General features: G+C 65.9%; 52 protein-coding genes (1 of these 52 running past the window's edge). 26 read left to right on the plus strand and 26 right to left on the minus strand.

The window, feature by feature from the left end:
* Positions 1-349 precede the first annotated feature (349 nt).
* A complete protein-coding gene (locus ACODSU_RS16750) occupies positions 350-1,171 on the minus strand; it encodes an SDR family NAD(P)-dependent oxidoreductase (protein WP_055401789.1) in 822 nt (273 codons plus the stop codon).
* A 181-nt stretch (positions 1,172-1,352) separates the two neighbouring features.
* Here ACODSU_RS16750 and ACODSU_RS16755 point away from each other — a divergent pair, with 181 nt between their 5' ends.
* Together ACODSU_RS16755 and ACODSU_RS16760 are read left to right on the plus strand one after the other, a co-directional pair.
* Positions 1,353-2,219, plus strand: coding sequence for an SMP-30/gluconolactonase/LRE family protein (locus ACODSU_RS16755; RefSeq protein WP_488843519.1), 867 nt, complete (start codon positions 1,353-1,355; stop codon positions 2,217-2,219).
* A gap of 76 nt (positions 2,220-2,295) precedes the next feature.
* Positions 2,296-3,231 carry an aldose 1-epimerase gene (locus ACODSU_RS16760; RefSeq protein WP_488843366.1) on the plus strand — a complete coding sequence of 312 codons (936 nt, stop codon included), beginning with the start codon at positions 2,296-2,298 and terminating at the stop codon, positions 3,229-3,231.
* A gap of 22 nt (positions 3,232-3,253) precedes the next feature.
* Here ACODSU_RS16760 and ACODSU_RS16765 read toward each other — a convergent pair whose 3' ends face one another.
* The 4 genes from ACODSU_RS16765 to ACODSU_RS16780 all read right to left on the minus strand — a co-directional run bounded on the left by ACODSU_RS16765 (position 3,254) and on the right by ACODSU_RS16780 (position 7,183).
* Positions 3,254-3,649: a VOC family protein gene (locus tag ACODSU_RS16765; protein ID WP_295944179.1), complete on the minus strand. Its 396-nt coding sequence runs from the start codon at positions 3,647-3,649 to the stop codon at positions 3,254-3,256.
* A 41-nt stretch (positions 3,650-3,690) separates the two neighbouring features.
* Positions 3,691-4,152, minus strand: coding sequence for a DUF1801 domain-containing protein (locus ACODSU_RS16770; protein ID WP_488843521.1), 462 nt, complete (start codon positions 4,150-4,152; stop codon positions 3,691-3,693).
* A 271-nt stretch (positions 4,153-4,423) separates the two neighbouring features.
* A complete protein-coding gene (locus ACODSU_RS16775) occupies positions 4,424-6,064 on the minus strand; it encodes an FAD-dependent monooxygenase (protein ID WP_488843369.1) in 1,641 nt (546 codons plus the stop codon).
* 102 nt (positions 6,065-6,166) lie between these two features.
* Entirely contained in the window at positions 6,167-7,183 is a 1,017-nt protein-coding gene (locus tag ACODSU_RS16780; RefSeq protein WP_488843371.1) for a tripartite tricarboxylate transporter substrate binding protein, read from the minus strand.
* A gap of 83 nt (positions 7,184-7,266) precedes the next feature.
* Here ACODSU_RS16780 and ACODSU_RS16785 point away from each other — a divergent pair, with 83 nt between their 5' ends.
* The gene (locus ACODSU_RS16785; RefSeq protein WP_488843373.1) at positions 7,267-8,196 is read left to right on the plus strand and encodes a LysR family transcriptional regulator; all 930 of its coding nucleotides are present in this window, start codon (positions 7,267-7,269) and stop codon (positions 8,194-8,196) included.
* A 174-nt stretch (positions 8,197-8,370) separates the two neighbouring features.
* Here the strand turns inward: ACODSU_RS16785 and ACODSU_RS16790 are convergent, their stop codons facing one another.
* Together ACODSU_RS16790 and ACODSU_RS16795 are read right to left on the minus strand one after the other, a co-directional pair.
* Positions 8,371-9,219, minus strand: a complete 849-nt coding sequence (locus ACODSU_RS16790; protein ID WP_488843375.1) for a nucleotidyl transferase AbiEii/AbiGii toxin family protein — start codon at positions 9,217-9,219, stop codon at positions 8,371-8,373.
* Positions 9,216-9,797 (minus strand): type IV toxin-antitoxin system AbiEi family antitoxin domain-containing protein, encoded by a 582-nt coding sequence (locus ACODSU_RS16795; RefSeq protein WP_488843377.1) that lies wholly within the window; start codon positions 9,795-9,797, stop codon positions 9,216-9,218. The genes ACODSU_RS16790 and ACODSU_RS16795 overlap by 4 nt, the downstream gene beginning before the upstream one ends.
* Before the next feature lie 172 nt (positions 9,798-9,969).
* Here ACODSU_RS16795 and yjjJ point away from each other — a divergent pair, with 172 nt between their 5' ends.
* Both yjjJ and ACODSU_RS16805 read left to right on the plus strand, forming a co-directional pair.
* A complete protein-coding gene (gene yjjJ / locus ACODSU_RS16800) occupies positions 9,970-11,328 on the plus strand; it encodes a type II toxin-antitoxin system HipA family toxin YjjJ (RefSeq protein ID WP_488843379.1) in 1,359 nt (452 codons plus the stop codon).
* A 529-nt stretch (positions 11,329-11,857) separates the two neighbouring features.
* The gene (locus tag ACODSU_RS16805; protein WP_488843381.1) at positions 11,858-12,250 is read left to right on the plus strand and encodes a hypothetical protein; all 393 of its coding nucleotides are present in this window, start codon (positions 11,858-11,860) and stop codon (positions 12,248-12,250) included.
* Positions 12,251-13,362: 1,112 nt separating this feature from the next.
* Here ACODSU_RS16805 and ACODSU_RS16810 read toward each other — a convergent pair.
* Positions 13,363-14,307 carry a LysR family transcriptional regulator gene (locus ACODSU_RS16810; RefSeq protein ID WP_015013831.1) on the minus strand — a complete coding sequence of 315 codons (945 nt, stop codon included), beginning with the start codon at positions 14,305-14,307 and terminating at the stop codon, positions 13,363-13,365.
* Positions 14,308-14,404: 97 nt separating this feature from the next.
* On the opposite strand from ACODSU_RS16810, the gene ACODSU_RS16815 reads away from it, so the two are divergent.
* Complete coding sequence (locus ACODSU_RS16815) at positions 14,405-15,640, plus strand: MFS transporter (protein ID WP_488843383.1); 1,236 nt, start codon at positions 14,405-14,407, stop codon at positions 15,638-15,640.
* 512 nt (positions 15,641-16,152) lie between these two features.
* Here ACODSU_RS16815 and ACODSU_RS16820 read toward each other — a convergent pair.
* Positions 16,153-16,749: a putative pterin-binding protein gene (locus ACODSU_RS16820; RefSeq protein WP_295944182.1), complete on the minus strand. Its 597-nt coding sequence runs from the start codon at positions 16,747-16,749 to the stop codon at positions 16,153-16,155.
* Between the two features lie 186 nt (positions 16,750-16,935).
* On the opposite strand from ACODSU_RS16820, the gene ACODSU_RS16825 reads away from it, so the two are divergent.
* From ACODSU_RS16825 to ACODSU_RS16835, 3 genes are all read left to right on the plus strand, one after another.
* Positions 16,936-18,144 (plus strand): MFS transporter, encoded by a 1,209-nt coding sequence (locus tag ACODSU_RS16825; protein WP_488843385.1) that lies wholly within the window; start codon positions 16,936-16,938, stop codon positions 18,142-18,144.
* Between the two features lie 169 nt (positions 18,145-18,313).
* A complete protein-coding gene (locus ACODSU_RS16830) occupies positions 18,314-19,360 on the plus strand; it encodes a methionine ABC transporter ATP-binding protein (protein ID WP_343736497.1) in 1,047 nt (348 codons plus the stop codon).
* Between the two features lie 15 nt (positions 19,361-19,375).
* Positions 19,376-20,041 (plus strand): methionine ABC transporter permease, encoded by a 666-nt coding sequence (locus ACODSU_RS16835; RefSeq protein WP_056067588.1) that lies wholly within the window; start codon positions 19,376-19,378, stop codon positions 20,039-20,041.
* 158 nt (positions 20,042-20,199) lie between these two features.
* Here the strand turns inward: ACODSU_RS16835 and ACODSU_RS16840 are convergent, their stop codons facing one another.
* From ACODSU_RS16840 to ACODSU_RS16855, 4 genes are all read right to left on the minus strand, one after another.
* Complete coding sequence (locus ACODSU_RS16840) at positions 20,200-20,976, minus strand: GNAT family N-acetyltransferase (RefSeq protein ID WP_488843388.1); 777 nt, start codon at positions 20,974-20,976, stop codon at positions 20,200-20,202.
* Positions 20,977-21,062: 86 nt separating this feature from the next.
* Complete coding sequence (locus tag ACODSU_RS16845; protein WP_488843390.1) at positions 21,063-22,097, minus strand: tripartite tricarboxylate transporter substrate binding protein; 1,035 nt, start codon at positions 22,095-22,097, stop codon at positions 21,063-21,065.
* Between the two features lie 73 nt (positions 22,098-22,170).
* Complete coding sequence (locus ACODSU_RS16850; protein WP_488843392.1) at positions 22,171-23,475, minus strand: glycerate kinase type-2 family protein; 1,305 nt, start codon at positions 23,473-23,475, stop codon at positions 22,171-22,173.
* 41 nt (positions 23,476-23,516) lie between these two features.
* Positions 23,517-24,605 (minus strand): tartrate dehydrogenase, encoded by a 1,089-nt coding sequence (locus tag ACODSU_RS16855; RefSeq protein ID WP_488843394.1) that lies wholly within the window; start codon positions 24,603-24,605, stop codon positions 23,517-23,519.
* Positions 24,606-24,773: 168 nt separating this feature from the next.
* Between ACODSU_RS16855 and ACODSU_RS16860 the strand changes: the two genes are divergently transcribed.
* Positions 24,774-25,748: a LysR family transcriptional regulator gene (locus ACODSU_RS16860; protein WP_422849395.1), complete on the plus strand. Its 975-nt coding sequence runs from the start codon at positions 24,774-24,776 to the stop codon at positions 25,746-25,748.
* A gap of 128 nt (positions 25,749-25,876) precedes the next feature.
* A complete protein-coding gene (locus ACODSU_RS16865; protein WP_488843396.1) occupies positions 25,877-26,464 on the plus strand; it encodes an Lcl C-terminal domain-containing protein in 588 nt (195 codons plus the stop codon).
* 55 nt (positions 26,465-26,519) lie between these two features.
* On the opposite strand, the gene ACODSU_RS16870 is transcribed toward ACODSU_RS16865, so the two are convergent.
* Together ACODSU_RS16870 and ACODSU_RS16875 are read right to left on the minus strand one after the other, a co-directional pair.
* On the minus strand, positions 26,520-26,921 hold the full coding sequence (locus tag ACODSU_RS16870; RefSeq protein ID WP_110958902.1) for a carboxymuconolactone decarboxylase family protein: 402 nt from the start codon (positions 26,919-26,921) through the stop codon (positions 26,520-26,522).
* Positions 26,848-27,501, minus strand: a complete 654-nt coding sequence (locus tag ACODSU_RS16875; protein WP_488843399.1) for a MerR family transcriptional regulator — start codon at positions 27,499-27,501, stop codon at positions 26,848-26,850. Before ACODSU_RS16875 ends, ACODSU_RS16870 begins: the two co-directional genes overlap by 74 nt.
* Before the next feature lie 396 nt (positions 27,502-27,897).
* Between ACODSU_RS16875 and ACODSU_RS16880 the strand changes: the two genes are divergently transcribed.
* Complete coding sequence (locus tag ACODSU_RS16880; protein ID WP_060983932.1) at positions 27,898-29,037, plus strand: zinc-binding dehydrogenase; 1,140 nt, start codon at positions 27,898-27,900, stop codon at positions 29,035-29,037.
* Between the two features lie 210 nt (positions 29,038-29,247).
* On the opposite strand, the gene ACODSU_RS16885 is transcribed toward ACODSU_RS16880, so the two are convergent.
* A complete protein-coding gene (locus tag ACODSU_RS16885; RefSeq protein WP_488843401.1) occupies positions 29,248-29,541 on the minus strand; it encodes a DUF4148 domain-containing protein in 294 nt (97 codons plus the stop codon).
* Between the two features lie 282 nt (positions 29,542-29,823).
* On the opposite strand from ACODSU_RS16885, the gene ACODSU_RS16890 reads away from it, so the two are divergent.
* From ACODSU_RS16890 to ACODSU_RS16905, 4 genes are all read left to right on the plus strand, one after another.
* Positions 29,824-30,132: a hypothetical protein gene (locus ACODSU_RS16890; RefSeq protein ID WP_060985737.1), complete on the plus strand. Its 309-nt coding sequence runs from the start codon at positions 29,824-29,826 to the stop codon at positions 30,130-30,132.
* Between the two features lie 319 nt (positions 30,133-30,451).
* The gene (locus tag ACODSU_RS16895; protein ID WP_488843403.1) at positions 30,452-31,540 is read left to right on the plus strand and encodes a DUF6817 domain-containing protein; all 1,089 of its coding nucleotides are present in this window, start codon (positions 30,452-30,454) and stop codon (positions 31,538-31,540) included.
* 118 nt (positions 31,541-31,658) lie between these two features.
* Positions 31,659-32,462, plus strand: coding sequence for a MetQ/NlpA family ABC transporter substrate-binding protein (locus tag ACODSU_RS16900; protein ID WP_015014367.1), 804 nt, complete (start codon positions 31,659-31,661; stop codon positions 32,460-32,462).
* A 377-nt stretch (positions 32,463-32,839) separates the two neighbouring features.
* Positions 32,840-35,146, plus strand: a complete 2,307-nt coding sequence (locus tag ACODSU_RS16905; RefSeq protein WP_488843406.1) for a putative bifunctional diguanylate cyclase/phosphodiesterase — start codon at positions 32,840-32,842, stop codon at positions 35,144-35,146.
* Positions 35,147-35,336: 190 nt separating this feature from the next.
* On the opposite strand, the gene ACODSU_RS16910 is transcribed toward ACODSU_RS16905, so the two are convergent.
* Positions 35,337-35,981: an FMN-dependent NADH-azoreductase gene (locus tag ACODSU_RS16910; protein WP_488843408.1), complete on the minus strand. Its 645-nt coding sequence runs from the start codon at positions 35,979-35,981 to the stop codon at positions 35,337-35,339.
* Between the two features lie 146 nt (positions 35,982-36,127).
* On the opposite strand from ACODSU_RS16910, the gene ACODSU_RS16915 reads away from it, so the two are divergent.
* Together ACODSU_RS16915 and ACODSU_RS16920 are read left to right on the plus strand one after the other, a co-directional pair.
* Positions 36,128-37,075, plus strand: a complete 948-nt coding sequence (locus tag ACODSU_RS16915) for a LysR family transcriptional regulator (protein WP_488843410.1) — start codon at positions 36,128-36,130, stop codon at positions 37,073-37,075.
* A 165-nt stretch (positions 37,076-37,240) separates the two neighbouring features.
* A complete protein-coding gene (locus ACODSU_RS16920) occupies positions 37,241-38,110 on the plus strand; it encodes an HDOD domain-containing protein (protein ID WP_209819842.1) in 870 nt (289 codons plus the stop codon).
* A 99-nt stretch (positions 38,111-38,209) separates the two neighbouring features.
* Here ACODSU_RS16920 and ACODSU_RS16925 read toward each other — a convergent pair whose 3' ends face one another.
* The 3 genes from ACODSU_RS16925 to ACODSU_RS16935 are packed head-to-tail and all read right to left on the minus strand — an operon-like array spanning position 38,210 to position 40,837.
* Entirely contained in the window at positions 38,210-39,286 is a 1,077-nt protein-coding gene (locus ACODSU_RS16925) for an ankyrin repeat domain-containing protein (protein WP_488843412.1), read from the minus strand.
* Entirely contained in the window at positions 39,283-39,906 is a 624-nt protein-coding gene (locus ACODSU_RS16930) for an RNA polymerase sigma factor (RefSeq protein WP_488843414.1), read from the minus strand. Before ACODSU_RS16930 ends, ACODSU_RS16925 begins: the two co-directional genes overlap by 4 nt.
* Positions 39,907-39,928: 22 nt before the next feature.
* A complete protein-coding gene (locus ACODSU_RS16935) occupies positions 39,929-40,837 on the minus strand; it encodes a hypothetical protein (protein WP_488843416.1) in 909 nt (302 codons plus the stop codon).
* Positions 40,838-41,026: 189 nt separating this feature from the next.
* Here ACODSU_RS16935 and ACODSU_RS16940 point away from each other — a divergent pair, with 189 nt between their 5' ends.
* The 6 genes from ACODSU_RS16940 (at position 41,027) to ACODSU_RS16965 (ending at position 46,381) form a co-directional block, all read left to right on the plus strand.
* Complete coding sequence (locus ACODSU_RS16940) at positions 41,027-41,611, plus strand: RBBP9/YdeN family alpha/beta hydrolase (RefSeq protein ID WP_488843418.1); 585 nt, start codon at positions 41,027-41,029, stop codon at positions 41,609-41,611.
* A 231-nt stretch (positions 41,612-41,842) separates the two neighbouring features.
* The gene (locus ACODSU_RS16945; RefSeq protein ID WP_488843420.1) at positions 41,843-42,847 is read left to right on the plus strand and encodes a sulfate ABC transporter substrate-binding protein; all 1,005 of its coding nucleotides are present in this window, start codon (positions 41,843-41,845) and stop codon (positions 42,845-42,847) included.
* Positions 42,848-42,882: 35 nt separating this feature from the next.
* On the plus strand, positions 42,883-43,752 hold the full coding sequence (cysT, locus tag ACODSU_RS16950) for a sulfate ABC transporter permease subunit CysT (protein WP_291444483.1): 870 nt from the start codon (positions 42,883-42,885) through the stop codon (positions 43,750-43,752).
* Complete coding sequence (gene cysW / locus ACODSU_RS16955) at positions 43,749-44,651, plus strand: sulfate ABC transporter permease subunit CysW (protein WP_488843422.1); 903 nt, start codon at positions 43,749-43,751, stop codon at positions 44,649-44,651. The genes cysT and cysW overlap by 4 nt, the downstream gene beginning before the upstream one ends.
* A 12-nt stretch (positions 44,652-44,663) precedes the next feature.
* On the plus strand, positions 44,664-45,788 hold the full coding sequence (locus ACODSU_RS16960) for a sulfate/molybdate ABC transporter ATP-binding protein (RefSeq protein ID WP_298457246.1): 1,125 nt from the start codon (positions 44,664-44,666) through the stop codon (positions 45,786-45,788).
* A gap of 56 nt (positions 45,789-45,844) precedes the next feature.
* The gene (locus ACODSU_RS16965; RefSeq protein ID WP_488843424.1) at positions 45,845-46,381 is read left to right on the plus strand and encodes a disulfide bond formation protein B; all 537 of its coding nucleotides are present in this window, start codon (positions 45,845-45,847) and stop codon (positions 46,379-46,381) included.
* Between the two features lie 118 nt (positions 46,382-46,499).
* Here the strand turns inward: ACODSU_RS16965 and ACODSU_RS16970 are convergent, their stop codons facing one another.
* From ACODSU_RS16970 to trhO, 3 genes are all read right to left on the minus strand, one after another.
* A complete protein-coding gene (locus tag ACODSU_RS16970) occupies positions 46,500-46,718 on the minus strand; it encodes a hypothetical protein (RefSeq protein ID WP_060985242.1) in 219 nt (72 codons plus the stop codon).
* A gap of 184 nt (positions 46,719-46,902) precedes the next feature.
* A complete protein-coding gene (locus ACODSU_RS16975; protein WP_488843427.1) occupies positions 46,903-47,571 on the minus strand; it encodes a glutathione S-transferase in 669 nt (222 codons plus the stop codon).
* Positions 47,568-48,569, minus strand: coding sequence for an oxygen-dependent tRNA uridine(34) hydroxylase TrhO (gene trhO, locus ACODSU_RS16980; RefSeq protein WP_015014351.1), 1,002 nt, complete (start codon positions 48,567-48,569; stop codon positions 47,568-47,570). Before trhO ends, ACODSU_RS16975 begins: the two co-directional genes overlap by 4 nt.
* A 91-nt stretch (positions 48,570-48,660) precedes the next feature.
* Between trhO and ACODSU_RS16985 the strand changes: the two genes are divergently transcribed.
* The gene (locus ACODSU_RS16985) at positions 48,661-50,289 is read left to right on the plus strand and encodes a GAF and HD-GYP domain-containing protein (protein ID WP_488843429.1); all 1,629 of its coding nucleotides are present in this window, start codon (positions 48,661-48,663) and stop codon (positions 50,287-50,289) included.
* Positions 50,290-50,404: 115 nt separating this feature from the next.
* On the opposite strand, the gene ACODSU_RS16990 is transcribed toward ACODSU_RS16985, so the two are convergent.
* Positions 50,405-51,313: a LysR substrate-binding domain-containing protein gene (locus ACODSU_RS16990; protein ID WP_488843431.1), complete on the minus strand. Its 909-nt coding sequence runs from the start codon at positions 51,311-51,313 to the stop codon at positions 50,405-50,407.
* A gap of 113 nt (positions 51,314-51,426) precedes the next feature.
* Here ACODSU_RS16990 and blaACA point away from each other — a divergent pair, with 113 nt between their 5' ends.
* Positions 51,427-52,341: an ACA family class A beta-lactamase gene (gene blaACA / locus ACODSU_RS16995; protein WP_488843433.1), complete on the plus strand. Its 915-nt coding sequence runs from the start codon at positions 51,427-51,429 to the stop codon at positions 52,339-52,341.
* Here the strand turns inward: blaACA and argA are convergent.
* Positions 52,338-53,684, minus strand: a complete 1,347-nt coding sequence (argA, locus tag ACODSU_RS17000; protein WP_015014347.1) for an amino-acid N-acetyltransferase — start codon at positions 53,682-53,684, stop codon at positions 52,338-52,340. The two genes, blaACA and argA, sit on opposite strands and share 4 nt — an antisense overlap.
* Positions 53,685-54,008: 324 nt before the next feature.
* Positions 54,009-55,499 carry the 3' portion of an AAA family ATPase gene (locus ACODSU_RS17005; protein ID WP_488843435.1) on the minus strand. The gene runs 600 nt beyond the window's last position, so 1,491 of the gene's 2,091 nt are visible here — the last part of the coding sequence; its start codon lies off the right edge, out of view — the gene reads right to left on this strand; its stop codon occupies positions 54,009-54,011.

Below are 55,499 nucleotides of genomic sequence, written 5' to 3' on the forward strand. Positions count from 1 at the left end.
TACTTGTCTGGGCCTACCTTTTGGCAACGTGCACTTCGTTGTTTAAACCGCCGTGTTATTGGCTGGATGCGCTAGTGGGATATGTGCTGGTAGCTATTGATTTTGTAGTGTTTGTTTTCGTGTGCTGAATGTGCCGCATGCCTTTGCTGAGGGCGGAGGCCGGGACTCGCCCGCCGGGGCGACATCCCGGCCTCCGCCCTCAACCCAAGCACGCAGCCCAAACCAGAGAACGGGCTTCCCCCGGCTTCGACAGGCTCAGCCCGAAAGGGCGGGAGTCATCAGGACTACAAAAACAATAGCTGCTAGCGCTTGTCGGATAAGCGCCAGAGCCCAAAAATACCTCAAAAAATCAAACCCACCCCGCATCTACCTTGAACTCCTGCGCCGTACACATCGCCGCATCATCCGACGCCAAAAACAACACCATCCGCGCAATGTCGTGCGGCCGCAGCTTGTCTGGCAGGCACTGGTTGCGCGCTAGTTCCTTCTCCCCCTCGGCGTCCAGCCACAGCTTGATCTGCCGCTCCGTCATCACCCAGCCCGGCGACACCGTGTTGATGCGGATGCGGTCCTGCCCCAGCGTCTTGGCCAACCCGCGCGTGAGGCCGTTTACCGACGACTTGGCAATGGCGTAGCAGGGGTAGCCCGTGCCCTTGCCCTGCCAGCCGGTGGAGCCCAGGTTGATGACCGAGCCCGCGCCCAGCCTGCGCATGCCGGGTACCACGGCCTGGATGGCGAAGAAGGCGGGGCGCTCGTTGATGGCCATGCGCTCGTCGTAGTACTCGGGCGTCACGGATTCGAGTGTGTGCCGGTCGTCGCTGGCCACGTTGTTCACCAGCACCGCAAAGTCGCTGCCCAGCTCGGCCGCCGCTTCGGCCACACAGGCCTGCAGGGCGTTCACATCGCGCACATCGCACACACGCCACCAGGGGCGGGGCAGGCCTGCGTCGGCAATGTGCTGGGCCAGGGCTTCGCTGGCATTGCGCGCCACGTCCACAAACGCCACGCGCGCGCCCTGTTCGGCAAACGCCGCCACGATGGCCGCGCCAATGCCGCTGCCGCCGCCGGTCACAAACACGGCGCGGCCTTGCAGGCTGGGGAATTTCGCCAGGCCCTGGGGGGCACCCGTGGCGTCGGTCGAGGAAGAGGAGGGGGTAAAAAGCTGTGTCATATCAATATTGCAATCAATCAATGGCAAAAAAATTCATTTCAAGCATCAATTGGCGTTGATAAGATGCCGCTCGTCAAGTGCCTGGCGGCAGGCCGATGCAAAAAAACGACCGGAGACAACCAACGTGCGCCCTTCGCTGGATACCCCCATCCCACCTTCCAGCGGCGCCGTGCGCTGCGTGATGACACTGGGCAACGCGCTGGGTGAAGGCGTGCTGTGGTCGGTGCGCGAGCAGGCCGTGTACTGGGTGGACATCCTGCAGCGCGAGCTGCACCGCTGGGACCCTGCCACCAGCGCCCACCAGCGCTGGACGTTTGACGAAGAAATCTCCGCCATCGCCGAGCGCGCCAACGCCCCCGGCTTCATCGTTACCCTGCGCCGGGGCTTTGCGCTGTTCGACCCCGCTGCCGACATCGCCCCGCGCTACCTGCACCAGCCCGAGCCAGAGCGCACCGGCAACCGATTCAACGACGGCAAGTGCGATGCCCAGGGGCGTTTCTGGGGCGGCAGCATGGACTTTGCATGCGAGGCCCCCACGGGTGCGCTCTACACCTACACCGCCAGCGGCGACTGCGTGCGGCACGACGATGGTTTTGCCGTGACCAACGGCCCCACCTGGGCCACCATTGCGCAGGGCCCGGCCATGTTTTTCAACGACACGGTGCAGGGCACCACCTACCGCTACCGCTGCGACCCAGCCACCGGCACCCTAAGCGACAAAACGCTGTGGAAGCGCTGGCCCGCCGCCGACGGCGTGCCCGACGGCATGACCACCGACGCGCAGGGCCGCCTGTGGGTTGCGCACTGGGGCGGCGGCTGCGTCACCTGCCACGACGCCGACACGGCCGACGAGCTGGCCCGTATCCCGCTGCCCGTGAGCCAGGTCACCAACTGCGCCTTTGGCGGTGCGGACCTGTGCACGCTGTACATCACGTCGGCCCGCACCGGTCTCACGCCCGAGCAGCTCGCGGCCGAGCCGCTGGCCGGGGCACTGTTGGCCGTGGACATCAGCACGCCCGGCCTGCCCGCGCATCTTTTCGGCGGCTGATGCCGGCCCCGCACGCAGCAGCGAGACCCATGGCTCCGCCTCCTTTTTTCTCCATCCCGCAGAAAGCACACCGCCCATGACCGAGGCCTCTTCATCCCACCCCATCGTCTGGCTGCACCACGCGGGGCAGCACCTGGGCCTGGTGCCCACACTGGGTGGCAGCGTGGCGGCCTGGCAGATCGACGACCCGCAAGAGGCTGATGCACGCATCGACCTGTGGCGGCCGTGGGATGGCGCCACGCCCGACCTGTACCAGCTCGCGTCCTTCGCCATGGTGCCCTGGTCCAACCGCATCAGTGGCGGCGGGTTTGAGCATGCAGGGCAGTTCCACCCCATGCGGCCCAACCGCGTGGGCGAGCCGTACCCCATCCACGGCGATGGGTGGCTGCAGCCCTGGCAGCTGAGCCAGCCCGCGCCCGACACGCTGCAGATGCAGCTGCGCTCCGAACGCTTTGACGGCAACCCCTACGAGTACGAATGCGTGCAGACCTTCCGCCTGGTGGAGGGCGGCCTGGACCAGTCGGTGCAGGTGCGGCACCTGGGCGCGCAGCCGCTGCCCTACGGCCTGGGCTTGCACCCCTGGTTTCCGCGCACGCCTGGCACGCGCATCTCGGCGCCGGTGCAGGGTGTGTGGCTGTGTGGCGATGACCCTTTGCCCACGGAGAACACGCAGCAGTTTCCACCTGGCTGGGACCTGAACTGCGGCGCGCCCGCCAACGGCGGCCTCATCGACAACGCCTACACCGGCTGGGGCGGCACGGCGCAGATCGACTGGCCCGAGCGTGGCCTGCGCCTCACAGCCCGCATGCCCGATTTTGAAAAAGACGGCGGCACGGCCCAGCACTACTGCCTGGTCTACCGCCCGCCGCAGGGCCCGGCGTTCTGCTTTGAGCCCATCACCCAGCCCATCGATGCCTTTCACCAGCCTGGGCAGCCCGGCCTGCGCACCCTGGCGCAGGGGGAGGTGCTGGTGATGAACGTGCAGTGGCGCTACCAGCCGCTGACTGATTGAGGGTGGGCTTTAGAACAGGTTCCTACAGCAGCGCCGCGTGGCACGCCACGCACAGCTTGTTGCCGTCCGGGTCCCGAAAATACGCGCCGTAGTAATGGGCGTGGTACTCGGGCCGTAGGCCCGGGCGGCCCTCGCACACGGCGCCCAGGCTCAGCGCCAGGGCGTGCGCAGCATCCACCTGGTCGCGCGTAGCGGCTGCAAAGGCCACCATGGTGCCGTTGCCGGGTTGCGGCACCTCGCCATTGAATGGGCGGGCAATCACAAACAGCGGGCGGGGGCCGGGGTTGGATTCCCAGCCTGCCCAGGGTCGGTCGGGCTCGCAAAACCGCTCCTTCACGCCCAGTACGCTCAACACGGGCCGGTAAAACGCCAGCGCGCGCTCAAAGTCTGAAATGCCCACAAACACGTGCGACAGCATGATGGGGTGATCCTTCTTTCTGTTGGTCTGAATGCTGGTGCCTATGCGGCTGACCCCGTGTGCCCCGTTGTCCGGCCCTTGCGGGCCTTGCTGCCGCCCAGGGCATTCAGCTCTACCGCCGCGCGGATGAGCGCGCGGAACGCATCGGCAGGCAGCGTGTCGCCCTCGTGGATATCAATGGCACGGCGTGCGTTGCCGTCCAGGCTGGCATTGAAAAGGCGCGCCGGGTCGGGCAGGGCGGCGCCTTTCAGAAAGGTGAGCTTTACCGCTGCCTTGTAGCTCTCGCCCGTGCACAAGATCCCGCCCAGCGACCACACTGGTGTGCCACGCCACTTCCACTCTTCCACCACACCGGGCGCGGCCTCGTGGATCAGCTGGCGCACCTGCGCCAGCGCCTGCCCGCGCCAGTCGCCCAGGTCGGCAATGCGCTGGTCGATCAGTGCCGATGCGGCGGGCCCAGTGGTTGCCGCGTCTGGGGCGGTGGTGTTGGGCGCATGGCCCATGGCAGTGGGTGGGGATTTTTTGGCAGCAGCCACGGGGTAGTCCTTGGTGGAGTGGGCACAAAAGGCGAGGGGTGAGGCCCCGCCATTGTTGCCACTCCGCGCACCTTGGCAACCCCGGTACAACGGGTTGTTACCTTCTGGCCTGCCTCTGTTCATTCGGGCAAGCGCGTCGGTGGCTGCAGGACCTGCGCCCCCTTTGCGCCCCTCCGCGCGCCCTTGCGTGGCGTTGCACCGCGCCTCCGCCCGATTCGCTTCAGCCGTGCACTGTTGCCTACCTCGCCACCCGCGTCAGCACTTCGCGCGCCTGCTCCGTAGTCACTGCCGGGCCGCCAGCCTGCCCCGTCCAGGCCACAAATTGGTCGGGCCGCACCAGCACCAGCGGTGCGCCATAGCGCGCGGGCTCGGTGCCTTCGCCTCCGTCGCCACAGTCCACCAGCCGCAGCGGAAGGCCCAGGCCCGCCGCCGCCTCGCGAAAGGCTTGCACCGAGGTCGCATGCGCGCCGTCGCCACCCACCACCAACAGCGAAAAGCCTGCGCCCAACTCCTCAAACACGTTGCGCCCGCTGGGCAGCGTGGCGGGCGCCAGGTGGTGGCCCGGCCGCGCCGTGAACTGGTGCGAGCCCTTGGCACTTGTGGTGCGGCCCTCGCTGCCCCACACCATGGCCGAGCCCTCGTAGTGCGGCTCAAACGCATGCACCTCGCCCACGGCGCCTTGGGCGCGCGCTTGCCACGCGGCTTCAAACGCGGCCTGGTCGCGCGCCGGGTCATAGGCGTCCAAGAATTCCTTGTCGGTCTCGATGGACCGCGCAATGAAGTCGTTGATGGTGGACGCAAACACCGGGCGCCGCTCGGCGTCGTACGAGTCCAGCAGCCGCTCGCCGCCCCAGCCTTGCAGCACGGCGGCCAGCTTCCAGCCCAGGTTGCGCGCGTCTTCCAGGCCCGAGTTCACGCCGTAGCCGCCGTAGGGCGGGTGGCTGTGGGCGGCATCGCCCGCGATGAAGACGCGGCCCTTGCGGTAGCTGTCGGCCAGCATGAAGCGCAGGTCCCAAAAGCCGATGTGCTCAAACTCCACCTCAAACTCCGCGCCCACCGCCTCGTGCAGGTAGGCCGCAAAGTCAAAGTTGTCTTTGGTGGTGCCCGGCGGCACCGGTGCATGAAAGAACCAGGTGCTGCCCAGGTCCACGCGGCCTAGAAACTTCCAGTAGCCCTTCAGTTCGGGCTGCAGCACGTTGTAGTAAGACTTGCCGGGGTAGCGCTCCAGCAGCTGGTGCAGGCCTTGTGACTTGAACACCAGCAGCACCATCATGCGGTCGTGGTCGGTGCGGGTGTGGGTGATGCCCGCCTGCTCACGCACCACCGACCGCGCGCCGTCCGACCCCACCACATAGGCGCCGCGCAGCACGCGCTGGGCCTTGCCATCGCCACGCTGCTGGATGGTGACGGAAACGCCCGCGTCATCCTGCGCCACGGTGCTGGTCTCCCAGCCGTAGAGGGTCTGCACCGATGGCAGCTGCGCCACGCGCTGGCGCAGCACGGCCTCGGTGGCGTACTGCGGCAGACGCTCGTTGGCCGTGAAGTAATAAGGCTTGACCAGGTCGCGCTGCAGCCAGTCGTAGCTGTAGGGCCCCAACAGCGTGCCGTGTGCGGTCAGGCCGCCAATGCCGTATTCGACCGGAATGGTGCGCGCCGCGCGCAGCTGCTTTTCGGCACCCCAGAAATGAAAGTGCTCCATGGTGCGCTGTGTGAGGTTCTGGCCCTTGGGGATGGGCTGGGGCTGCACATAGCGCTCCACCACGATCACGCTCACGCCGCGCTGGCCCAGCTCAATGGCTAGGCCCATGCCGACGGGGCCGCCGCCCACGATGATCACTTCGGCGTCCTGCTGCGGCGCCACGGTTGCTTGCTGGTTCATGTTGTTGGTGTTGTTCGGTACGGGTCGGTTTGGCACTGGCCGCGATGCAGTGTTGTGCAGTGCGGCGCGCTACTGGCCACCGCTGGGTGCGGGTGGTCGTGGTTACTCGGCGGTGATGCCCTGGGCCTTGATCAGGTCGGCCCAGCGCTTGGCATCGGCCGTCACCAGCTTCTGGAAGGCGTCGGGCGAGCTGTGGGCGGGCGTCATGCCTTGGGTCTCGAACGACTTGGCCACTGCGGGTGATGCCAGCACATCGCGCAGCTCGGTGTTCAGCCGGTCCACCATGGCGCGGGGTGTGCCTGCGGGGGCAAACACGCCGTACCACATGTCCACGTTCAGGTCGCCCAGCTTCAGCGTGCCGAGTGACGGCACCTCGGGCAGCAGCGGGTGGGGCGTGTCCGAGCTGATGGCCAGCGCCTTCAGCTTGCCCGCCTTCACATGCTGCAAGGCCACGTGGATGGGCAAAAACATCGCGTCGATCTGCCCGCCCAGCAGGTCCGTCACGGCCGGGGCGGTGCCCCTGTAGCTGATGTGGGTGAGCGAAATCTTGGCCCGGTTTTTCAGCAACTCCATCGCCAGGTGGTGCGGCGTGCCCGCACCGGGCGAGCCGTAGTTCAGCGAGCCGGGCTTGGCCCGGGCACGGTCCATCAGGTCCTTGAGCGATTCGATCTTGGATCCCGCCGATGCCACCAGCAGCAGCTGTCCCCAGCTCGTCTGGCTCACCGGCACCAGGTCCGTCAGCGGGTTAAAGCCCTGCTTGGGGTACAGCGCCATGTTCATCACCAGCGTGTTCACGCTGACCAGCAGCGTGGTGCCGTCGGGCGCTGCGCGCACCACCTCTTGCGTGCCGATGATGCCGGACGCCCCCGCCTTGTTCTCCACAAAAAACGGGCGCTTGAGCCGGTCAGACAGCGGCTGCGCAATCTGCCGCGCAATCAGGTCGATGCCCGTGCCGGGCGTGAACGGCACCACCAGCCGCACCGGTGCATCGGCCCCCGTCTGCGCCCAGGCCTTGGGCGTGGCGGCGGCAGCCGTGGCGGCCAGCGCACCCAGCAGCAGGCTGCGGCGTTGGGGGGAGGGCGTGTGCGCGTTGGCACGCAGGGTGGGCAGCTGGGGCATGGGGCTTGTCTCTCTACTCGTTGGAAGGGCGTTACAGGACAATTACAACGACACTCTTGACATTGATCAAACGGAAAATTCTGATGAATTCTTCATCAAAGCTGATGAATGTCAGCACCCGCCAGCTCCACGCTTTTCTGGAGGTGACGCGCCTGCAGAGCTTTGCCAAGGCGGCCGAGCAGGTGCACCTGTCCCCCTCGGGCATGAGCATGCTGGTCAAGGAGCTGGAGGACCAGGTGGGCGCCCGCCTGTTTGACCGCACCACCCGGTCGATCACGCTGACCGAGGCCGGGCGCCGCCTGCAGCCCGTGGCCGAGCGCGTGGTGGGCGAGCTGCGCGCCCTGGGCGCCGTGCTGGACGGCAACGAGGCCGCCGTGCGCTCACGCCTGCTGGTGGCGGCCACGCCCATGATCTCGGCCAGCTTGCTGCCCGAGGTGATTCGCGGCTTTGCGCACAGCCACCCCGGTGTGCAGGTGCAGCTCAGCGATGTGGAGGTGGGCACCGTGCGCCAGCGCGTGCTCGACGGCGAGGCCGATATCGGTTTTGGCTTCTTCGTCAAACCCGCGGTGGGCCTGTCGCGCCAGCCCTTGTGCAAGTTCCGCCTCATGCGCATCAGCCCGCCCGATGCGGCGCACACCCGCGGCCAGCTGTCAGACAGCCAGCCCTGGAGCCGCCTCAAAGACGTGCCCCTGGTCAGCCTGCCGTCGGGCAACCCCATCCAGGTGGTCATCGAAAAGCAGCTCTCCCGCCTGGGCTTGGCCCACCAGGAGCGCCCCCGCATGAACCTCATCGGCACCCTCATCGGTATGGTGCGCGCAGGCCGTGGCAGCGCCATCGTGCCCTCGTTCGCGCTGGAAGAATGCCTGCGCCAGGGCCTGGGCGTCGCCATGCTGCGCGAGCCCGTGGTGCACCTGGACCTGTACCTGGCCTACCGCCGGGGCACGCAGCAGAAACCGGCGGCGATGGCGTTTGCAGAGGCGTTGCGCGAGGCGGCGATGCGGTTGCCTGCTTGAAAGCCTGAAACGTCTTGGGACGATGCTGGGAAGGTGCGGGGCTGTGATTCAGTGCGAAATGTGCACCAAGCGCCAGAAAAACATACCGAGGCAGCTATCAAGTTAGGAGCGGATATGACATTGCACGCAGTTGTTGCGCACCATTCGCCCCCCTCATCCCATCGGCCTGTCGCTTCACATCGCCAACAGCTTCTGCAACTCGCTGCGCAGCACCCCCACCACCTTGGCAAGGTCCAGGGCTTGCAGACGGTTCTTTTTCAGAAAGGCGGCCCACTGCTTCTGCTTGGCCGCATCCTGTGCAAATGCGTCGCTCAGGCCTGAGGGGATAGCATGGGGCAGGGCCAAGTGCCGCCGATTAAACGTGGCTGCCATTGCGCGGTGCAGTTCTTGCGGGTCCAACACGCCTTCGGTCAGCAACACCCACAGGTCAAAGTAGTCCTTCATGCGCGTGTTGGCCATGCCCAGCAGGCACACCGCATGAAACTTCTCTGCCACCACCGTGTACTTGGGGTACGCGCGCAATTGGGGTGCGGGCAGGTCTGGCAGCAGCACCGGGTAGTGCACCGCCTCGGGCGCCGGGGTCACGGCGTCGCCAAAACCAATGTCCACCTGCAGCGCAATGCGTGCGCCATCCAGTGTGGCCAGCAGGTCCACCCGCACACCGCCGTACCCCGCCTCTTTGCGAATGGTGGCGCCCTTGACCGAGGCCGGGTCAAACGCCAAACCATCGTCCACCTCGATCTGGCACATTTCGCGGAACGCCAGCACGGCAGATTCAATGTCGTCCGGGCCAAAACCCAGCAGGTCTGCATCGCGCGTGGGCCGGTGAGGCTGGTCGAACCACAGCGAGAACAGCAGGGCGCCTTTGAGCAGATAGCGGTTGGCGTGTGGCGAGATCGACAACCGGTACAGCAGCCGCTCCAGCCCGTAGCGGGTCAGCGTCAGGTTGAAATCCTGCTGGTGCGCATCGGCATACAGCTTGAGCCGTGCGCGGATGGAGGCCGCCACATTGCGCTGGCTCATGCCGTCACGCTTTCCAGATAAGGCCGCATCACATTGGCCACGCGGTTGATCGTGGCGTAGTGCCACAGCGCATCCATCGGCAGCTTGCCTTGCTGCCAGCCATCGCGCAGCGCCTCCAGCGCCACATCCAGCCCGATCTTGTTGCGGTATTTGAAGCAGTCCGTCACCGTCTTGGCGGCGTTGAACACCGGTACCTGCACGCCGTCAATGTCCACCAGTTCGATGCCTTCCGCCAGCGCCGCGCCAGACATGCGCACCACACGCAGCGCCGATTGCCCCGGGCGCGGGGTGGGCGTGTTGGGTGGTATCGCCATCCAAACCTCAAACGGTGCCTGCGTGCCAATGCCATGCACGCGCAGAGCAGAGAGCAAACACACCACGCCCTTGGGCACACGCAGCGCCACCTCGGCCAGCGAACGGTGTTCGCTGACGGCACGGCCTGGCAGGCTGTATACGCCTCGCGCCACGCGGTCGAGCTTGCCTGCGGCGACCAGACGGGTCAGCAGCACCGTGGGCAGCCCATGCGCACCCAGGTCGCGCGCGCGGAGCAGGGGTTGGTGTTGGGCAAGCTCAAGCACCGTGCTTTCTTGGGAGGTGAGGGGGGCTGGTGGCACGCCACAAGTTTGTTGTATTGGATAGTTGTTTGTCAATAAATAACTAGAAAAAGCAACAATCAAGGCTTCAATTAAGTATGATTTATCTATTCATTTATCTATCTAATTTTCAATTCAATCGGCGTATCCTTAGGGCATGCCCTCCGCCGCCCAGACCTACGCCAACGCCATCCGCCCCCTGCTGCGCCCCGGCCCCGCCAAGGCGCAGACGCTAGCCCAGGCGCTGCAGGTCAGCCAGCCCACCGTCTCGCGGGCCCTTAGCGCGCTGGGTGACGAGGTGGTGCCTTTTGGCGCGGCAAGATCTATTCAATACACGCTGCGCGATCCCCAGCGCGCCGATCTGGAGGCCACGGTGTACCGCGTCACCCCCCAGGGTGCGCTGGAAACCCTGGGCACCCTCGTCCCCGTGTGCCCGCACGGCTTTGTGATGGTTGAGGCGTGCGGGGCCCGGCTGCACAGCGACGGCCTGCCGTGGTGGATTTATGACATGCGCCCGCAGGGCTACCTGGGGCGGGCGTACTGCCAGCGGCACGGCCAGCGCCTGGGCTTGCCCGAGCGGCTGGGCGACTGGAGCGACACCCACGCGCTGCGCGCCATCCTGGACCAGGGCGACGACATGCCCGGCAACCTGCTCATCGGCCCCACCGCGCGCGACCAGTTCGTCAACGCGCCCGACCCGGTGCCCATTGCCGCCGCGCAAAAGCTGCACACCTACGCCGAACTGGCCGACCTGGCCGCGCGTGGCGAAGTGGCGGGCTCGTCCGCCGCTGGCGAGCAGCCCAAGTTCACCGCCTATGCAGAGCAAGCCGATGGCACCGCCGCGCATGTGATGGTCAAGTTCACCGCAGAACTCGACACCCCCGTCAGCGCCCGCTGGCGCGACCTGCTGCTGGCCGAACACATCGCCCTGCAGGTGCTGCGCGACCATGGCGTGCCTGCCGCGCAGTCGATGACCTGGATGCACGGCACCCAACGGTTTCTGGAAGTGCAGCGGTTTGACCGGCTGGGTGCGCGGGGGCGCAGGGCGCTGCATTCCTTCGCCGCGCTGGACGCCGAGTTTGTCGGCAGCGGCGGCAACTGGCCGGTGATTGCCAGGGCGTTGCTGAAGACCGGGGTCATCACCCCCCAGGCCTTTGACACCGCCTGCCTGCTGTGGGCATTTGGCACGCTGATCGGCAACACCGACATGCACAGCGGCAATCTGTCGTGCTTGTCCGAGGGGCGCAGGCCTTATGAGCTGGCGCCCGCGTATGACATGACGCCCATGGCGTTTGCACCCACGGCGGGGGGAGGTTTGCCGGAGCGGACGCTGGAACTGACGGTGGGGGAGCAGGTCAGTGCGGCGGCTTGGAAAGACGCGCTTGCGATGGCGCAGGTGTTTATTCGTCGGTTGGAGGATGAACAAGGATTCAGCGCGGGTTTTGACGTGTGCAAAGCCGAGTTGATCCGCCATGTGACGGTGGCTGTGGAGCGTGTGGGGCGGCTGGCGGTTTAGGTGGAATACCTGCGGGTTAAGTGGCAAGGCTGGCGGCGATGGCGTTTGCGGAGATCAGATCCGTTGGGCAGCAGCGCGCTTTGGAACCGGATTCAAGGCCAAATATGCCGATAGCGCTTGTTCTATATACGGTATTAGCTATGAAATTAAGAGCGAATGCTATTGCGCTCTTTTTCTTTGAATTTCGAAATGAATGCGAGAGGATTGGACGCTATCCACCCTAAGCAGTCGGTGGACGAAACTACCGCGAAGCTGCCGTTGACTCACTACTCACTGGCTTGACGTCCGAACCGTGCTGTCTCAGTGCCCTGTGCCTGCCTGCTGCCAAGCTATAGTTTGCTGAGTTGATGCCTGCCGGGTTTGCCGGAAATTTTATATCTGTGTTTTTGAACAGCGCACTGACCGCAAGCCCAATCTGCAAGCCATTTTCAGGAGGAATCAGTGTCCAGAATATCCCGCAATGTCCAGTTTATCCCGCAGGTTTTGCGGGATATATCACGTTAGAGCTCAGCGCCGCACGAGGAGAGCCATGCTGGAAACAGTTCTTTCAATTATTGGCGCGGTAACAGGATTGGCCAGTCTCTGGCTTTCTAACGAGCAGTGGAAAAAGGTCAAGTCAAAAATTGGAATGCTGAGTAACGCCGGAAAGGCGGCCGAAATCCTTCCCGCTTGGTATACCAGTCGAATGATGAAAGATCAGTGGTATTTCGGTCTAGTAACCACAGATGGTCACACGATCGCTATTGGAAGAATATCTGCCATTTCCGATGACGGTAAGTGGATGGATGTCGAACTACTTACCTCTGATGAAGTGCCGGACGACAGAGACACAAAGTTCATTACCGCCGTCGCAGACGACAGAAGAAGCGCATCTATTCAGATTGAGAAAATCGTGATGGCTTATGAAATCATTACAAGCTAAACAGGCTCTAACAAGTCAATCCAGCGGACGCCGTACCGGCGCCGCTGATTTCCAACGTTAGGCGTCACCAATGCCACCAGCCCAAACTTTCGCTGCCGCTCTACGGAGAGAGTTTCGCCTTAGGTCCGCGAAAGCAACATTCAGCGAGATAGCCCAATTTCGGGCGCTCAAGGAGTCTTTCGGAGCGCTGAAGCCAAGATTTCAAGTCGAGGAATACCACGGGGCAAAGCGTCAGGTTTATTTTGACACCACGCAGCCTTGGCTGAGGGCGCGAGCCCGGTGCGAGCTGTGCGATCTACTTCTGATCACCTACTCCACGACAGGTCGCCCTCAAGTCAGGCTCATGCTGCTACAGGCGAAGCTCTCACGCAGTACTCACGCCGGGCTTTGCTCTTCGCCCGGTCTGCAGCGACACCCCACAACGTTTCAAGGCAACTACGAACAATGGGACCTGCTTTCAGCACGCCCCAGGCTCGATCCAACAGGGGTTTTTGCTCCACCGCCGGATCTCCTTCGGACTGCGGTAGTGCCGTCAATCGGGGCATTCGGTGTCTTTCATCGTGTAGGTGCGGGGCATGTCGACATGTTCTATGCCTCAGCGGACACGCTGAAGCCCGTGGGTTCCCCGACGACGAGGTACGGCAAGTTGTCGACCACAGTCGCACCACCTCTTCGGTGGTTCAGCGGCTTCCCGGACAAACCACTATGCTGCTGCCTTCAAACTTTTGGTGAAGCGCTGTTCGAACTTCACTTGGGTACTCCCGTCGTGTCGACAGGCGCGGGAGGCGCATTAGTCCGGAACGAGCCACTTTCATCCTTCGCAAAGGGAATTGTGGCAACCTACATGCGCGATGCAGGTGCCAACTCGGTGCTTGCACGTGACGTACTAAGCCTGCTTGGCGACTCGACATTTGAAGTCACTCCAGCTGACGAATCAATTCCCAGCCTAGTGATACTTAAGGGCGGGGCGGCCGACAGTGCTGCCTAACCATTCCATCGAGCGGACAGCCACCGGCAAGCCGGCGTCTGCCGCTCATGTCAAACGTTGAGCTTCCGCTATCGCTAGCTGCCACCGACTGCTCCTGGCCGGTCACTGTCACTCGCTACAACCCTCAACCCACAGCCCGCATCCCCACCAACCCGGGCATCGCCCCCCGCATCGCCTCCAAAAACAACCGCAACCGCGCCGGATAAAACCGCGCATACGGGTACACCAAATACACCGGCAGTGGCGCCGCGTGCCAGTTGGGCACCAGGTGCAGCAGCTTACCTTGCCGCACATCGTTGTCCACGATCCACGCCGATGAAATACACGCCCCCAGCCCCGCCAGGGCGGCGCTGCGCAGGGCGTACAGGCTGTCGGTGGCCAAACGGGGCGTGATGCCGAAGGTGTGGGCCTCGCCGCCGGGCTCTTGCGTCAGCGTGACCTCGCGGCGGTAGAAGGTGCTCAGGGCCAGCCAGGGCAGGGGCTGCAGGTCCTGCGCGTGCTGGGGCGTGGGGCGCCCGGCCATGAGGGCGGGGGCGGCCAGCACGATTCGGGGCACTTCGGCCAGACGCACCGCCACCACGCTGGGGTCGTCCACGGCGCCGACCTGGATGGCGCAGTCGATGCCTTCGGCGATGAAGTTGGGGCGGCGGTCATGCAGCATCCATTCCACGTCCACCTCGGGGTAGCGGCGCAGATAGGCCATCAGCGGGGCGATGAACTGGTCTTGTCCAAAGGCGTGCGGCGCCAGCACGCGCAGGGTGCCGCGCGGGGTGTCGGCCGTGCCGCGCAGGTCGTCCTCCATGGCGCGCCAGTCTTCCAGCAGGGCCTTGGCGTGGGCAAAGCAGCGGTCACCGTCTTCCGTCAGCTTCATCACATGGGTGGAGCGCTGCAGCAGCTTGACGCCCAGGCTGCGCTCCAGCGCCTGCAGGCGGCGGCTCACGGTGGGCTGGCTGGTGCCCAGTTGCTGGGCGGCGGCAGACAGGCTGCCAGCCTCGACGATGCGGACAAAGGTCTGCATCAGCTCGATGCGGTCGGCGCCGGGTTGCAAGGCTGGCAGGGTGTTGGTCATACGCCAAGCGTATAACGAATCTGCAATTCAGCCTACTACCCAGCGCGGCGGCGGGCTAGAACAATCGCACCATTCCTTTTTAACCCATGGTGTTGTGATGTCTTCCATTCAAAACGTGCATGCAAGCGGTGCAGCGGGGCTGGCCCCGGTGGCGCCGCCTGTAGAAAGCGCCGTAAGTGCGCCGCTGCTGTTGCTGCTGGCGACCACGGCGGGGCTGAGCGTGGCGTCGCTGTACTACAGCCAGCCCATGCTGGGCGTGCTGGGGCCCGACATGCAGGCCGACAGCCGCGTGGTGGGGTTGGTGCCTACGCTCACGCAGCTGGGGTATGCGCTGGGCATCTTGCTGCTGGCGCCGCTGGGCGACCGGTTTGACCGGCGCCGCATCATCGTCATCAAGTCCATCGCGCTGATGCTGGCCCTGCTGCTGAGCGGCCTGGCGCCCGGCATGGGCGCGCTGCTGGCGGCCAGCCTGGCCGTGGGCCTGGCAGCCACGGTGGCGCAAGACGTGGTGCCCGCCGCCGCTACGCTGGCCCCGGCCGCGCAGCGTGGGCGCATGGTGGGCATCGTGATGACGGGGCTGCTGCTGGGCATTTTGCTGTCGCGCGTGGTCAGCGGCTTTGTGGCGCAGCAGTGGGGATGGCGCACGGTGTATGTGGCGGCGGCGGTGGCCATTGCGCTGCTGACGGTGGCGGTGTGGCGCGGGCTGCCGCGCTTTGCGCCCACCACGCAGATGGGCTATGGCGCGCTGATCGGCTCTATGGTGGCGCTGTGGCGCCAGCACGCGGCGCTGCGCCGTGCGGCCTGGGCGCAGGGGCTGCTGGCCGTGGGCTTCAGCGCGTTCTGGTCCACGCTGGCGGTGATGCTGCACAGCCAGTTTGGGCTGGGCACGGCGGCGGCGGGCGCGTTTGGCCTGGCTGGGGCGGCAGGTGCACTGGCCGCGCCGCTGGCCGGGCGTCTGGCCGACAAGCGTGGGCCCGAGGTGGTGACGCGCTATGGCGCGGGCCTTGCTGCTGCGTCGTTTGCGGTGATGGCGCTGGCACCGCTGCTGCCCGCGCAGGCCCAGCTGGGCTTGATTGTGGCCAGCGCCATCGGCTTTGACTTTGGCGTGCAGGCCACGCTGGTGGCGCACCAGACTATCGTGTACGGCATCGACCCTGCGGCGCGCAGCCGGCTCAATGCGCTGCTGTTCACGGGCATGTTCATCGGCATGTCGGCCGGGGCGGCGCTGGGTAGCCTGGCGCTGGCGCAGTGGGGCTGGCTGGGGGTGGTGGGCTTGGCCACGGCGGGGTCGCTGGCGGCGCTGGCGGTGCGCATGGGGCGGCGCCGGGGCTGATTTAGAGCGAAATAGGGCGGTAGCGCTAGTGAATCATGCGCTGGCAGCTATACAAATGAGAGCGAAATCCGCGCAAGGCAAGGGTTACGCTTTTTGCAGCAAGCGGTCCATCCAAACCAGGCAAGCTAGACCCAGGGGGCCAGACAGCGCCACATAGCCAAGCGAGGCGACCAGTTTGGCCCACCGCGAGTAGCGTGGCAGGTTGGTGATGACATACAGCCCGGGGATGAAGATGAACAGAGCCAGTATGGCGGCTACTGCCGGGGGAGGGGCCTCAAGCCAGATCATCACCAAAGGCGGCACCCACAAAGGGGCCAGCAGCGACGCCCAGCGAAATGAAGCGCTTTCCAGAACATAGGGAGGCAGACCCCAGCCCGCTTCCCTGGGGCTGAGGTCATCTCGCGACGCGGAAGGACTGCCGCCTGCCCACCGGCCGCATCTGAGGCACCTGGATGTACCTGGCGGGACGCTGGCGCGGCAGTTGAAGCAGGTGGGAAATGACACGCGTCCGCTCAGGCCTTCTTCACCTCAATGTGGTACAGCCCCCAGGGGCACAGGCCAAAGCGCTCCTTCACGGGCTTGTCCTTGAAGGCGGGCAGCACGTCGGCGTCGTACACGGCCCACTGCGGGCCCAGGCCGCCCAGGGCCATGGGTTGGCCGTCGATGTGGGTGGCGACGATCATGCGGTAGGCCTGGGCGTCGGCCATGCTGATGTTGACGTTGTAGCCGTCCACCGCGCGCAGGCCCAGTTGCACGGGGCTGCCCGCTGCCACACCGGCGGCGGCCAGCACGGTGGTGAGCAGGGGGCCCTTGAGCGTGTGGGGCTTGCTGTCGTATTCGAGCGTGGGCTTGATGGTGACGGCGGGCATGCGCGCCAGGGCGGCGGCGTCCAGCGCGAAGGCCTTGTCAAACTGGATGCCGTGTTTGCCCATCATCTGGTCGATGGTGGCATCGAGCGCGCCACGGTTGGACTGGGTGATGGCGCCGCTGATGGTCAGCAGCGTGGGGCCGCTGGGGGCCTTGGCCTGTGTGGCGGCGTGGCTGCTGCCCGTGGCAGTCCACAGGCCTGCCAGGCCCATGCCGGCGGCGACGAAGTTGCGCTTGTTCATGCTCATGGGAGGGTGCTCCTTGGTGGAAATCAGGGGCGGATGGTAAGTGCTGGAGCCGCGCTTGCCACGCAATAAAACGCAACAGGCTCGCGACAGGCGGCGGGCAGCGCGCCCAACCTTCAGCCGCCAGGGTGCTTGCCTTGTGGCGACAGCGGCCCGACGCCAGCCGCACCACAATCGGGTCATATGACCTCTTCTTCGACGATGCTGCGGGTGATCAGCCTGGCAGCCTTTTGCAGCATGGCCTCCATGCGTGTGTGCGACCCGATGCTGGTGTCTCTGGCTCGCGAGTTTTCTGTCACCACGGGCGATGCGTCGGCCGTCATTGCGGCGTTTGCCGTGTCTTATGGCGTGCTGCAGTTGTTTTATGGCCCGCTGGGCGACCGGCTGGGCAAGGTGCGCGTGGTGATTGGCGCCACGTTTGCCTGTGCGCTCTTCAGCGGCGTGACGGCGCTGGCGCCCACGCTGCCGGTGCTGGTGGCGGCGCGTGCGGCCATGGGGGCGTCGGCGGCGGGCATCATCCCGCTGTCGATGGCGTGGATTGGCGACAACGTGCCGTACGAGCTGCGGCAGGAGACCCTGGCGCAGCTGATGGTGGCCACGGTGTCGGGGATGATGGCCGGGCAGTGGTTTGGCGGCTTTGCGGTGGAGGCGCTGGGCTGGCGGGCGGCGTTTGTGGTGCTGTCGCTGCTGTTTTTGACGGCTGCCAGCCTGCTGTGGCGGCAGTCCCGCGCCATGGCGGCCAGCACGCCCGCGCCTGCGGCTGGCAGTGCGGTGCCACCCGCGTTTTCGCTGTCGGCGTACCTGGCCAACACGGCCGCGCTGCTGCGCATGCCCCGGGTGCGCTGGGTGTTGACCGTGGTGGCGGTGGAGGGTGCGCTGGCCTTTGGCACGCTGGCCTTTGTGCCCGCGCGCATGGTCGATGGGTTTGGGCTGTCGGCCTCGGCCGCCGGTGGGGTGATGGTGCTGTATGGCGTGGGGGGGCTCATCTACAGCCTGCTGGCGCGCCGCTGGCTGGCGCTGCTGGGCGAGCGGGGCCTGGCGCTGGTGGGTGCATCGCTGATCGCCGCCGGGCTGTTGCTGCTGGCCTGGGGGCCGGTGGCGGCCTGGGGTGTGCTGGGCTGCTTCTTTGCCGGGGTGGGCTTTTACATGCTGCACAACACGCTGCAGGTGCAGGCCACGCAGATGGCGCCGGAGGCGCGGGGCACGGCCGTCACGCTGTTTGCGTGCCTGCTGTTTCTGGGGCAGTCGCTGGGGGTGCTGCTGGTGGCGGCCAGTGTGGACCGGGGCTGGATTGCGCCCGTGTTCTCGGTGGCGGCGCTGGGGGTGCTGGTGCTGGGCGCGCTGGTGTCGCGCAAGGTGAATGGCCGGGTGGCGGCGCCTGCGGGGGCGTAAGCCCGACTCTGCTGCATCGCGTCGGCTGCCATGCGCAAATAACTTTGATGTCTTATTACTTTATTTTTTGATAGTTTGATTCTTTATGGCGCAATAGTACATTCCCTGATCTTTGTGTCTTTTGGGGCCGAACCCGCGCCGCCCGGCGTGTGGCGGCCCTTTGTGTTTCATGATCGAACTACGGGGTATCACCCAAACCTACCAGGGCCCACAAGGCCCGGTCGAGGCGCTCAAGGGCATCGACCTCACCATCCAGCCGGGCGAAGTGTTCGGCATCATCGGCAAGAGCGGCGCGGGCAAAAGCTCGCTGGTGCGGGTGATCAACCTGCTCAACCGGCCCACCACGGGCCAGGTCATCGTGGGCGGGCAGGACCTGACCCAGCTGAATGACGCGCAGCTGCGCGAGGCGCGCCGCGAGATCGGCATGGTGTTCCAGCACTTCAACCTGCTGTCGTCACGCACCGTGTTTGACAACGCCGCGCTGCCGCTGGAGCTGGCGGGCATGGACAAGGCCGCCATCCGTGCGCGTGTGAACCCGCTGCTGGAATTGGTGGGCCTGGCCCACCTGGCCGACCGCTACCCCGCGCAGATCAGCGGCGGGCAAAAGCAGCGCGTGGGCATTGCGCGTGCGCTGGCCAGCCGCCCCAAGGTGCTGCTATCGGATGAGGCCACCTCGGCGCTAGACCCGGAGACCACGCGCTCCATCCTCGACCTGCTGCGCCAGGTCAACCGCGAGCTGGGCCTGACGGTGGTGCTCATCACGCACCAGATGCAGGTCATCAAGCAGGTGGCCGACCGCGTGGCCGTGATCGAAGCCGGCCGCATCGTGGAGCAGGGCCGGGTGCTGGACGTGTTCACCCGCCCGCAACAGGCCATCACCAAGAGCCTGATCGACGAAATCCTGCCGCAAGAGCTGCCCGCCAGCGTGCTGGACCATGTGCGCAAGCTCGCGGGCCAGCTGGGTGCCGGACGAACCGGCCAGCTGCTGCGCCTGTCGTACGCGGGTGACAGCGCCTACCAGCCCATCCTGTCGCAGCTGATCCGCCAGTTTGGGGTGGACATGAGCATCCTGCACGGCCAGGTGGACGAGATCCAGGACGAAACCTTTGGCTCGCTGGCCGTGTACGCCAGTGGCGAAGCCGACAGCGTGCGCGGCGCCGTGGCGCACCTGCGCGCGGGCGGTGTCGAAGTCGAAGAAGTGGCCGTGGCCGGTTAAGAGGGAGCACACATCATGTTCAACAACTTCACGCCAGCCATGCTGGATCTGTTTGCCTCGTCGCTGTGGGAGACGCTCATCATGGTCGGCATCTCCGGCCTGGTGGGCGGCTTGCTGGGGGTGCCGCTGGGTGTGTTTTTGCGCCTGACCGACGACGGCGGTGTGCTGGAGAACGGCCCGGTCAACAAGCTGGTGGGCTGGCTGGTCAATGCCGTGCGGTCCACGCCCTTCATCATCCTGCTGGTGGCCATCATCCCGTTCACGCGGCTCATCACCGGCTCGTCCATCGGCACCGCTGCTGCCGTGGTGCCGCTGACCATTGCCGCCGCCCCGTTTGTGGCCCGCCTGGTCGAGGCCGCGCTGCGCGAGGTGGACCACGGCCTGGTCGAAGCCGCGCAGGCCATGGGCGCCACCACCAGCCAGATCGTGTGGAAGGTGCTGCTGCCCGAGGCGCTGCCCGGCATCGTGGCGGGCCTGACCATCACGTTCGTGAGCCTGACCGGCTACTCGGCCATGGCCGGTGCCATTGGCGGCGGCGGCCTGGGCGACCTGGGCATCCGCTACGGCTACCAGCGCTTTCTGCCCGAGATCATGCTGGCCGTGGTGCTGGTGCTGATCTTCTTTGTGCAGGCCGTGCAAAGCCTGGGCGACTGGGCGGTGCGCAAGCTGAGCCACCGTTGAGTGGCGGATAGTTTGCTATTGAATCAATAGCTGTTGGCGCATGGTTCACTGGCGCTTGCGGCCTGTTTGGCTTCAAACCCATGCGTGGAGGCAATGCGTGAGCCTCTGCGCTGGTCCCGGCTCTCTCGCATCCCGTGAGAGAGGTGCAGACGCCAATCTCAGCCCGGCACCCGGTAGTGGTAGCCGTAGGCCGTCTTGAACCCCATCGATTCATACAGCCGCAGCGCAGGCGTGTTCTGCGCCCGCACCTGCAGGTAGGCGCTGGTTGCACCGGCCTCCATGCCCCAGTGCAGCAGCGCCTGCACCAGCGCGCGCCCCCGCCCGCCGCCCCGGTGTTCAGGCGCCACAGCCAGGTCGTACAGGCCCACCGCGCCGCGCTCCAGCACCGCCAGGCCAAAGCCCACGGCATGGCCTTGGGCGTCGTGTTGCAGCGCATAGCCCACCGGGTGGGCGATGGCGTCGAGGATGCTGCGGTGCAGGTTGCGGTGGTGCGGCGCCACGCCATTGGCCGCCGCAAAGCCTTCCAGCCACGCGGGCGATGGCGAGGCGCTGACCACCGTGCTGCCGTCGGGCCGGGGCACCGCGCCCGGCGCCAGCGGCCGGTGCAGGACCAGCGAGGGGTCGAAGTGCCGGTATCCCGAGTCCGCCAGCTCCTGGTCGGCCTCTGCTGGGGCCAGGGGGGAGATGCGGAACACGGCGGGCAAGCCATGCCGCGCATACAGCGCCGCCGCCGCCTCGCGCACGCCGTCAAACGGCGCGCCGGGCACCAGCGCGTTGACCGAGTTGGCACGCTTGGTGTAGCCGCCCGACAGCCGGAACACCCAGCCCCGGTGCAACACCGTCTGGTGCGCAGGCCAGGCGTTGAAAGCGCGCTCTTCCAGCGCGCGGACGAGGGCAGCGGGTGCGGTGTTGGAAATGGCGGCGGTGTCGGTCATCGTTGGTTTATACCAACCCACCTTGACCATTCACCGCGCCAGCCACCCTTTGCGACCACCCTTCGCAACCCCTCTTTGCCACTGTGTCAGTCGGTGGTGATCTTGTTGTCGGCCACCAGCTTGGCAAACCGCGCCGTGTCGGCCGCAATTTGCTCAGCCATCTGCGCCGGGGTGTTGCCGATGGGTTCGGCGCCAATGTCCTGCATGCGCTTTTGAAAGTCGGGCGACTGGATGACCTTGACCATTTCGGTGTTCAGCCGTGCCACCACATCGGCGGGCGTGCGGGTGGGGGCCAGCACGCCAAACCAGGTGCCGATGTCAAAGCCCGCAAAGCCGCTTTCTTGCAGCGTGGGCACATCGGGCAGGGTGGACGAGCGCTTGGCCGTGGTCACCGCCAAGGCGCGCAGCTTGCCCGCCTTGATGTGCGGCAGCACGGGGGTGACGGTGTCGAACGACATCGACACCTGGCCGCCCAGCAGGTCGGTGGTGAGCGGGCCGCTGCCCTTGTAGGGCACATGCAGCAGGGGTTGGCCGATGGACGTGGCGAACTGCGTGCCTATCAGGTGCTGCGCCGTGCCCGCGCCGTTGGAGCCGTAGGAGAACTTGTTGGGCGTGGCCTTGATCAGCGCCACCAGCTCTTTCACATCCTTGGCGGGCATGGCCGCGCTCACGGCCAGCACGTTGGGCACCAGCGCCACGGTGGTGATGGGTGCAAAACTCTTTTGAAAGTCGTAGTTGAGCTTTTTGTACACACTCGTTGCAATGGTGTGGTGCACCGCGCCCATCAGCAGCGTGTAGCCGTCGGCAGGGGCCTTGGCCACGTAGTCGGCCCCGATGGTGGCCCCCGCACCGCCCCGGTTTTCCACGATCACGGGCTGGCCCAGGGCCGTACCCAGTTTTTCGCCCAGTGCGCGGGCCAGCACATCGGTGGTGCCTCCCGCTGCAAAGGGCACAACGATGGTGACGGGCTTGGCCGGCCAGGCCTGCGCGCGTGCCGGTGCGCTGGGCAGGGCGCAGGCAGCGGCAGCCAGAGCTGCCAGTGCCAGCAGGTGGTAGCGGCGTGTGAGTGGTGCTGTGGGCGGCGTTGACGGTGGGGGGGGTGGGGTTGCAATGCGTGTCATGGTTGTCTCCGTGGGGTGGTGGTTTTTGTGGTTCTTTGGGTTGCAGGGCTGCTGGGGACGCGGGCGCAGGGCGTCAGCCCCTGGCTGCGATCAGGATCGCGCGGAAGTCGTTGACATTGGTGCCCGTGGGTCCGGTGACCACGGCATCGCCCAGCGCGCCAAAAAAGGTGTGGGCGTCGTGTGCGTCCAGTGCAGCGGTGGCGTGTTGGCCCAGCGCGGCGGCGCGCTCCAGCGTGTCGGGCGTGGCAATGGCGCCAGCCACGGGCTCCAGGCCGTCGATGCCGTCGGTGTCGCCAGCTAACGCGTACACGCCGGGCAAGCCCTTGAGCGACAGGGCCATGGACAGCAGGCATTCCACATTGCGCCCGCCGCGCCCTGGGGTTGGCATGGGTTGCCCAGGGGCGGGTGCGCGCAGGGTGACGGTGCTTTCGCCGCCGCTCAGCAGCACGCGGTGCAGCGGCGACGGGGCCTTGGCGGCGTAGCGGGCGACACCGGCCAGCACGGTGCCCATGTCGCAGGCTTCGCCCTCCAGTGCGTCGCCGAGCAGCGTGGGCTCGATGCCCGCCTGGCGCGCCACCTGGGCGGCTGCCTGCAGGGCCAGGTTGGGCGTGGCAATGACGTGGGTGGTGATGGGGCCCAGCCGGGTGTCGCCGGGCTTGATGCTCTCGCTGGCGGCAGTGTCCAGTGCGGCCGTTACGGCGGGCGGTAGCGCAATGCGGTAGCGCTGCAAGATGGCCAGTGCCTGTGCACGGGTGGTCGGGTCGGCCACGGTGGGGCCCGAGGCCACGTCCAGCGGGTCGTCGCCCGGCACGTCGGACATCACCAGGTTGACCACGCGGGCGGGGCTGCACGCCAGCGCCAGCCGCCCGCCCTTGATGGCCGAGAGGTGGCGCCGCACGCAGTTCATCTCGCCAATGCTGGCGCCGCTGCGCAGCAGGGCCTGGTTGAGCGCTTGCTTGTCGGCCAGCGTGATGCCCGGCAGCGGCAAGGGCAGCAGCGCCGAGCCGCCACCCGACCACAGGCCGATCACCAGGTCGTCTGCCGTGAGACTTTCCACCGCTTTCAACATCTGTTGCGCGGCTGTCAGGCCCGCCGCATCGGGCACAGGGTGGGCGGACTCCAGCACGCGGACGTGCTGACAGGCGGCAGCATGTCCATACCGCGTGACCACCACGCCCGATAGCGGCGTGGGCCAGTGGGCCTCCAGCACCTGCGCCATCTGCGCCGATGCCTTGCCCGCGCCGATCACCACCGTGCGGCCCCGGGGCGGGGCGGGCAGGTGCGGCGGCAGACATACCGCGGGCTGCGCGGACGCGATGGCGGCGTCGAACATGCTGCGCAGCCAGTGGCGGGCCTGGGTGTCGATGTGCGTGCTCATCGGGTCGTGGGGCAGGGCGCAGTGCGTTGAGGCCACGCAGCTCAGGCGGCCTTTTGCAACTGCGTGCTGCCGATCAGCGCGCACACAGCGTCGGTCACCTGTGCCGTGGTGGCCGTGCCGCCCAGGTCGCGGGTGTGCAGGGCGGCGTTGGCGGTGACCTGCTCGATGGCCTGCATCACTGCGCGGGCGGCGTCGGCCTCGCCCAGGTGCTCCAGCAGCATCACCACCGACCAGAAGGTGCCGATGGGGTTGGCCAGCCCCTTGCCCATGATGTCGAACGCCGAGCCGTGGATGGGCTCGAACATGCTGGGGTAGCGGCGCTCGGGGTCGATGTTGCCGGTGGGCGCAATGCCCAGACTGCCCGCCAGCGCGGCGGCCAGGTCGCTGAGGATGTCGGCGTGCAGGTTGGTGGCCACGATGGTGTCGAGCGTGGCTGGGCGGTTGACCATGCGGGCCGTGGCAGCGTCCACCAGCTCCTTGTCCCACTTCACGTCGGGGAACTCGGTGGACACCTGCGCGGCAATCTCGTCCCACATCACCATGGCATGGCGCTGCGCGTTGCTCTTGGTGATGACGGTGAGCAGCTTGCGGGGCCGCGACTGCGCCAGGCGGAAGGCAAACCGCAGGATGCGTTCCACCCCCACGCGGGTCATGATGGACACATCGGTCGCTGCCTCGATGGGGTGGCCCTGGTGCACGCGGCCGCCCACGCCGGAATATTCGCCCTCAGAGTTTTCGCGCACGATGACCCAGTCCAGGTCATTGGGGGTGCAGCGCTTCAGGGGCGCATCAATGCCGGGCAGGATGCGTGTGGGCCGTACGTTGGCGTACTGATCGAAGCCTTGGCAGATCTTGAGGCGCAGTCCCCACAGCGTGATGTGGTCGGGGATGTCCGGGTCGCCCGCCGAGCCGAACAGGATGGCGTCCTTGCCGCGCAGCGCATCGAGACCATCGGCCGGCATCATCACGCCGTGGGCGCGGTACCAGTCGCCGCCCCAGCCGAAGTTCTCAAACTGGAACTGCAGGCCCGTGTGGCGGGCGGCCAGGGCTTCCAGTACGCGTTGGCCGGCGGGAATCACTTCCTTGCCGATGCCGTCTCCGGGGATGGTGGCGATTTGGTAGGTTTTCATGAAGGTCTCTGGTCTTGGTGTGTGAAAGCGTCGGGGAAGGCTTGCGGGGTTGTCGGGCCGCGAAAAAGCGGGTGGAACAAAAACAATGAGAGCGACTGTAGGTATCCGCTCGTTGTAAAAACGGCGGCCAAGTGAATCCATCATTAACCTGCAGTTGATAATGCGGCGATGAGCTCCACCATCCAGCCCGCAGAACTGGGCTTCTTTTCGGCACTGGCCGCCAGCCCCAGCCTGAGCGCCGCTGGGCGTGAAATGGGCGTCACCACCGCCGCCGTGAGCAAACACCTGGCGCAGATGGAAAAGCGCCTGGGTGTGGTGCTCATCAACCGCACCACCCGGCGCATGAGCCTCACGCCCGAGGGGGAGTTGCTGCTGGAGCACGCGCGCCGCATCCTGCGCGAGATCGACGCGCTGGACGAACTCATCGTGCAGTCCAAGGCCAGCCCCAAGGGCCTGCTGCGCGTGAATGCCACGCTGGGCTTTGGCCGCATGCACATTGCCCCCGTGATCTCGGACTTTGTGCGCCAGTACCCCGAAGTGGATGTGCAGCTGCAGCTGTCGGTGCACCCTCCTCCGATCACCGACGATGCCTACGACGTTTGCGTGCGTTTTGGCGAGCCGCCCGATGGCCGCGTGATTGCCCGCCGCATGGCCCCCAACCGGCGCGTGCTGTGCGCCGCACCCGCCTACCTGGCGCAGCACGGCAGGCCCCGCGTGCCGCGCGACCTGATGGAGCACCAGTGCATCGGCATCCGCCAGGGCGATGAGGCCTACGGCCTGTGGCGCCTGACCACTGGGCGTGGCAGCAAGGCGCATACCGAGTCGATCAAGATCACCGGCAACCTCACCACCAACGACGGCGAGATTGCCGTGTTGTGGGCGCTGCAGGGCCACGGCATCGTGATGCGCGCCGAGTGGGATGTGAACCGCCATCTGGCCCAGGGCCTGCTGGAGCCTGTGCTGCCGCAGTACCACACACCTGCGGCCGACATCTATGCGGTGTATCCGCAGCGGCACCAGTTTTCGACGCGGGTGCAGGCGTTTGTGGGGTTCCTGGCCGAGGCGTTGGCCGCGTCAGGCACGCTGGCAGGTGTGGGCGTGGGTGGCCGCACGGACAAGCGGCGTGCCGTGCGTGTTTCTTGATCTGGTGGGTGGCGCAGGTGCTGCTGCCGGGTTAGGGTGTTGGCGAGGCGGGTTTTGATTCCTGTGGCCTCTCTGGTGCTCTTCAGCCCGCCGGCTTTTCCCTTGCTTTGATCGTCCCTGTTTTGTCCATGAAAACCTTGTTGCCGCTCATCTCCCCGCTGTTGGTTGCCCTGTTGGCCGGGCCCGCGCAGGCCGCCGATTCGCAGGTAGCAGCCGACTGGTCCCTGTCCGCCGATGGCGCCTATGTGCTGGACCAGCGCGCCGGCCTGGCCTGGCCGCGCTGTGTGGAGGGCATGCAGTGGAATGGAAAAACCTGCACCGGCCAGCCCCTGCTGCTGGACCGTGCCGAGGCCACGGCCCTGGCTTCGGACCGCTGGAAGGCCGAGGGCGTGGGCTGGCGCATTCCGCGTGCGGCCGAGCTGCAGCGGCTGGTGGACAAGTCGCTGTCGCCCCCGGGCCTCAACCCGATTTTGTTTCCGGTGGCGCCGGGCCAGTGGCACTGGTCGTCCACCGCCAACGTGAGCGCGCCCAGCGTCAACCAGTACACCTACGGCAACATTGCCCAGGGCCGCGCGGGCGATGGCGCGCGGCAGGCCGCCATGATCAACGGCTGGGCGGTGAACCTGTCCACCGGCGAGGCGCGCGGCGATGCGGCGCGGGCCAGCAAGCTGCCCGTGCGGTTGGTACGGCCGATGCCGGTGGGTGGGGGCAAATAGCCTTTCGCCTGCAGACCGGTGTATTGGGCAGGTGGGCTACGCAGGGTTGGGCGTTTTATGCAGTCATGGGCTGCTCGTCGGCCGCTGCGAACACCTCGCGCGCGGCAGTCAGTCCGTTGAGTGCAGCGGGAAAGCCAGCGTACACCGCCATCTGCATCAGCACCTCCACGATCTCTTCGCGGGTGACGCCCACGTTCAGCGCGGCCTGCAAATGCACCTTGAGTTGGGGTGTGGCGTTGCCCAGCGCGGTCAGCGCAGCGACGACGGCAATCTCGCGGCTGCGCAGGTCGAGTCCGGGGCGCGAGTAGATGTCGCCAAACGGAAACTCGATCAGGTAGCGCGCAAAGTCGGGGGCAATGTCGGCCAGGCTGGCGACGACACGCTCACCCGCGTGGCCGTCGATTTCGCGCAGCTTGGCGAGGCCCTGGAGATAGCGGGGTTGGGTTTCGGGGGACATGGGAGCTTCCTTGGTGGGTGGACGACGGGGTGGGTCGAAGGGAAGCTTCCAGGCCCTGGTAATGCTCGATCTTGGCTTGCAGGGCCTGCGCGGCTTGCTGCATGGCGGTGATCGTTGCCAGCACCTGCGCCAGGTGCTGTTCCAGCAACTGGCGCCGCTCGGGGGCGGTGGCGTTCCCTTCGCTGCGCAGCCGCGCAAAGGCCTGCATATGCCCGATGGGCATCTGGGTCTCGCGAAGGCGCAGCAGGAATCCGATCCATTCCATGTCCGACGCCGCATAACGGCGCTGGCCGCCGGGTGCGCGGGCTACTGGCGCAATCAGCCCGGCGCGTTCGTAATAGCGCAGGGTGTGTGCCAAGCGCCTGTTTACGATCTCGCAGGGGATCGCGTTGGAGCGCAATCGGGATGAGCGGATGCTTCGGATGCGCCGCATGGGCTCATGCCCATGCAAGCGGCTGGGGCGTCCAATCACCCGATTTCGCTCCAACCCTTCGGGCAGTGGTCTTTGCGGGCGGTCTGCGGCGTTGCGGCGCTTGTGGATAGCGGGGCTATCCACTGCGCACCGCGCCTTGCATCCCATCCCGCAAAGACCGCTGCGCGACCCCTGCGAGATCGTAAACAGGCTCTACGGCCTGTGCGTTTGGCGACTTCGGCAATGGTGAGGAGGGATGCCATGGGAACAATTCTGAAAGTTGGAGCGCACTCTAAGTCAAGCGCCACGTGCATGGCTTGAGACTGGGCGTGTGAAAGCGTTTTTGGCCCCTAGCTGTAGCGCACTGCGTGCATCGGTCGACCCAGGGCATGGGGGCTGCGCATGGGGGGCAGCCATTCACCGAGGGGACAGCGCGGTCGCGCAGCTTGGTCAAGAATGCGGGCTGGTGGTGGTGTGACGCCGTCAAAAAAGCGGCACCCTTTCACCACACTGCGCGGTCCAGCGCGTAGGCCCTTTGTCCCATCTTCTACCTGCGAGTCCTCCATGAACCCCTCCATCCCCACCACCGCGCTGCAGTTGCGCTCGCTTGTGCAAGCCGATGGCACCTTGCAGATCAGCCTGGAGCCGACACCCGTGCCCACGCCGGGGCCGGACGAAGTGCTGATCCAGGTGCAGGCCACGCCCATCAACCCGTCGGACATCGGCCTGCTGCTGGGCCCGGCCGATTTGTCCACCGTGCAGGTCACGGGCACGGCCGAGCGGCCGGTGGCCACAGCGCGCATCCCGGAGCGGGCCATGCCCGGCATGGCAGCACGCCTGGGTCAGAGCATGCCAGTGGGCAACGAGGGCGCGGGCCTGGTGGTGGCTGCGGGCGCATCACCCGCCGCGCAGGCGTTGCTGGGCCGCACGGTGGCGGTGATTGGTGGCGCCATGTATTCGCAATACCGCGCCATGCCGGCGGCGCAGTGCCTGCCGCTGCCGCCGGGCACCACGGCGGCCGAAGGCGCATCGTGCTTCGTCAACCCGCTGACGGCGCTGAGCATGGTGGAGACCATGAAGCGCGAAGGCCACACCGCGCTGGTGCACACCGCAGCAGCTAGCAACCTGGGCCAGATGCTGCTCAAGATTTGCCAAAAGGACGGCGTCGGCCTGGTCAACATCGTGCGCAAGCCCGAGCAGGCGGCGCTGCTGCGTGAACTGGGCGCCCAGTATGTGTGCGACAGCAGTGCGCCAAACTTCATGGCCGAGCTGACCGACGCGCTGGCCGCCACGGGCGCCACCATCGCGTTTGATGCCACGGGCGGCGGTACGCTGGCCGGGCAGATCCTGCAGTGCATGGAGGCCGCCATCAACCGCAAGGCCAAGGAATACAGCCGCTACGGCTCGGCCGTGCACAAGCAGGTGTACCTGTACGGCCACCTGGACACGCGCCCGACCGAAGTGCACCGCACCTTTGGCATGGCCTGGGGCATGGGCGGGTGGCTGCTGTTTCCGTTTCTGCAGAAGATTGGCGACGAGGCGACGCAGGCGCTGCGCCAGCGTGTGGCGGCCGAGCTGAAGACCACGTTTGCCAGCCACTATGCGCGCACCGTGTCGCTGGCGGGCGCGCTGAGTGCAGAGTCCATCGCCTTCTACGGCCCGCGCAACACCGGGGCCAAGGTGTTGATCGACCCTTCGCTGTAAGCGAGGTTGCAGGGGCGCCCCTGGCGCCCTGGGGGGCCTACACCGCAGGCACCAACAAAAAGGGCTCCCAGTGGGAGCCCTTTTTGCCTGCCCGCCCCTGCGGTTCAGTTAACACTCCCCATGGCAGCAGCACCCGCACCGCGCGAAGTGCCACCGCCATGGGAAGTCCCGCAACTGCTTCAATCCAACTCAAGCAGTTGGTCTGCCAAATTACATGGCGCTGAATTCACCCGAAGGGATCTGGCCGGTGCGAACAGCTTCGGCAGCCTGGGCACGTACGGCAGCACGGTCGGCGGTGGACTTGTAAGTCGCCACGCGCGAACCTGCGGGTTCCATGCTGTGGGTGCGGGCTTCGGTGACGGCTTCAGCAGCCACTTCAGCGCGGGTGCGGTTCGTGTCGAACTTCAGGGCAAATTGCGAGCCATCGGCTTCGTCAGCATGGGCGCCAAAAGCGGCGAAAGCGGCAACAGCGGCGACGGAGAGGAAACGAGCGGTCTTGTTCATGATGAAAATCCTTGAAAGTTAAAAAAGCGTCTCAAAAAAGCCGGGTCAAAAACCATTCCTGAACCGGGTTCGGTGAGTCGCCTTGCGGGTTCGGCTCATCGATGGGATGAACTGTACGCCGATGGTGTTCAGAGAAAAACCACCCAGTCGCAAACTAACTGTTCCAGTATTGAGAACAATCTTTCCTTCTTCCCGCGCTCTGCGGGGAATCTTTCAGCGCTCGAATTTTGTTGGAGAAAACTGTATATTCGTACAGTATCAAACCACAGGAGAAGCAGCGCCATGCAAGTCATCGAATCCACTTACGTCGTCAACCTCCGCGACTACCCCGAGGAGCTTCCGGCCAAGGAGCGCATAGCCGCCGAAACCCGGTACGCCAGGGCCCTGGAAAAGCAGCTCGGCGGCCCCGAACAGGTGGCGGCCGCGCTCGACACCATGCAGAGCCTAGAGGAGTCGCCCCCCGAGGTGGTGTCCCCGGGCGATCTCACCCTGCTCAAGGCCTGGGGCAAGGCCAGCGTGGCTGCCCGGCAGGCCGGCTTCCGGGATCTGGGCGAAGGTGAGGGCGCGTACTTTGAGGTGCGGCTGGTCTGAGAGGCTGAGAGTCCTTTATCCACGCGCTCCTTGCACGCCCATACCCCCCCGTCGTTACCAATGCTCGCCATAGCCTGAGCTATGGCTGTGCTTTGCGCCTAGATCCGAGGCGTATGGGCGCGCCGTTCGGGCCCGGCTAAAAAGCTCTCAGCCTCTGAGCCTGAAAGCCCAACGCAGGCCATGGCGTTGACCGAGCCGCCGTGCAGGCGCGTGCGGGGTGCAAGGGCCGGGTCGCCCCCGTGCTTGCGCAACCGCCGTGGGGGCAGATACTGTGTGTACATTGCATTCCCTGCACCCTCAACGCCGGAGACACCACCCCATGACCCTGCCGCTTCACCCCCTGGACCCTGACCTGTTTGCCCGCGCGCTGCCGCTGCTGGACGACGAGTGGTTGACCCGCGACCCCGAGCTGGCGCCCGTGCTGCCCACGGTGCTGGCACGCAATGTGGGGCAGGACTGGCACAAGGCGGGCACGTTTCGCCACCACCTGGTGGGCGTGACGCGCACGCTGACGGTGTGGCAGCAGCCGCGCGACGTGCGCCTGCTGGGCCTGCTGCACAGCGTGTATGGCAATGCGTTTGTGGACCTGGTGAAGTTCGACCCCGCTAAGGAACGCGCCCGGGTGGGCGAGATTGCGGGCGAGTCGGCCGAGCACTTGGTCTACCTGTTCTGCACCCAGTCGCGCACGCAGTTCGTGCAAAAGGTGCTGGCCCATGCGCTGGAGGCGGACGGCAGTCTGGTGCTGCAAAAGGATGGGCAGGACCACGTGCTCACGCCCTACGAGGTGGCGGCCTTCATCATCGTGAGCATGGCCGACACCATCGAGCAGTGGTTCAGCTGGCAAGACGACATCTTTTCGCGCTTTCCGGACGTGCAACACCGCAACCAGAAGGCGCACTGGGCTGCATCGCTCTGGCCCGGGCCCATGCGGCCGTCGGGGCGCATGGTGCACCAAATCAACGGGCTGGCCAAGGCGCTGCAGCACCCGGGCCTGAAGGACGTGCTGCCCATGCCCCCCGTGTTTGCACATTGCACGCAGCACCTGTCGGCCGCCAACGAGGCAGCAGCCACGTCGCTGTACTGGTCGGTCATCCAGCAAGACCAGCCGCTGGTGGACCTGGACGTGGCCACCGGCGTGCTGGAAAGCGCGGTGCGCCACAACCCCTGGGTGGGCGAGCCGCAGATGGTGCTGGCCCAGCTGTATCTGTCCGCTGGCCGCAAGGACGACGCCAAGGCCGCTGCCGAAAGCGCGCTGCACCTGTTCAGCGCCTGGGGCAATGCGTGGGACAAGCGCGTGCAGTGGGACGCCTGGGTGGCCTGGACGCGCATCTTGCTGCAGGGCGCGACGGTGGAAGGCACCTGGCCCGAGCGGCTGGACAAGCTGAACAACGTAGCACTGCGGGGCTGAAGAAGGAGCGTTGAGTGCTTGTTATGCGATTGGGTTGTAATGAAATGAAAACTTAGTCGTTCCTGTTTTATCGGGGAAACCCTAGGATGCGAGACATCTCTCAACGAAAGGTTTTCCCGTGAACAACAACAAGCGCCTTCTCCTGCAATCCGCTCTGGCCCTGGCTGCCGCAGCCACTTTCTCGTCAGGCGCCATGGCCCAGGACAAGCCCATCAAGGTGGGCGTGACCGGCGGCCCCCACGCGCAGATTTTTGAGCAGGTGAAAAAGGTCGCCGAGAAGGACGGCCTCAAGATCCAGATCGTCGAGTTCAGCGACTACGTTCAGCCCAACGCTGCGCTGGCCGCTGGCGACCTGGACGCCAACAGCTACCAGCACAAGCCCTACCTCGATGCGCAAGTGGCCGACCGTGGCTACAAGCTGGTGTCGGTGGGCTACACCGTCAACTTCCCCATCGGCCTGTATTCCAAGAAGGTCAAGAAGCTCGAAGACCTGAAGGAAGGCGCCAAGTTCGGCATCCCCAACGACCCCACCAACGGCGGCCGCGTGCTGCTGGTGCTGCAGGACAAGGGGCTGATCAAGCTGCGTGACGGCGCGGGCCTTAAGGCCACTCCGCTGGACGTGGTGAGCAACCCCAAGAAGCTCAAGTTTGTCGAACTGGACGCCGCCCAGCTGCCCCGTTCGCTGGACGACCTGGACGCCTCGGCCATCAACACCAACTTTGCGCTGTCGGCGGGCCTGAACCCTGGCAAGGACGCGATTGCGCAAGAAAACGCCAAGAGCCCCTACGTCAACCTGATCGCCGTGCGCGAGGCTGACAAGGACAAGCCCTGGGTGGCCAAGCTGGTGAAGGCCTACCACTCTGAAGAGATCAAGAAGTTCATCCAGACCGAGTTCAAGGGTTCGGTGCTGCCAGGCTTCTAAAGCCGCGATGGATCGCTCCATGGCGCCGGGCCGGCAGCGGCCCGGAGCGGTGGCGGTCCTCTCTCCTTGCGCGAGCAGGGCAGTACCGGGTTGAGCAGGTACGCACCGGCCATGGGTTGCAGCCCTCCGACGCTCTCGATCAGGCGGCGGTGTTGTGGCGCCGCAGTCTCGGGGGCTCAACAAAAAAATCCAAGCCATTTGGCACCCAGCGCCCATCCCATGGTCGCTGGGTGCTATTTTTTTAGTAGCTTATTTCTGTGTCAGTGCCCCGGCAAACCGCAGGGGGAAAAGGTGGGCTGCACTTGCGGCCACAATGGGAGGGGTAACGTTCTGTAGCAACTGCGCCCAGCACACCCCCTCCATCCCAGCACTGACCCATGTCCTTCGCGGAACGAATCCTCACAGCGGTCTGGTTGAGTGCGACCACGCTGACGTTCCTGGCGTCTTTGTGGGTGCCTTCTGTGGGCTTGCGGTTGTTTCTCGACAACGCCTCCTGGACACTGGCTTTCTGGCTGTCTGCCTTCTGGGCCTGGCGCGGCTGGCGGCAGGCGCCGCCCTCTGACCGCGCGTTGCATACCGGTCTTCTGTCCTTTGCCTTGCTCGTTGCACTGGGGCAGATGGTGTGGAACGCGCAGGTGGCGCTGGACTGGAACCCTTTCCCGTCGCCCGCCGACCTGCTGTTTCTGGCGGGGGGGCCGCTGTGGGCGGCCACCGTCATCCGCGCCACGTTTGCACGCCTGTCGCGCGACCGGGCCTACCCGGCGGCGCTGGATTTTGGCGGCACAGTGCTGGCGCTGCTGGCGTTCACGCTGGTGATCTATCTGCCGTCGGGTGGGGTGGGCTCGCTGGCCGTGGGCACGGTGCTGGTGCTGTACCCGGCCGGGTTTCTGGCAGCAGCAGGTGTCACGGCGCTGGCCATTCCTACGGTGGGGGTGCGCATCGAGCGTTCTCACGTGCTGGTGCTGCTGGGCCTGTTGGGCTATGGCCTGAGCTGGATGCAGTGGAACCTCATGGTCATCAGCGGCACGGTGCAGCCGGGCATCTGGTTCAACGCCAGCTTCAGCGTGTCGGCACTGGTGCTGGGCTGGGGCGCGCGCTGGCTGCGGTTTGCCATGTCGGCAGATGCGGCCTACCGCCGCCAGTGCGACCAGGCCATGAACTACGTGCCGCTGCTGTCCATGACGCTGGCGGCCGTCACGCTGGTGCTGCTTTTTGTGGCGCCTGATGGGCGCGCAGGCATGCAGGCACTGATCCTGGTGTGCTGCCTGCTGGTGCTGCTGCTGGCCGCGCTGCGGCAGACCATTGTGGTGAGCCTGCTCAACCGCCTGCGCACGGCCGAGGCCGCCGTGCTGCGCAACGAGGAGCAGCTGTACCGCGTGGCGCACTTTGACGCACTCACTGGCCTGCCCAACCGCCGCTACTTTGAAGACGCGCTGGAGCGCGCCGTAGCCGAAGCGGCGCGCGACACGCACAGCACCAACCGCCGCGTGGCGTTGCTGCTGATCGACCTGGACCACTTCAAGAGCGTGAACGAAACCTACGGCCACCGCGTGGGCGACGCGCTACTGAGCGAGGTGGCCCAGCGCATCACCCAACTGCTGGCAGGGCAGGGCCTGGTGTCGCGGCTGGCCAATGATCAGTTCACGGTGATGCTGCTGCGCCCCGCGTCGCGCACCGAGCTGGCGCAGCTGGCGGCCTCGCTGGTGGAAGGCCTGGCGCAGCCGTGGGAGCTGTCGGAGGTGGGCGCGCAGTACATGGGCGCCAGCCTGGGCATCAGCCTGTACCCGGACGACTCGGCCAACAGCGTGGAACTGGTGCGCCACGCGCATTCGGCGCTGCATGCCACCAAAAGTGCGGGGCGCGGCTCGTACCGCTTCTACATCGAGGAGTTCACGCAGATCACGCGCGGACGGCTGGAGCTGCGCCGGCGCCTGCACAACGCGCTGCAGGCGGGCGAGTTCGCGCTGGTTTACCAGCCCCAACTCAACCAGCAGCGCCAAACCGTGGGCGCCGAGGCGCTGCTGCGCTGGTCGGTGGATGGCAAGGCCGTGCCGCCCGACGAGTTCATCCCGCTGGCCGAGGAGAGCGGGCTCATCGTGCCCATCGGTCTGTGGGTGTTCGAGACCGCCTGCCGCCAGATGGCGCAGTGGCGTGCCGAGGGCTGGCAGGTGCCCGTTGTGTCGGTCAACGTCTCCACCATTCAGCTGCGCGAGCCGGGCTTCACCCAGACCCTGCTGGGTGTGACCCAGCGTGCCGGGGTCACGCCCGCCAGTCTGGTGCTTGAGATCACCGAGTCGCAGCTGCTGGACGAGTCGCTGTACGCCATCGCGCTGGAGCTGAAGAACGCGGGTGTTGCGCTGTCGATCGACGACTTTGGCACCGGCCACTCGTCGCTCATCAAGCTCAAGCGCCTGCCGGTGAGTGAGCTGAAGATCGATAAGGTGTTTGTGCGCGACATCGTGGTGGACGTGAACGACCGCGAGATCTGCGCTACCGTCAACGCGCTGGCCCGCACGCTGGGGCTGGAGGTGGTGGCCGAAGGTGTGGAAACCGAAGAGCAGCTGCAGTTTTTGATCCGCATGGGCTGCGAGCGCTTTCAGGGCTGGCTGTTTGCCCCGGCCCTGCCGCCGCAGCAACTGGCCGAGCAATGGTTGCGGCGACAGGCGCCACACGCTGCGCAGTGACTGCAGGCATGGCTGGGGCTGGGCGCCGTATTGCCCGTGCGCGGCGTATCAAAAATGATAGCTGGTAAGGCATGTGGCACTAGCGCATCCGGCCGTTTTTGCTGGATAAAAGCCAAAACCCGGCACGGGGCTGAGTTCTAGGGGGGTTGCAGGGCTTGCGCCTTGCGCGCCGTCGTTGCTGTTGCTGCGTTTAGGCGGCCTGCGAGACGCGGCCCTGGTTGGCGGCCACGCTGGTGTGCGTGGAAATTTCCACGTTGGCCGAGGCCAGTGCGGCCGCCTTGGCGTCCGGGCCCATGGCCACGCCTTCGGCACGCACAAAGCGCACATCGGTGATGCCGAAGAAGCCGAACACCACCTTCAGGTAGCTCTCCTGGTGTTCCATGGCCTGACCGCCTTCGCTGGCGGAGTAAACGCCGCCACGGGTGGAGGCCACGATCACCGTCTTGCCACCAGCCAGGCCCACGGGGCCCTTGTCGGTGTACTTGAAGGTGCGGCCGGCTTGCGCCAGGCGGTCGATCCAGGCCTTGAGCTGGCTGGGGATGGAGAAGTTGTACAGCGGCGCGCCAATCACGATCACGTCGGAGGCCAGGAACTGGCTCACCAGCGCTTCGGACAGGGCGTTTTCATTGCGTTCCACCTCGGTCGCAGCGGCCTGGCCGGTGCGGAAACCCAGCGACTGCGCCGACAGGTGTGAAGGCGCTTGCTGTGCCAAGTCCAGGTATTGCACGGTGGTGCCAGGGTGGGCGGCTTGCCAGGCGGCCACGGTGCGGGCGGTCAGTTGGCGGGACACGGATTGATCACCGGTGATGGCAGAGTCAACGTGAAGCAGTTGCATGAGGGAACTCCTTGGGTTCTGTGGATCGGAGCCACAGCGTGTGGCCATGGAATGAATTTTGGAGATGGATCGATTTGTTGATAAGGTAGTGAACTTGCGATAGATTGTTCTATCCATAGAACGATTGAAGTGTTACGGACCTGTCCATGCAAGACCTCAACGACATGCTGTATTTCGCTGAAGTGGTGGAGCGCGGTGGCTTTGCCGCTGCGGGCCGCGCGCTCGGCATCCCCAAGTCGCGCCTGTCGCGCCGGGTGTCGGACCTGGAGACGCAGCTGGGCGTGCGCCTGCTGCAACGCACCACCCGCAAGCTCTCGCTGACCGAAGTGGGCGAAGCCTATTTGCGCCACTGCCAGGCCATGCGCGAGTCGGCCCAGGCGGCGGCCGACACGGTGGCCCAGGTGCAGACCACGCCGCGCGGCACCATCCGCGTGAGCTGCCCGGTGACGCTGGCGCAGACTGTGGTGGCTGAGCTGATGCCCCGGTTTCTGGCCCAGTACCCCGAGGTGCGCATCGACATGCTGGTGAGCAACCGGGCGGTGAACCTGGTGGAAGAGGGCATCGACGTGGCGCTGCGCGTGCGCCCCTCGGTGGACGATAGCGGAAGCATGGTGGTCAAGCGGCTTGATCACACCACGCAAATCCTGGTGGCCAGCCCCGAATTGTTGATTCGCCAAGGCACTCCCCAAACGCTGGACGATCTGGCCAAGCTCGATAGCATCGCCATGTCGGCGCCCGACGGGCGCTCCACCTGGAACCTGATCGGCCCTGGCGGCGCGCACCAGCAGGTGCAGCACACGCCGCGTTATGTGGCCGACGACCTGCTCACGCTCAAATACGCAGCGGTGGCCGGCACGGGGGTGTGCTGGATGCCCGACTACATGTGCCAGGAAGAAATGCGCGAGCGCAAGCTGGTGCGGGTGCTGCCCGACTGGGCTCCCGCGCCCGCCATCGTGCACGCCGTGTTTCCGTCGCGCCGGGGGCTGTCGCCCGCCGTGCGGCGCTTTCTGGACTACCTGGGCGAGGCCATGCCCGGCCGCAGCAGCCTGAGCACACGGCAGGCCCTGCAAGGGCTCGACGGCGCCAATATCTGAGGCCAGGTTCCTAAGGCCAGGTCTTGACGCACTGAGCGCAAAGCCTGCGCCTGTGCACGGGTTCGGTGGGCGGAGCGCTTTTTGGCGCCACAATGCAACGAATTGCAACTGTGCGGGCTACGCCCGTCCGTGTGGTCGGCACACGCGGCGGCCCGGGGACTTTTTGTGACTGCTCCACACCCCATCGACCAAGACATCCGGCAAGCCCGCGTGCACCCTGCCGTGCGTGCCATCGTGATCCCGCCGTGCCCCGAGTCGCTGCTGCGCCTGCAGGAGATCGTGGCGGCACCCGAGCTGGACTCGACCGCGCTGGAGCAGCTGGCATCTTCCGACGTGGCCCTGGCCGCCGCCGTGATGCGGCTGGCCAACAGCCCGCTCTACGGCCTGGCCCAGCCGGTGCAGACCGTGGGCATGGCGCTGACGGTGCTGGGGCTGCAACCGGCGGTTGAGCTGTTGTCTGCCTTCATCACGCGCAACGCGCTGCAGGTGCGCTCGCCGTTGCTGGAACATTTCTGGGAAAGCTCGCAGCGCCGCGCCATTGCGTGCGAGCACATCGGCCACCAGCTCTACAGTCTGGACCCGGGCCTGGGCTACAGCTTCGGGCTGTTCTGCCATGTGGGCATGCCGGTGCTGGTGAAGGCCGTGCGGGGCTATGCAGGCACCGTGACCGAGGCCCTGGCGCGCAAGGACCGCACCTTCACCCAGACCGAGAACGCCAGCCACCGCACTGACCACGCGGTGATGGGCGCCATCGTGGCGCGCACCTGGCACCTGCCGGGCGACGTGGCCCAGGCCATCTGGCTGCACCACGACTTTGCGTGCCTGAACGACGAGCGGTTTGACCCCACGGTGCGCCATCTGGTGGCGCTGGGCCTGCTGGCGGAGTTTCTGGTCAACCAACACGACGGCCTGGCCCCGACGCGCGAGTGGACCCAGCACGGCCAGGCCTGCATGGACCACCTGCACGTGACGCAGGATGAGCTGGATCACTGGATCGACGCGCTGCACCCGGCGTTTGAGGCGGTGCGGTTCTGATGCTTTTGACGAGCGGTTGATTCGCCGCTGCTACGACGGGCCGTCGCGCTCGCCCCATGCGGTCGTGATACAGCCCTGCGGGGCCTGCCGGTGCGATTTTCAGCGCGCCGCTTCCAGCAACTCCACCAGGCGCGTGTGCCCCCGCTGTGCCGCCAGCTGCGCCGCAGTCAGACCATCGCGGTCCACCAGCGTCGGGTTGGCGCGCAGGGCCAGCAGCCGCTGCACGGTGGCGGTGTGGCCGTTCATCGCGGCCAGCATCAGGGCGGTTTTTCCTTCGGGGTCGCGGGCATCCACCGGTAAGCCCTGTTGCACGAGGGATTCGACCTGTTGGGTCTGGCCTGTGCGCGCGGCCTCCCAGACGGTGCTGGACAAGGCCGCGCCCAGATTTTTTTGCATGGCAGGGGCTGCGGCAGCCGCGTGGTGGTCGCGCGATGCAGAGTCAGCCTGCGCGCTGCGGGCGGCTGGTGCGGTAGCCGGAGCGGCCTCCTGGAGAGCCGGTGCTGTGGAGGCTGCTGCGCGCTCGCGCCTTTCAGCACCGGACTCGGCGCGGGGGGCTCCGGCCATCGCGGGTGCGGGGGGCGATGCTGGGAAACCGGAGAGGGCGCCTGCTGCGCGAGGCGCTGCAAGGGCTTCCTGCTCAGTGGTCGAGGGCGATGCGGGGGGCGCCTTGGCCGCAGGCTGTTGGGCTGCTGGTATGTGCACAGGCGCAGGGGCGGCTCCTGCGGAGGGCTTGGAGGGCAAGGCGTCGGCCGATGGGCCGGTGCTGTTCCGTGCATTGTTCTGCGCGCTTACGGGTGCGCGCGAAGTGGCTGGTGAAGGCTCAGCCGGTGGCTGCGGCGTCGGAGGGGCTTCCGGTGCAGGAGTTGCCGGCGCCGGCGCCTCGGCCCGGCGGTGGCTGAAAGCAGCGTCCCGCTCTTCGGGCGTGCCGCGCTCGAACTGCAGCATCAGCAAGCCGGTCAGTCCCACCACAGCCAGGGTGGCCAGGGCCGAAATTTTCCAGCGGGCCTGGTTGGCGGCAGGGGCCGTCACTGGGCCTGCTGATGCCGATGCCGCAGCCTTGGCGATCATCTGGGCGTGGGCACGCACGGCCTCGCGCACATGCGCGCCGGGGCGGGCGCCTTCCTGCTCGCTGGCTTCGTGGTAGCGCCGGACCAGTTCGTCGTCCTGCCGGGTCATACAAACTCCTTGAGGTGCTGGCGCAGGCTGGCCCTTGCGTAGCGCAGGCGGCTCTTGGCGGTTTCAAAGTTCACGCCGGTGGCCTCGGCAATCTCCTGCACGCTCAGGTCGCCTTCGGCTTGCAGCAAAAAGGCCTCGCGCTGCTCCAGCGGCAACTGCTCCACCGCCGCAATCAGCGCGGCCGCCTGCTCGCGCGACTGCAGTTGCCGCGCGGGCCCAAAGCCCGAGTCGGCCACCAGCGTGTCGGCCAGCGTGCGCGCATCGTCGTCGCTCGCATCCAGGCTGGTGTGGTGTTTGGCGGTGCGCAGATGGTCCACCAGCCGGTTATGCGCCAGGGTGAACAACCAGGTGCGAAACTTGGCCTTCACCTCATAACGGGCGGCATTGCGCGCCACTGCAAACCACACGTCTTGCAGCAGGTCGTCGGCCACCGCCTGCACCTTCACGCTGCGAAACACAAACCGCCACACAGCCAGTTCGTGCCTGGCGTAAAGCCGGTCGAACGCGGCCATGTCGCCACCGGCGTAGCGCAGCATCAGCGCCTCGTCGGCGTCTTGGGCATCGTAGGCATCGTCAGAGTGCGGGGCGGCGGGCACCCGGGCATTATGCGAAACCCTCATGCACGCACGGGCCGGCCCAGGCCTACCTGGGGTCGGGTACGTACGACAGGTTGTCCGACTGCGGAAATGCGCGGGGCACCGAGGGCACGGAGGGCCGGGCGATGGGTTCGCGGATCACGCCGCTGGCGATCAGGTTCTCGCGGCTGTCGTAGCGGATGCTGATGATTTCATTGGGTTGCTCCTGCAGGCGCGTGAAGGTGGTGTGGGTGACGACCGAGGTCTCGCGCTGGCCGTGTGCTGTGCCCAGCTTGGCAGATGGCATGGGAGCGGCCTTGGCCACACTGTCAGCAGATGGCGAGCGGGCAGAAGACTCAGCCTCGGCCGATGGGGCCGGGGCAGCAGGCCCACCGGCAGCCCCAGCGGCTGCGGGCGATGGGGGTTCCTCCCGCAAGCGCCCGAGACCCAGGCCGTTGTCGCGGCGCTGGCTATAGGGCTCGGGGGTGATGGCCGGGGCAGGCTGGTGCACCGGTGGCTGTTCGCGGAACAGGGCCACGCCAATCACGCCCACATGTGCCGGGCGGCCCGTGCGGGCGGCATACGAGTTGGCGATGTGCGAAAACTCAAAGGCCGCCACCTGGCTGTCGCTCTTGCGCCAGCCGGTGATCTGGTAGCGCTCGTGCGGCGAGAACACATAACCGCGCTGGTCCCACGCAGCGGTTTCGCCGCTGAGCACATTCACGCCGTCCACCGACGGCACGGCCAGCACCCGCTCGCCCAGCCGGTTGCGCACGCTGATGGCATAGCGCGCACCGGGCCGCCCTGCCACCCAGTGTTCGCCTCGGGCGTAGTGCACGGGCAGGGTAGCACCGGTATCGCGGTCCACGATGGTCACGTCGGCCAGGCGGCCAATGGCTTGGGCAGGCAGGTGGGCCAGGCCCAGCAGTGCTGTCAGGGCGGCGAGCGCGGGCAGGGTGAGTGAACGGGGTTTCATGGCAGCTCCATCAAAAAAGTGGTGGTGCTGGATGAAACGAACGGGGCGGTCGAAAGGGGTTAAATCCCGCGAAAAAAGATATTGGGGTCAGACACTGCCGAAATGCGGGTGTTTTTAGATGATTTGGCGATTAAATAACAAGAATTAAGTCGTTTGGGTTTTAAAGGCTGGCTCGCAGAATGCCAGCCTGTGACCGCTACCACCTCCATCATCATCGTCCCCGGCTGGCGCGACTCGGGTCCCGGCCACTGGCAGAGCCTGTGGGCCGAGCGCCTGCCGCATGCGCGCCGTGTGGTGCAGGATGACTGGATCACGCCTACGCGTTCGGCCTGGGTGAGCCAGCTGGAAAAGACGGTACTGGCTGCGCCCCAGCCTGTGGTGATCGTGGCGCACAGTCTGGGCTGCATTGCCACCACCCACATGGGCCCTGAGGCTGCGGCCAAGGTCTGCGGCGCGCTGCTGGTGGCCCCGGCCGACCCGGAGCGCCGCGCCATCCTGAGCGACTTTGCCCCCGTGCCCTATGCCGCTTTGCCGTATCGCAGCATCGTGGTGGCCAGCAGCAACGACCCGTTTTGTCCCATCCGCCTGGCGGGCGCCTATGCGCGAGCCTGGGGCAGCGAGTTTGTGCGCATGCAGAACGCAGGGCACATCAATATTGACTCGGGCCATGGCGAATGGCCTTTGGGCTGGGCGTTGTTGCAGTCGCTGGAGGGGGATCACACTGGTAACCGACCCATGGGCGGCTACGCGCAGGCGTCCTCTGCTGCCGCCTGATTGCTATCTTATTAATAGCTTGCTGCGCGCATTGCACTAGCGCTTGGGGTCTATGGGACCCAAAAACTCTCGCCTGGGCAGCAGCAGCGGGCCCGGGTGGCTTGACGTCAGTGCACCCCTGATAGCGCTTATATGCAGATTTTCGATTAATTAACAAAAATATATTCTTTTGAGTTTTAAGAGGGGGTCCGCACAATGCGGAATCTCCAGCATTTTTTGGCCAACCTCACCATGACTTCTCTGAAACTCAAGACCCTCCTGGCCTCCCTGGCCCTGGCCGCGAGCGGCATGGCTGCCGCTCAAAATTCGCTGCTCAACGTGTCGTATGACGTGGCCCGCGAGTTCTACAAGGACTACAACACTGCCTTTGCCGCCCACTACAAGAAGACCACCGGCCAGGACGTGAAGATCGACCAGTCGCACGCTGGCTCCAGCGCCCAGGCCCGCGCCGTGAACGACGGCCTGGCCGCCGATGTGGTGACCATGAACACGACCACCGACGTGCAGTTCCTGGCCGATAACGGCGTGGTTGCCAAGGACTGGGCCAAGAAGTTTCCCAACGACGCATCGCCCACCACGTCCACCATGCTGTTCCTGGTGCGCAATGGCAACCCTAAGAACATCAAGGACTGGGACGACCTCATCAAGCCCGGCGTGCAGGTCATCGTGGTGAACCCCAAGACCGGCGGCAATGGCCGCTATGCCTACCTGGCCGCCTGGGGCGCCGTGCGTGAAAAGGGCGGCACCGACGCGCAGGCGGCGGAGTTCGTGAGCAAGCTCTACAAGAACGTGCCCGTGCTGGCCAAGGGCGGGCGCGATGCCACTGCCACCTTCCTGCAGCGCAACCAGGGCGACGTGCTCATCACCTTTGAATCCGAAGTGGTTTCCATCGACCGCGAGTTCGGCACGGGCAAGGTCGATGCGATTTACCCCTCGGTGAGCGTGGTGGCCGAGAACCCCGTGGCTGTGGTGGAGCGCACTGTGGCCAAAAAGGGCACGGCCCAGCTGGCCAAGGCCTACCTGGACTATCTGTACTCGGACGAAGCGCAGGAGATCGCCGCCAAGCACGCCATCCGCCCACGCTCGGAAAAGGTGCTCAAGAAGTACGAAGCCACGTTCAAGCCGCTCAAGCAGTTCACCGTGGCCAAGTATTTCGGGTCGCTGACCGAAGCGCAGAAGGTGCACTTCAATGACGGCGGCCAGTTCGACAAGCTCTACACGCCCGGCGCCAAGTAAGTAGGCGGCGCTTCTCCCGACTCACCACTGCATCTATGACCGCTGCGACTGCCGTGGCCGCAGCCCCGGCCGGACGGCGCGCGCCCAAGCGCGTGTTGCCCGGCTTCGGGCTGTCACTGGGCTACACCCTTTTCTACTTGAGCATCATCGTGCTGATCCCGCTGTCGGCACTGATCTTCAAGACCTTCACCCTCACCTGGGACCAGTTCTGGGCCGCCATCAGCGCGCCGCGCGTGCTGGCGTCTTACCGGCTGACGTTTGGCGCATCGTTCATCGCGGCGCTGGTCAACCTGGTGTTCGGCCTGCTGATCGCCTGGGTGCTGGTGCGCTACAAGTTCCCGGGCAAGAAGATCGTGGACGCGCTGGTGGACCTGCCATTTGCGCTGCCTACGGCCGTGGCCGGCATCTCGCTCACGGCCCTGTTGGCGGGCAATGGCTGGGTGGGCAGCATTCTGGAGCCCATGGGCATCCAGTTGGCGTTCAAGCCCGCAGGCATTGTGATTGCGCTCATCTTCATCGGCCTGCCGTTTGTGGTGCGCACCGTGCAACCGGTGTTGGAAGACGCCGAGAAGGAGCTGGAAGAGGCCGCCACCTGTTTGGGTGCCACACGCCTGCAGACCTTCACCAAGGTCATCCTGCCCTCCATCACGCCCGCACTGCTTACCGGCTTTGCCATGGCGTTTGCACGGGCGGTGGGTGAATACGGCTCGGTGATCTTTATCGCGGGCAACATGCCCATGGTGTCGGAGATCACGCCGCTCATCATCATCGGCAAGCTGGAGCAGTACGACTACGCAGGCGCCACCGCCGTAGCCGTGGTGATGCTGGTCATCTCCTTCATCCTGCTGCTCATCATCAACGCGCTGCAAGCTTGGCAGCGCCGCCACGCGGGGGCTCCAGCATGAGCGGCGCCAACTCTCGAACTGTTCGCCGCGCCCAGGCCGGCACCACCGAGGCATCTTGGGTGCGCTATACGCTGATCACGCTGGCACTGGCTTTCATGCTGCTGTTCCTCGTGCTGCCGTTGGCCGCTGTGTTTGCCGAGGCGCTGCGCAAGGGCTTTGGCGCCTACCTGGAAGGCTTGCGCGAGCCCGACGCCTGGTCGGCCATCAAGCTCACGCTGATCACCGCGCTGATCGCCGTGCCACTGAACCTGGTGTTTGGCGTGGCGGCGGCCTGGTGCATTGCCAAGTACGAGTTCAAGGGCAAGGCCTTCTTGACCACGCTGGTGGACCTGCCGTTTTCGGTGTCGCCTGTGGTGGCCGGTTTGATCTATGTGCTGATGTTTGGCGCGCAGGGCTGGTTTGGCCCGTGGCTGGCGGCGCATGACATCAAGATCATCTTTGCCGTGCCGGGCATTGTGCTGGCCACCGTGTTCGTGACCTTTCCGTTCATCGCCCGCGAATTGATCCCGCTGATGCAGGCGCAGGGCAATGACGAGGAGCAGGCGGCCATCGTGCTGGGTGCCAGCGGCTGGCAGACCTTCTGGTACGTGACCTTGCCCAACATCAAGTGGGGTTTGCTGTACGGCGTGATCTTGTGCAACGCCCGGGCCATGGGCGAATTTGGTGCGGTGTCTGTGGTGTCGGGCCACATCCGGGGCCAGACCAACACCATCCCGCTGCACGTCGAGATTCTCTACAACGAATACCAGTCGGTGGCCGCGTTTGCCGCTGCCTCGCTGCTGGCCTTGCTGGCCTTGATCACGCTGGTCATCAAGACGATTGCCGAACACCGCAACGAGCAGGCCCTGAAGGCCGCCGCCGAATTGCCGCCCGAGCGCCCCGCGCCCGCTGGCGTGTGAAGGAAACAGAACATGAGCATTGAAATCCGTAACGTCAGCAAGCAGTTTGGCGACTTTCAGGCCCTGCGCGATGTGAGCCTGGACATTGCCTCGGGCGAACTCATTGCACTGCTCGGCCCCTCGGGCTGCGGCAAGACTACGCTGCTGCGCATCATCGCGGGCCTGGAGACTGCCGATGTGGGCACCATCCACTTCAGCGGTGAAGACACCACCGACGTGCATGTGCGCGAGCGCAACGTGGGCTTCGTGTTCCAGCACTATGCGCTGTTCCGCCACATGACGGTGTTCGAGAACGTGGCCTTTGGCTTGCGCGTCAAGCCCCGCAGCGAACGCCCGAGCGAGGCGCAGATCAAGAAGAAGGTGATGGACCTGCTCAAGCTGGTGCAGCTCGACTGGCTGGCCGAGCGCTATCCCTCGCAGCTGTCCGGCGGCCAGCGCCAGCGTATTGCGCTGGCCCGCGCCCTGGCAGTGGAGCCCAAGGTGCTGCTGCTGGACGAACCCTTCGGCGCGCTGGATGCCAAAGTGCGCAAGGAACTGCGCCGCTGGCTGCGCCGCCTGCACGACGAACTGCATGTCACCAGCATCTTCGTGACCCACGACCAGGAAGAGGCGTTGGAAGTGGCCGACCGCGTGGTGGTGATCAACCAGGGCAAGATCGAGCAAAGCGGCTCGCCCCAGCAGGTGTGGGACCAGCCCGCCAGCCCCTTCGTGTACGGCTTTCTGGGCGATGTGAACCTGTTCCACGGCCGCGCCCATGAAGGCCTGGTGCACCTAGAGGGCATGCAGATCGACTCCCCCGAGCACCAGGCGGCGCAGAACGCCAAGGCCTTTGCCTATGTGCGTCCGCACGACCTGGACGTGGAGCGCTACTCCCCGGGCGCGGGCCTGGACGCAGAAGGCCGTCCCCGTGGCATCGTGGCCCAGCTGAGCCGCGCCATTGTGGTGGGCCCCATTGCACGCCTGGAACTTATTCCGACCGATGACCACAAACCAGCGGACAATGCGTCCCCAGAGTCCCTGATCGAAGCGCAGATTCCTGCGCAGCAGTTCAAGGAAATGGGTTTCAAAGAGGGCGAAACGCTGGTGGTCACACCACGCCGCGCCCGAGTGTTCTTGGATCACGCCGCTGGTATCTGAGCAGCTTCCCTGGGGATGCCGCGCCAGGCACTGCGCGGCTTAGAGGGATAACAAAGATGTTGTTGAACTGGATCGATCAGGCCCCGCGCCGTGTGCTGGCGCTGATCAGCGTGGCCTGCGTGGCGATGCTGGCCTTTGGCATGTATTTGCAGCATGTGGTGGGCCTGGAGCCTTGCCCCATGTGCATCGTGCAGCGCTATGCGCTCATTGGTGTGGCGGTATTCACGGCCCTGGCGAGCGCACGAGGCAATCGGGGCTGGTGGATGACTTTTGGGGTGCTGGCCCTGGTCACCGCCGGGTTTGGTGCCTTTGTGGCAGCCCGCCAGAGCTGGCTGCAGTGGTACCCGCCCGAGATCGCGACCTGCGGCCGCGACTTCTACGGCATGATCGAAAACTACCCCATCAGCCGCGCCATCCCCATGATCTTCCGCGGTTCGGGTGACTGCACCGCGATCGACTGGACTTTCCTCGGGGGCTCGATTGCCAACTGGTCGTTCATCTGCTTTGTGGGCTTTGGCCTGGTGCTGCTGGCACTGCTGGTGCGGGCCTTGAAGGGCGGCACCCGGCGGGGCTCTGGCTACTCTGTGGCTTGACGGTAGCCCAGGCTCTTCCCCCAAAAAGCGCTCTACGGAGCGCTTTTTTCATGGTGGAAGGTTTTCAAACATCGGGCTCTCTGTGATGAGAGACGCCCCTGCTGGCATTGGCTTGCAACTAGCCCAGCGCCACACCCTCTGCATCCAGCGACGGCGGGCGCAACAGGTCCTCGTTGATGCCCATGGTCTGGCTGGCGCGTTCCACGGCTTGCCACAGTGGCGCCGGCATTTGCAATATCTCTTCCGGCGAAGTGGAGCGCGCGATCCAGGCGCTGATTTGCAGGTGCTGCTCGTGGGTGAGCAAGTCCAGGTTCAACATTTCGTCGATGATTTTCATGCAGGGGTAATGGGTCGAGTGGGGGCTTGGGGAGGGCTCTGCGCAGTGAAGCCCTGGGGAGGCTGCGCGGTGCATGAGGTGGAGAAGGGTTGCCCCGTGGTGACCTTGGCGCCACGGAGCGTGGTGTGCTGTGGAACAGATGGTGCCCACGGCACCGATCTCAAGCAGGTTCGGGACGGTGGCGTCAACCGGGCATCCCGTTGCTGTGCGGGAATGGTACGCCTTGCGTTCCGTCCACCCAGGCGGGCAGTTTGGGCATCACCTGCTCAAACAGCGGGCTTGCCTGCCAGTGGGCCAGCCATGCCTGCAAGCGCGGCCACGGTTGGGCACTCCACCAGACGTCATCAATGCCGGCAAACTGCCGTACAAAGGGCGCAATGGCCATGTCGGCAAGGGCTGCCCGGTTGCCATACAGACAGGTATGGTGGGTCAGTCTTGTTTCCAGCGTTTGCAGCCAATCCACCGCCTGCGTGCCGGCCCGGGCGGGGTCGGCGTCGGGGTAGCGGCTGGGGTATTTGCACCGGTCCAGCGCCTGCTTGAACGGGCCGTCGCATTCGGCAATCAGCGCCAGCATGTCCGCCATAGTGCCATCGCTGGGGCTGAGCCAGCCTTCCGGGTCGTGCTGCGCCAGGGCCCACAGCATGATGTCCAGGCTCTGCTCCAGCACCTGGCCGCCAGGGAGCACCAGCACGGGTACAGTGCCCTTGGGGGATGCTTGCAGCAGGCCCTGGGGCTTGTTCCTCAGTACCACTTCGCGCAGTTCGCACACCTGCCCACTCACGGCCAGGGCCAGGCGCGCACGCATGGCGTAGGGACAACGGCGGAACGAGTACAGGACGGGCAGGGCGGTCACGTTGTGCCATCCACGCCGTCGTCACCGGCGTCCTTGGCCGCAGTGCGCGGGGGGCGGCCGGGTTGCTGCGCGCCGATGTGTTCTTGCCCGCGCTGCCGGGCCAACTGCATCTGCCGCTCGCGCTCGGCCAGGGCACGTTCCTGCTCGGGCGTGCGGGTGCCGTGGCAATAGGGGCAGCTTACGCCGGGCACATAGTGCGGTGACTGCAGTTCGGCCTCGCCCAGGGGCATGCGGCAGGAGCGGCACAGCTGGTGGTGGCCCGGTGCGAGGCCATGGCCTACCGACACGCGTTCGTCGAACACAAAACAGTCGCCGTGCCAGCGGCTGTCTTCTTCGGGCACGGTTTCCAGGTATTTGAGGATGCCGCCTTCGAGGTGGTAAACCTCGTCAAAGCCTTGCGATTTGAGGAAGGCGGTGGACTTTTCGCAGCGGATGCCGCCGGTGCAGAACATGGCGACTTTGGGTTTGCCTGCCAGCACGCCACCGGGTTGTTTCTCTTTTTCGACCCAGGCCGGAAACTCTGCAAAGGTCTGCGTGTGGGGGTTGATGGCGCGCTCAAACGTGCCAATGCCCACTTCGTAGTCGTTGCGTGTGTCTACCACCACCACGCCAGGGTCGTCGATGAGGGCGTTCCAGTCCTCGGGCTTCACATAGGTGCCCGCGTTGCGCGCAGGGTTCAGGCCCGGCACGCCCAGGGTGACGATCTCGCGCTTGAGGCGCACGCGCATGCGGTAGAAGGGCATGCGCTCGGCCAGCGCCTCCTTGTGCTGCAGGGCGGTAAAGCGCGCGTCGCTGCGCAGCCACGCCAGCACGGCGTGCACACCCTGCGGTTCGCCCGCAATGGTGCCGTTGATGCCCTCGGGCGCCAGCAGCAGCATGCCGCGCACGCCGTTCGCGTCGCACAGGGTCTGCAGAGGCTCGCGCAGCGCCGCAAAGTCTGGCAGGTCCACAAACTGGTAAAGCGCGGCGGTGAGAAAGCGGGGTGTGACCGAGTCCACGAAAAAGGCGTTTTTGAAACAGGAAGGGGGATGATAGCTGTCACCTTTCGTTACGATGCGGGGTTACCAACGCTGCTTGCAAGGTGGTCGCATGAGCAAGGAATCCACTCTCAATCTGTTCCGTCGGCTGGAGCAGCTCAACGGCATCGGCGCCGCGCTTTCGCGCGAGCGGGACATTGACCGGCTGCTGGAGAACATCCTGGAGGCCGCCAAAACCATCACCGGCGCCGACGGCGGCACGCTCTACAGCGTGACGGAAGACCAGTCGGCGCTCAAGTTCGAGATATTGCGCACCGACTCCCTCGGCATCAGCCTGGGTGGCACCACTGGCAAGCCCATCGACCTGCCGCTGCTGCCCCTGCGCACGGCCGACGGCGGGCCCAATGATTCGCTGGTGGCGGCGCACGCGGCCATCCACGACCGCACGGTGAACATTGCCGATGCCTACAGCGCCGCAGGTTTTGATTTTTCGGGCACACGTGCGTTTGACCAGCGCACGGGCTATCGGTCGCAGTCTTTCCTCACGGTGCCGATGAAGAACCACGACCTCGAACTCATCGGCGTGCTGCAGCTCATCAATGCGCGTGACCCGGAGACGGGCGAGGTCATCACCTTCTCGCAGGCCGACCAGAGCCTGGCCGAGTCGCTCGCCTCGCAGGCGGCCATTGCGCTGACCAACCGGCTGCTCATCACACAGCTCGAACGCCTGTTTGAGTCGTTCGTGAACCTGATCAACCTGGCCATCGACGAAAAATCGCCCTACACCGGCGGCCACTGCCAGCGCGTGCCGGCCCTCACCATGATGCTGGCCGAAGCCGTGGATGCCACCCGCGAGGGGCCGCTGGCCGCGTTCAAGATGAGCGACCGCGACCGCTACGAGCTCAAGATGGCAGGCCTGCTGCATGACTGCGGAAAGATCACCACCCCCGTGCATGTGGTGGACAAGGCCACCAAGCTGCAGACCATCTACGACCGCATCGGCCTGGTGGACACGCGGTTTGAAGTGCTCAAGCGCGACGCCGAACTGGCCGCGCTGCGCCGCCAGCTGGCGCTGCGCCCGGTGGTGGACGCGCGGGCCGAGGGGCAGGAGCTGCAGGCCCTGCAACACGACATCCATGCGCTGGAGGAAGACCGCGAGTTTCTGCGCCGCTGCAACACCGGCACCGAGGCCATGCGCCCCGAGGACCAGCAGCGCGTGCGCGACATCGCCGCCATGCGCCACTGGCGCAACCCGCAAGGGGTGCAGACGAGCTTTCTGACGGCCGAAGAGGTGGAGAACCTCACCATCCGGTCCGGCACGCTGAACCAGGCCGAGCGCGACACCATCAACTACCACATCGTCGCCACCATCAAGATGCTGGAGACGCTGCCCTGGCCGCGCCACCTCCAAAACGTGCCCGAATACGCGGGCGGCCACCACGAGCGCATGGATGGCAAGGGCTACCCGCGCGGCCTCACGCGCGAGCAGATGTCGCTGCAGGCCCGCATGATGGGCATTGCCGACATCTTTGAGGCGCTGACGGCCGCAGACAGGCCCTACAAGAGCGGCATGACCTTGTCGCAGGCGATCGCCATCATGTGCAAGATGCGCGACAACGGGCACATCGACCCCGACCTCTTCGAGGTGTTTGTGCGGGAACGGGTCTACCTTCGGTATGGTGAACAGTTTCTGGAGGCGGGGCAGGTGGACGCGGTGGATGTGACCGCGATAGATTTTTGATTCCGCCGGGCGCCCAGGTGGTGCATCGTCCCGCAGTGGGTACCGATGCATTCGGATAGGTTGCTACTCAGTTGATAGCTGTTGGCGCATGATGCACTAGCGCTACCGGCCTAAATCACTCCAATTTCTCTGCGCTGGTGCTGCTACCAGTGCTGCCCCCCGTGCCGGCGCTGGCCTGCGTCAGCAGCCAGTCCCGAAACGCCGTCATGGCCCCCGTGGCAGGGCGGGACTGCAGCCGTGTCAGCCAGTAGGCGCCCCGGTGCAGCTCTTGTGCAAAGGGCTGTGCCAGACGGCCCTGCTGCAGTTCGCGCGCGAACATCTTCACCGGCAACAGCGCCATGCCCGCGCCCTGCGCCGCTGCTTCGGCCAGGGTGAGGGACGAGTCGAACACCGCGCCGCGCACGACGGGGCAGGGCGCCCCCGCGGCTTCAAACCAGGCCGTCCATTCGTCGGTGCGGTAGCTGCGCAGCAAAGGCTGGCGCGCCAGGTCGGCCGCCGTGCGCAGGCCGTGGGCCAGGGCGGGTGAGCACATCACGGACATGGGTGCATCCATGATGCGGTCGGCCTGCGTGCCGTGCCAGGCGCCGTCGCCAAAGCGAATGGCGTAGTCCAGCCCTTCGCCCGCCATGTCCACTCGGTTGTTGTGCGTGAGCAGGCGCAGGTCCACAAACGGGCAGGCCTGCTGAAAGTCGCGCAGCCGGGGCAGCAGCCAGCCCACCGCGAAGGTGCCCACGGCCCCTACGGTCAGCACCTCGCGCGGGCGGGTGTCGCCCAGCTTCTCCAGGGCGCGCTGCAGGTTGCCGAACGACTCCACCACCACGGGCAGCAGTGCCTGGCCTTCGTCCGTCAGCGCCAGGCCGCGCGGCAGGCGCCGGAACAGCGGTTTGCCCAGCCGGTCTTCCAGCTTGCGGATGTGCTGGCTCACGGCGGTCTGGGTCACGTGCAGCTCCTGGGCGGCACGCGTCAGGTTCAGGTGGCGGGCCGAGGCCTCGAAGGCACGCAGGGCGTTGAGCGGCAAGTGCATGGCGCCAAAAGATCAAAGTTTTTCTTGGGGCTTTTGGCAATTATTGTCGATGGTGCTGGGGGCTGAACCTCCGTATCGTTCGGGCCTTGTTCCCCACTACGCTTCCAATCGATATGCAAAGAAGACAGTTTTCCTTGGGTTTGATGGCCGCCACGGCCCTGCCTTTGTGGGGTTGCGCAGCCGTCCGCAACCCCGACCGGCGCGACCAGACCACCCGCGCGTGGAGCGAAGCCCTCGCCAGCATCGAACGCACTGCGCAGGGCCGCCTGGGTGTGGCCATGCTCGATACCGGGTCGGGCCTGGCGCTGGGCTGGCGGCAAGACGAGCGGTTTGCCATGGCCAGCACCTTCAAGCTGGTGCTCGCCGGCTGGATGTTGGCCTTGGTGGACCAGGGCAAGGAGCGGCTGGATGCGCGTGTGCACTACGCAGCGGCCGACGTGGTGGCGTACTCGCCCGTCAGCGGCGCGCGTGCGGGCGACGGTGGTGGCCTGACGGTGGGCGAGCTGTGCGCTGCCACCGTGAGCCTGAGCGACAACACCGCCGCCAATGTGCTGCTGGCCCGCCATGGCGGCCCGGCCGGATTCACCGGATTCGTACGTTCGCTGGGTGACGAGGTCACGCGGCTGGACCGCACCGAGCCCACGCTAAATGAGGCTGCCGTGGGGGACCCGCGTGACACGACCACGCCGCTGGCCATGCTGCAGACCCTGCAGAAACTGGTGCTGGGCAACGCGCTCAGCCCCACGTCCCGGGCCTGGCTGCAGCGCTGGCTGGTGGAGACCAGCACGGGCGACAAACGGCTGCGCGCCGGTGTGCCGGGCTGGAAGGTGGGCGACAAGACAGGCACGGCGGGCGACAGCGGCACGGCCAACGACATCGGCGTGCTGTGGCCGCAGGGCGGCGGCGCGCCGGTGCTGGTGACCTGTTACCTCACGCGCTCTACAGCGTCCGGCGAGCAGCGGGATGCGGCGATTGCCCAGGTGGCGCGCGCCGTGGCGACCGCACGCGTTGCGTTCACCTGTGCTTAGAGCTTCTTGACCAGCACCTGGCTCTTGCGGTCCCAGTTGTACTTGCGCTTGCGGGCGTCGGGCAGCCAGTCCGGGTCTACGGGCGAGAAGCCGCGCTTGATGAACCAGTGCATGGTGCGGGTGGTCAGCACAAAAATGCTGTCCAGCCCCAGCAAGCGTGCACGCTGCTCGATGCGCTTGAGCAGCTTTTCGCCGTCGCCCGTGCCCTGGCTTTGTGGCGATACCGTCACGGCGGCCATCTCCGCCGTCTTGGCCTCGGGGTAGGGGTAGAGCGCGGCGCAGCCAAAGATCACGCCGTCGTGTTCGATGATGGTGTAGGTGGCGATGTCCCGCTCGATCTCGGTGCGGTCGCGCTTGACCAGCGTGCCATCCTTCTCGAAGGGTTCGATCAGCTGCAGGATGCCGCCCACATCGTCGATCGTGGCCTCGCGCAGCTCTTCCAGCTTCTCGTCGATGACCATGGTGCCGATGCCGTCGTGCACATACACCTCCAGCAGCAGCGAGCCATCCACCGCAAACGGCAGGATGTGGCTGCGCTCCACACCGGCCTTGCAGGCCTTCACGCAGTGCTGCAGGTAAAAGCCCGTGTCCGTGGGCTGCTGGGCGGGCGGCAACTGTGCCAGCAGGGCCTGCGCGGCGGCCAGCGGCAGCTCGGTGTCGATGGGGTTGTCGTCGCTCTCGGGCTCGGTGGGCGACATGCGGATGCCCTGCACCTCGGTCAAAAAGATCAGCTTGTCGGCCCGCAACTCAATGGCGACGCTGGTGGCCACTTCTTCCATGCTGAGGTTGAAGGCCTCACCCGTGGGCGAGAAGCCAAACGGCGACAGCAGCACCAGCGCGCCCATGTCCAGCGTGCGCTGAATGCCGGCCACATCCACCTTGCGCACCAGGCCTGAGTGCTGGAAGTCCACCCCATCCACAATGCCCACGGGCCGCGCCGTGAGGAAGTTGCCCGAAATCACCCGCACCGTGGCGCCCGCCATGGGCGTGTTGGGCAGGCCCTGGCTGAAGGCGGCTTCGATCTCGTAGCGCAGCTGCCCGGCGGCCTCCTGCGCACAGTCGAGCGCCACAGAGTCAGTGATGCGGATGCCATGCGAATACTTGGCCGCATGCCCCTTGGCCGCCAGCTGCTCGTTCACTTGCGGGCGAAAGCCGTGCACCAGCACGATCTTCACGCCCATGGCCTGGATCAATGCCAGGTCTTGCGCAATGCTGTGCAGCTTGCCGGCCGCAATCGCCTCACCCGTCAGCCCGATCACAAACGTCTGGTTGCGGAACTTGTGGATGTACGGCGCCACCGAGCGGAACCAGGGGACGAAGGTGAAGTTGAAAACGGCGGACATGGAGGAGGGCGGTTGGGACGGTGGTGGTAATGCGCGAGGTGCGAATGATAAGTGTCCTTAGGGACCGGGTGCCGGGATTTGCACGCGCAGCCAGGGTGAGCCTGGAACAGCGCCGCGACGCGGCGGCGCCAGCGTTCGGCATCTTCCGGCCGGTCAAACCCACCCCGCTGCATGGGGGCTCGCCACGCACTGTCAGGCGCAGCACATGGTGGGGAGCGTCTTTCGAGGCGCATCGGCACCGAGATGTGCTCGGCGTAGTGCAGCCCGTCGCCGGGCTCGGAAAACCCGCTGGCCATGTCGATCTTTCGTCTCTCGTGCTGGGTGTCACACCAGCTGAGGTGCAGCGGACGCCGCCCCGCGTGCGCGAAACGCGCTGAGTTTGGCACCAAACGGCTCCAGCACCAGGCCTTCTTCGGGCAAGGTGCCCGCAGCGTCCGAGGGTGGGGCCAGCGCAATGCCGCAGCCTTGCAGCAGCGCCACCATCTCCGCCGGGGCGATGGTGCCGTGTGCCAGCAACGCGTCCACCGTGCGCCCCAGGGCCTCATGGTGCGTGGTCAGCAGCGCCTGGGCGCGCTGGTATTGCTGCTGCATCAGCGCCTCGATGGCCTCGTTGCTGGGGCCGATGTCGGTGTTGACGTGGTTGTCCATCTCCACGGTGACATCGGTGCGGGCCTGCCGCGCGCCAAAGCCATGGTGGCGGATGTAGCGCGCCGCCTCGGCCGTCACCTGCTTGAAGTCCTGCTCGGCCCCGGTGGTGCAGGCCATTTCGCCAAACACCAGTTCCTCCGCCACGCGGCCTGCCAGGCCTACGCACATCATGTCCAGCGCGTTCTGGCGCGTGGTGGCCTTGAGGCTGGAGAAGCTGTTGTACCCGCCCTCGAACGAGGCGATGTTGATCTTCACCTCTTGCGGAGCGTGGCCGAACAACACGCAGTAGGCCAACCCATGGCCCGCCTCATGCACGGCCAGCAGGGCCCGAAAGTCTGCGTTGGCCCGCTGCTTGAGCCGGTTCAGCTCCAGCGTCACCGCAAACGCAGCCTGCACCCTGCCTGCAGGCCCCTGGCCCGATACCAGCAGGTGGCGCTTGTCGGGCGCCAGGTGAATGACGAACTCTTGCTCCAGCGAGAGCTGCTGTTGCACCACCCACAACGCGGCGTTGACCAGATTTGCGCTCAGGATCGCGTGCACTGAGGAGAACAATGGCCGCGTGCCCTGCGCAGGGAACACGGCGTTGGCATACAACTCGCTCAGCACATCCTGCCCGATGGCAAACCGCACGCCACACTGCGCGGCAATATCGTCCACATAGCGTGTGCACAGGTTATGGATGAGGCGCTCATACGTCGCCTTGCTGAACGACGGGTAGACCACATGTTCATTGCCCAGCCGCGCGATCTGCTCGGGCTTGAAGCGTTCGCCCAGCGCCTTCTTCACATCGATGAGCGAGAGTTTGCGCGTCAGGCGGTGAAAGATGTCGGCATCGGTGTCGCAGTCTTCCACGCGTTGCGCGGTCTCGTGGTACATCTCGTCGAGGTTGCCGCACACGAACACCAGCAGCTTGCTGTAGTCGGTCTCCCAGGCATGGCTGGACTGCTGAAAGCTGGCAAACAGCGCCTGCACCTTGGAGGGCGGCCACTGCATGATGGCGGACAGCGGCTCCTGCAGCTTCAGCATGCGCTTGAGTTCTTGCGCATCCCAGGCGTCCAGCTGAAAGCGGTACGGTTTTTTGCCTGCGCGGTCGTCGTCATCTTCGGCGCGCTCGGCCTCGTAGTGCGCATCGGCCAGCTTGCGCTCGATGTTGGACAGCGCGCTCAA

Source organism: Acidovorax sp. FG48, assembly GCF_057809085.1.

Coding starts and splice junctions, on each gene's coding strand:
- ACODSU_RS16870 (WP_110958902.1), bottom strand. CDS start 26,921: ATGTCCCCCGAAACCCAACCCCGCTATCTCCAGGGCCTCGCCAAGCTG.
- ACODSU_RS16990 (WP_488843431.1), bottom strand. CDS start 51,313: ATGCACTTGCCGCTCAACGCCCTGCGTGCCTTCGAGGCCTCGGCCCGC.
- blaACA (WP_488843433.1), top strand. CDS start 51,427: ATGCAAAGAAGACAGTTTTCCTTGGGTTTGATGGCCGCCACGGCCCTG.
- ACODSU_RS16935 (WP_488843416.1), bottom strand. CDS start 40,837: ATGAAACCCCGTTCACTCACCCTGCCCGCGCTCGCCGCCCTGACAGCA.
- ACODSU_RS16880 (WP_060983932.1), top strand. CDS start 27,898: ATGAACCCCTCCATCCCCACCACCGCGCTGCAGTTGCGCTCGCTTGTG.
- ACODSU_RS16850 (WP_488843392.1), bottom strand. CDS start 23,475: ATGAGCACGCACATCGACACCCAGGCCCGCCACTGGCTGCGCAGCATG.
- ACODSU_RS16805 (WP_488843381.1), top strand. CDS start 11,858: ATGCTGGAAACAGTTCTTTCAATTATTGGCGCGGTAACAGGATTGGCC.
- ACODSU_RS16840 (WP_488843388.1), bottom strand. CDS start 20,976: ATGACCGACACCGCCGCCATTTCCAACACCGCACCCGCTGCCCTCGTC.
- cysW (WP_488843422.1), top strand. CDS start 43,749: ATGAGCGGCGCCAACTCTCGAACTGTTCGCCGCGCCCAGGCCGGCACC.
- ACODSU_RS16775 (WP_488843369.1), bottom strand. CDS start 6,064: ATGAACCAGCAAGCAACCGTGGCGCCGCAGCAGGACGCCGAAGTGATC.
- ACODSU_RS16855 (WP_488843394.1), bottom strand. CDS start 24,605: ATGAAAACCTACCAAATCGCCACCATCCCCGGAGACGGCATCGGCAAG.
- ACODSU_RS16905 (WP_488843406.1), top strand. CDS start 32,840: ATGTCCTTCGCGGAACGAATCCTCACAGCGGTCTGGTTGAGTGCGACC.
- ACODSU_RS16985 (WP_488843429.1), top strand. CDS start 48,661: ATGAGCAAGGAATCCACTCTCAATCTGTTCCGTCGGCTGGAGCAGCTC.
- ACODSU_RS16830 (WP_343736497.1), top strand. CDS start 18,314: ATGATCGAACTACGGGGTATCACCCAAACCTACCAGGGCCCACAAGGC.
- ACODSU_RS16765 (WP_295944179.1), bottom strand. CDS start 3,649: ATGCTGTCGCACGTGTTTGTGGGCATTTCAGACTTTGAGCGCGCGCTG.
- ACODSU_RS16930 (WP_488843414.1), bottom strand. CDS start 39,906: ATGAGGGTTTCGCATAATGCCCGGGTGCCCGCCGCCCCGCACTCTGAC.
- ACODSU_RS16965 (WP_488843424.1), top strand. CDS start 45,845: ATGTTGTTGAACTGGATCGATCAGGCCCCGCGCCGTGTGCTGGCGCTG.
- argA (WP_015014347.1), bottom strand. CDS start 53,684: ATGTCCGCCGTTTTCAACTTCACCTTCGTCCCCTGGTTCCGCTCGGTG.
- ACODSU_RS16960 (WP_298457246.1), top strand. CDS start 44,664: ATGAGCATTGAAATCCGTAACGTCAGCAAGCAGTTTGGCGACTTTCAG.
- ACODSU_RS16790 (WP_488843375.1), bottom strand. CDS start 9,219: ATGAGCCAGCGCAATGTGGCGGCCTCCATCCGCGCACGGCTCAAGCTG.
- ACODSU_RS16860 (WP_422849395.1), top strand. CDS start 24,774: ATGAGCTCCACCATCCAGCCCGCAGAACTGGGCTTCTTTTCGGCACTG.
- ACODSU_RS16885 (WP_488843401.1), bottom strand. CDS start 29,541: ATGAACAAGACCGCTCGTTTCCTCTCCGTCGCCGCTGTTGCCGCTTTC.
- ACODSU_RS16945 (WP_488843420.1), top strand. CDS start 41,843: ATGACTTCTCTGAAACTCAAGACCCTCCTGGCCTCCCTGGCCCTGGCC.
- ACODSU_RS16925 (WP_488843412.1), bottom strand. CDS start 39,286: ATGACCCGGCAGGACGACGAACTGGTCCGGCGCTACCACGAAGCCAGC.
- ACODSU_RS16910 (WP_488843408.1), bottom strand. CDS start 35,981: ATGCAACTGCTTCACGTTGACTCTGCCATCACCGGTGATCAATCCGTG.
- ACODSU_RS16785 (WP_488843373.1), top strand. CDS start 7,267: ATGAATTCTTCATCAAAGCTGATGAATGTCAGCACCCGCCAGCTCCAC.
- ACODSU_RS16835 (WP_056067588.1), top strand. CDS start 19,376: ATGTTCAACAACTTCACGCCAGCCATGCTGGATCTGTTTGCCTCGTCG.
- ACODSU_RS16845 (WP_488843390.1), bottom strand. CDS start 22,097: ATGACACGCATTGCAACCCCACCCCCCCCACCGTCAACGCCGCCCACA.
- ACODSU_RS16750 (WP_055401789.1), bottom strand. CDS start 1,171: ATGACACAGCTTTTTACCCCCTCCTCTTCCTCGACCGACGCCACGGGT.
- ACODSU_RS16825 (WP_488843385.1), top strand. CDS start 16,936: ATGACCTCTTCTTCGACGATGCTGCGGGTGATCAGCCTGGCAGCCTTT.
- ACODSU_RS16915 (WP_488843410.1), top strand. CDS start 36,128: ATGCAAGACCTCAACGACATGCTGTATTTCGCTGAAGTGGTGGAGCGC.
- ACODSU_RS16875 (WP_488843399.1), bottom strand. CDS start 27,501: ATGGGATGCAAGGCGCGGTGCGCAGTGGATAGCCCCGCTATCCACAAG.
- cysT (WP_291444483.1), top strand. CDS start 42,883: ATGACCGCTGCGACTGCCGTGGCCGCAGCCCCGGCCGGACGGCGCGCG.
- ACODSU_RS16895 (WP_488843403.1), top strand. CDS start 30,452: ATGACCCTGCCGCTTCACCCCCTGGACCCTGACCTGTTTGCCCGCGCG.
- ACODSU_RS16815 (WP_488843383.1), top strand. CDS start 14,405: ATGTCTTCCATTCAAAACGTGCATGCAAGCGGTGCAGCGGGGCTGGCC.
- ACODSU_RS16970 (WP_060985242.1), bottom strand. CDS start 46,718: ATGAAAATCATCGACGAAATGTTGAACCTGGACTTGCTCACCCACGAG.
- yjjJ (WP_488843379.1), top strand. CDS start 9,970: ATGCCCTCCGCCGCCCAGACCTACGCCAACGCCATCCGCCCCCTGCTG.
- ACODSU_RS16820 (WP_295944182.1), bottom strand. CDS start 16,749: ATGAACAAGCGCAACTTCGTCGCCGCCGGCATGGGCCTGGCAGGCCTG.
- ACODSU_RS16760 (WP_488843366.1), top strand. CDS start 2,296: ATGACCGAGGCCTCTTCATCCCACCCCATCGTCTGGCTGCACCACGCG.
- ACODSU_RS16780 (WP_488843371.1), bottom strand. CDS start 7,183: ATGCCCCAGCTGCCCACCCTGCGTGCCAACGCGCACACGCCCTCCCCC.
- ACODSU_RS16755 (WP_488843519.1), top strand. CDS start 1,353: ATGACACTGGGCAACGCGCTGGGTGAAGGCGTGCTGTGGTCGGTGCGC.
- ACODSU_RS16810 (WP_015013831.1), bottom strand. CDS start 14,307: ATGACCAACACCCTGCCAGCCTTGCAACCCGGCGCCGACCGCATCGAG.
- ACODSU_RS16890 (WP_060985737.1), top strand. CDS start 29,824: ATGCAAGTCATCGAATCCACTTACGTCGTCAACCTCCGCGACTACCCC.
- ACODSU_RS16770 (WP_488843521.1), bottom strand. CDS start 4,152: ATGGGCCATGCGCCCAACACCACCGCCCCAGACGCGGCAACCACTGGG.
- ACODSU_RS16865 (WP_488843396.1), top strand. CDS start 25,877: ATGAAAACCTTGTTGCCGCTCATCTCCCCGCTGTTGGTTGCCCTGTTG.